General features: G+C 69.4%; 53 protein-coding genes, 1 pseudogene and 1 riboswitch (1 of these 55 cut by a window edge). Of the genes and pseudogenes, 33 read left to right on the top strand and 21 right to left on the bottom strand.

The window, feature by feature from the left end; genetic code table 11:
• The first annotated feature begins 33 nt into the window (after nt 1–33).
• A complete protein-coding gene (locus ACIBVN_RS15220; protein WP_397136577.1) occupies nt 34–1,221 on the top strand; it encodes a cellulose binding domain-containing protein in 1,188 nt (395 codons plus the stop codon).
• Between the two features lie 125 nt (nt 1,222–1,346).
• Here ACIBVN_RS15220 and ACIBVN_RS15215 read toward each other — a convergent pair whose 3' ends face one another.
• Complete coding sequence (locus ACIBVN_RS15215) at nt 1,347–2,972, bottom strand: beta-xylosidase (protein ID WP_397136575.1); 1,626 nt, start codon at nt 2,970–2,972, stop codon at nt 1,347–1,349.
• Between the two features lie 473 nt (nt 2,973–3,445).
• Here ACIBVN_RS15215 and ACIBVN_RS15210 point away from each other — a divergent pair, with 473 nt between their 5' ends.
• The 6 genes from ACIBVN_RS15210 to ACIBVN_RS15185 all read left to right on the top strand — a co-directional run bounded on the left by ACIBVN_RS15210 (nt 3,446) and on the right by ACIBVN_RS15185 (nt 11,461).
• Complete coding sequence (locus ACIBVN_RS15210) at nt 3,446–4,456, top strand: LacI family DNA-binding transcriptional regulator (protein WP_397136573.1); 1,011 nt, start codon at nt 3,446–3,448, stop codon at nt 4,454–4,456.
• A 205-nt stretch (nt 4,457–4,661) separates the two neighbouring features.
• Nucleotides 4,662–5,678, top strand: a complete 1,017-nt coding sequence (locus ACIBVN_RS15205; protein WP_397136571.1) for a LacI family DNA-binding transcriptional regulator — start codon at nt 4,662–4,664, stop codon at nt 5,676–5,678.
• 224 nt (nt 5,679–5,902) lie between these two features.
• Nucleotides 5,903–8,026: an alpha/beta hydrolase gene (locus ACIBVN_RS15200; RefSeq protein ID WP_397136569.1), complete on the top strand. Its 2,124-nt coding sequence runs from the start codon at nt 5,903–5,905 to the stop codon at nt 8,024–8,026.
• Nucleotides 8,027–8,206: 180 nt separating this feature from the next.
• Nucleotides 8,207–9,565 (top strand): ABC transporter substrate-binding protein, encoded by a 1,359-nt coding sequence (locus ACIBVN_RS15195; RefSeq protein WP_397136567.1) that lies wholly within the window; start codon nt 8,207–8,209, stop codon nt 9,563–9,565.
• Between the two features lie 82 nt (nt 9,566–9,647).
• On the top strand, nt 9,648–10,580 hold the full coding sequence (locus ACIBVN_RS15190) for a carbohydrate ABC transporter permease (protein ID WP_397136565.1): 933 nt from the start codon (nt 9,648–9,650) through the stop codon (nt 10,578–10,580).
• Nucleotides 10,580–11,461 carry a carbohydrate ABC transporter permease gene (locus ACIBVN_RS15185; RefSeq protein ID WP_397136563.1) on the top strand — a complete coding sequence of 294 codons (882 nt, stop codon included), beginning with the start codon at nt 10,580–10,582 and terminating at the stop codon, nt 11,459–11,461. The genes ACIBVN_RS15190 and ACIBVN_RS15185 overlap by 1 nt, the downstream gene beginning before the upstream one ends.
• A gap of 170 nt (nt 11,462–11,631) precedes the next feature.
• Here ACIBVN_RS15185 and ACIBVN_RS15180 read toward each other — a convergent pair whose 3' ends face one another.
• The gene (locus ACIBVN_RS15180) at nt 11,632–12,021 is read right to left on the bottom strand and encodes a hypothetical protein (RefSeq protein WP_397136561.1); all 390 of its coding nucleotides are present in this window, start codon (nt 12,019–12,021) and stop codon (nt 11,632–11,634) included.
• 195 nt (nt 12,022–12,216) lie between these two features.
• Between ACIBVN_RS15180 and ACIBVN_RS15175 the strand changes: the two genes are divergently transcribed.
• Nucleotides 12,217–12,630: a hypothetical protein gene (locus ACIBVN_RS15175; protein WP_397136559.1), complete on the top strand. Its 414-nt coding sequence runs from the start codon at nt 12,217–12,219 to the stop codon at nt 12,628–12,630.
• A gap of 398 nt (nt 12,631–13,028) precedes the next feature.
• On the opposite strand, the gene ACIBVN_RS15170 is transcribed toward ACIBVN_RS15175, so the two are convergent.
• The 5 genes from ACIBVN_RS15170 to ACIBVN_RS15150 all read right to left on the bottom strand — a co-directional run bounded on the left by ACIBVN_RS15170 (nt 13,029) and on the right by ACIBVN_RS15150 (nt 17,386).
• Nucleotides 13,029–14,300: an NAD(P)/FAD-dependent oxidoreductase gene (locus tag ACIBVN_RS15170; RefSeq protein ID WP_397136557.1), complete on the bottom strand. Its 1,272-nt coding sequence runs from the start codon at nt 14,298–14,300 to the stop codon at nt 13,029–13,031.
• Nucleotides 14,297–14,494, bottom strand: coding sequence for a ferredoxin (locus ACIBVN_RS15165; protein WP_397136555.1), 198 nt, complete (start codon nt 14,492–14,494; stop codon nt 14,297–14,299). The genes ACIBVN_RS15170 and ACIBVN_RS15165 overlap by 4 nt, the downstream gene beginning before the upstream one ends.
• An 18-nt stretch (nt 14,495–14,512) precedes the next feature.
• Entirely contained in the window at nt 14,513–15,730 is a 1,218-nt protein-coding gene (locus tag ACIBVN_RS15160; RefSeq protein ID WP_397136553.1) for a cytochrome P450, read from the bottom strand.
• A gap of 82 nt (nt 15,731–15,812) precedes the next feature.
• Nucleotides 15,813–17,219, bottom strand: a complete 1,407-nt coding sequence (locus ACIBVN_RS15155) for an MFS transporter (RefSeq protein WP_397136551.1) — start codon at nt 17,217–17,219, stop codon at nt 15,813–15,815.
• The gene (locus ACIBVN_RS15150) at nt 17,216–17,386 is read right to left on the bottom strand and encodes a hypothetical protein (protein ID WP_397136550.1); all 171 of its coding nucleotides are present in this window, start codon (nt 17,384–17,386) and stop codon (nt 17,216–17,218) included. Before ACIBVN_RS15150 ends, ACIBVN_RS15155 begins: the two co-directional genes overlap by 4 nt.
• 677 nt (nt 17,387–18,063) lie before the next feature.
• On the opposite strand from ACIBVN_RS15150, the gene ACIBVN_RS15145 reads away from it, so the two are divergent.
• The 5 genes from ACIBVN_RS15145 (at nt 18,064) to ACIBVN_RS15125 (ending at nt 21,157) form a co-directional block, all read left to right on the top strand.
• Nucleotides 18,064–18,459, top strand: coding sequence for a RidA family protein (locus ACIBVN_RS15145; protein ID WP_397136631.1), 396 nt, complete (start codon nt 18,064–18,066; stop codon nt 18,457–18,459).
• A gap of 77 nt (nt 18,460–18,536) precedes the next feature.
• Nucleotides 18,537–19,022, top strand: a complete 486-nt coding sequence (locus ACIBVN_RS15140) for a DUF488 family protein (RefSeq protein WP_397136629.1) — start codon at nt 18,537–18,539, stop codon at nt 19,020–19,022.
• Nucleotides 19,022–19,393 carry a DUF4186 domain-containing protein gene (locus tag ACIBVN_RS15135; protein WP_397136548.1) on the top strand — a complete coding sequence of 124 codons (372 nt, stop codon included), beginning with the start codon at nt 19,022–19,024 and terminating at the stop codon, nt 19,391–19,393. Before ACIBVN_RS15140 ends, ACIBVN_RS15135 begins: the two co-directional genes overlap by 1 nt.
• A 162-nt stretch (nt 19,394–19,555) precedes the next feature.
• Complete coding sequence (locus ACIBVN_RS15130) at nt 19,556–19,711, top strand: hypothetical protein (protein ID WP_397136546.1); 156 nt, start codon at nt 19,556–19,558, stop codon at nt 19,709–19,711.
• Between the two features lie 117 nt (nt 19,712–19,828).
• Nucleotides 19,829–21,157, top strand: a complete 1,329-nt coding sequence (locus tag ACIBVN_RS15125; RefSeq protein ID WP_397136544.1) for a replication-associated recombination protein A — start codon at nt 19,829–19,831, stop codon at nt 21,155–21,157.
• A gap of 255 nt (nt 21,158–21,412) precedes the next feature.
• Here ACIBVN_RS15125 and ACIBVN_RS15120 read toward each other — a convergent pair whose 3' ends face one another.
• Nucleotides 21,413–22,024 (bottom strand): LysE family translocator, encoded by a 612-nt coding sequence (locus tag ACIBVN_RS15120; RefSeq protein WP_397136542.1) that lies wholly within the window; start codon nt 22,022–22,024, stop codon nt 21,413–21,415.
• 339 nt (nt 22,025–22,363) lie between these two features.
• Between ACIBVN_RS15120 and ACIBVN_RS15115 the strand changes: the two genes are divergently transcribed.
• Nucleotides 22,364–22,507: a hypothetical protein gene (locus ACIBVN_RS15115; RefSeq protein WP_397136540.1), complete on the top strand. Its 144-nt coding sequence runs from the start codon at nt 22,364–22,366 to the stop codon at nt 22,505–22,507.
• Here ACIBVN_RS15115 and ACIBVN_RS15110 read toward each other — a convergent pair.
• Nucleotides 22,491–23,237: a helix-turn-helix transcriptional regulator gene (locus ACIBVN_RS15110; protein WP_397136538.1), complete on the bottom strand. Its 747-nt coding sequence runs from the start codon at nt 23,235–23,237 to the stop codon at nt 22,491–22,493. The genes ACIBVN_RS15115 and ACIBVN_RS15110 overlap by 17 nt on opposite strands.
• A gap of 62 nt (nt 23,238–23,299) precedes the next feature.
• Between ACIBVN_RS15110 and ACIBVN_RS15105 the strand changes: the two genes are divergently transcribed.
• From ACIBVN_RS15105 to ACIBVN_RS15095, 3 genes are all read left to right on the top strand, one after another.
• The gene (locus ACIBVN_RS15105) at nt 23,300–24,196 is read left to right on the top strand and encodes an NAD(P)H-binding protein (protein ID WP_397136537.1); all 897 of its coding nucleotides are present in this window, start codon (nt 23,300–23,302) and stop codon (nt 24,194–24,196) included.
• 492 nt (nt 24,197–24,688) lie between these two features.
• Entirely contained in the window at nt 24,689–26,965 is a 2,277-nt protein-coding gene (gene katG, locus ACIBVN_RS15100; protein ID WP_397136535.1) for a catalase/peroxidase HPI, read from the top strand.
• Nucleotides 26,966–27,326: 361 nt separating this feature from the next.
• On the top strand, nt 27,327–27,725 hold the full coding sequence (locus tag ACIBVN_RS15095; protein ID WP_397136533.1) for a hypothetical protein: 399 nt from the start codon (nt 27,327–27,329) through the stop codon (nt 27,723–27,725).
• Nucleotides 27,726–27,834: 109 nt separating this feature from the next.
• Here the strand turns inward: ACIBVN_RS15095 and ACIBVN_RS15090 are convergent, their stop codons facing one another.
• Both ACIBVN_RS15090 and ACIBVN_RS15085 read right to left on the bottom strand, forming a co-directional pair.
• Nucleotides 27,835–28,179 carry a DUF2809 domain-containing protein gene (locus tag ACIBVN_RS15090; RefSeq protein ID WP_397136531.1) on the bottom strand — a complete coding sequence of 115 codons (345 nt, stop codon included), beginning with the start codon at nt 28,177–28,179 and terminating at the stop codon, nt 27,835–27,837.
• Nucleotides 28,180–28,410: 231 nt separating this feature from the next.
• Nucleotides 28,411–29,058, bottom strand: a complete 648-nt coding sequence (locus ACIBVN_RS15085) for a GntR family transcriptional regulator (protein ID WP_397136529.1) — start codon at nt 29,056–29,058, stop codon at nt 28,411–28,413.
• A gap of 103 nt (nt 29,059–29,161) precedes the next feature.
• On the opposite strand from ACIBVN_RS15085, the gene ACIBVN_RS15080 reads away from it, so the two are divergent.
• The 9 genes from ACIBVN_RS15080 to ACIBVN_RS15040 are packed head-to-tail and all read left to right on the top strand — an operon-like array spanning nt 29,162 to nt 40,568.
• Nucleotides 29,162–31,132 carry a beta-galactosidase gene (locus ACIBVN_RS15080; protein ID WP_397136527.1) on the top strand — a complete coding sequence of 657 codons (1,971 nt, stop codon included), beginning with the start codon at nt 29,162–29,164 and terminating at the stop codon, nt 31,130–31,132.
• On the top strand, nt 31,129–32,454 hold the full coding sequence (gcvPA, locus tag ACIBVN_RS15075; RefSeq protein ID WP_397136525.1) for an aminomethyl-transferring glycine dehydrogenase subunit GcvPA: 1,326 nt from the start codon (nt 31,129–31,131) through the stop codon (nt 32,452–32,454). The genes ACIBVN_RS15080 and gcvPA overlap by 4 nt, the downstream gene beginning before the upstream one ends.
• On the top strand, nt 32,451–33,992 hold the full coding sequence (gcvPB, locus tag ACIBVN_RS15070) for an aminomethyl-transferring glycine dehydrogenase subunit GcvPB (protein ID WP_397136523.1): 1,542 nt from the start codon (nt 32,451–32,453) through the stop codon (nt 33,990–33,992). The genes gcvPA and gcvPB overlap by 4 nt, the downstream gene beginning before the upstream one ends.
• Nucleotides 33,989–35,191, top strand: a complete 1,203-nt coding sequence (locus ACIBVN_RS15065; RefSeq protein ID WP_397136521.1) for an ATP-NAD kinase family protein — start codon at nt 33,989–33,991, stop codon at nt 35,189–35,191. The genes gcvPB and ACIBVN_RS15065 overlap by 4 nt, the downstream gene beginning before the upstream one ends.
• Complete coding sequence (locus ACIBVN_RS15060) at nt 35,188–35,949, top strand: SDR family NAD(P)-dependent oxidoreductase (protein WP_397136519.1); 762 nt, start codon at nt 35,188–35,190, stop codon at nt 35,947–35,949. Before ACIBVN_RS15065 ends, ACIBVN_RS15060 begins: the two co-directional genes overlap by 4 nt.
• Before the next feature lie 36 nt (nt 35,950–35,985).
• The gene (locus ACIBVN_RS15055) at nt 35,986–37,272 is read left to right on the top strand and encodes an ABC transporter substrate-binding protein (protein WP_397136517.1); all 1,287 of its coding nucleotides are present in this window, start codon (nt 35,986–35,988) and stop codon (nt 37,270–37,272) included.
• 2 nt (nt 37,273–37,274) lie between these two features.
• Nucleotides 37,275–38,201: a carbohydrate ABC transporter permease gene (locus tag ACIBVN_RS15050; RefSeq protein WP_397136515.1), complete on the top strand. Its 927-nt coding sequence runs from the start codon at nt 37,275–37,277 to the stop codon at nt 38,199–38,201.
• Between the two features lie 10 nt (nt 38,202–38,211).
• Nucleotides 38,212–38,985 carry a carbohydrate ABC transporter permease gene (locus ACIBVN_RS15045; RefSeq protein WP_397136513.1) on the top strand — a complete coding sequence of 258 codons (774 nt, stop codon included), beginning with the start codon at nt 38,212–38,214 and terminating at the stop codon, nt 38,983–38,985.
• Nucleotides 38,986–39,032: 47 nt separating this feature from the next.
• Complete coding sequence (locus ACIBVN_RS15040; protein ID WP_397136511.1) at nt 39,033–40,568, top strand: amylo-alpha-1,6-glucosidase; 1,536 nt, start codon at nt 39,033–39,035, stop codon at nt 40,566–40,568.
• A gap of 30 nt (nt 40,569–40,598) precedes the next feature.
• Here the strand turns inward: ACIBVN_RS15040 and ACIBVN_RS15035 are convergent, their stop codons facing one another.
• Both ACIBVN_RS15035 and ACIBVN_RS15030 read right to left on the bottom strand, forming a co-directional pair.
• Nucleotides 40,599–41,210 carry a hypothetical protein gene (locus ACIBVN_RS15035; protein ID WP_397136509.1) on the bottom strand — a complete coding sequence of 204 codons (612 nt, stop codon included), beginning with the start codon at nt 41,208–41,210 and terminating at the stop codon, nt 40,599–40,601.
• A 228-nt stretch (nt 41,211–41,438) separates the two neighbouring features.
• Nucleotides 41,439–42,122, bottom strand: coding sequence for a zinc-binding dehydrogenase (locus tag ACIBVN_RS15030; RefSeq protein WP_397136507.1), 684 nt, complete (start codon nt 42,120–42,122; stop codon nt 41,439–41,441).
• 2 nt (nt 42,123–42,124) lie between these two features.
• Here ACIBVN_RS15030 and ACIBVN_RS15025 point away from each other — a divergent pair, with 2 nt between their 5' ends.
• From ACIBVN_RS15025 to ACIBVN_RS15015, 3 genes and pseudogenes are all read left to right on the top strand, one after another.
• The gene (locus ACIBVN_RS15025; RefSeq protein ID WP_397136505.1) at nt 42,125–42,415 is read left to right on the top strand and encodes an aminotransferase class I/II-fold pyridoxal phosphate-dependent enzyme; all 291 of its coding nucleotides are present in this window, start codon (nt 42,125–42,127) and stop codon (nt 42,413–42,415) included.
• Nucleotides 42,416–42,430: 15 nt separating this feature from the next.
• Nucleotides 42,431–42,988, top strand: a pseudogene (locus tag ACIBVN_RS15020) (4-carboxy-4-hydroxy-2-oxoadipate aldolase/oxaloacetate decarboxylase); the annotation flags it as partial.
• 46 nt (nt 42,989–43,034) lie between these two features.
• Nucleotides 43,035–43,547, top strand: coding sequence for a gluconokinase (locus ACIBVN_RS15015; protein WP_397136503.1), 513 nt, complete (start codon nt 43,035–43,037; stop codon nt 43,545–43,547).
• Between the two features lie 393 nt (nt 43,548–43,940).
• Here the strand turns inward: ACIBVN_RS15015 and ACIBVN_RS15010 are convergent, their stop codons facing one another.
• On the bottom strand, nt 43,941–44,108 hold the full coding sequence (locus ACIBVN_RS15010) for a hypothetical protein (protein WP_397136501.1): 168 nt from the start codon (nt 44,106–44,108) through the stop codon (nt 43,941–43,943).
• 696 nt (nt 44,109–44,804) lie between these two features.
• Between ACIBVN_RS15010 and ACIBVN_RS15005 the strand changes: the two genes are divergently transcribed.
• Complete coding sequence (locus ACIBVN_RS15005; RefSeq protein WP_397136499.1) at nt 44,805–47,147, top strand: SCO7613 C-terminal domain-containing membrane protein; 2,343 nt, start codon at nt 44,805–44,807, stop codon at nt 47,145–47,147.
• Nucleotides 47,148–47,242: 95 nt separating this feature from the next.
• On the opposite strand, the gene ACIBVN_RS15000 is transcribed toward ACIBVN_RS15005, so the two are convergent.
• Nucleotides 47,243–47,563, bottom strand: a complete 321-nt coding sequence (locus tag ACIBVN_RS15000) for a DUF2000 domain-containing protein (protein WP_397136497.1) — start codon at nt 47,561–47,563, stop codon at nt 47,243–47,245.
• Nucleotides 47,564–47,757: 194 nt separating this feature from the next.
• A riboswitch (SAM riboswitch) is annotated at nt 47,758–47,857 on the top strand.
• 6 nt (nt 47,858–47,863) lie between these two features.
• Here ACIBVN_RS15000 and ACIBVN_RS14995 point away from each other — a divergent pair.
• Together ACIBVN_RS14995 and ACIBVN_RS14990 are read left to right on the top strand one after the other, a co-directional pair.
• A complete protein-coding gene (locus ACIBVN_RS14995; protein ID WP_397136495.1) occupies nt 47,864–48,481 on the top strand; it encodes a GNAT family N-acetyltransferase in 618 nt (205 codons plus the stop codon).
• A gap of 6 nt (nt 48,482–48,487) precedes the next feature.
• Complete coding sequence (locus tag ACIBVN_RS14990) at nt 48,488–49,156, top strand: 50S ribosomal protein L11 methyltransferase (protein ID WP_397136493.1); 669 nt, start codon at nt 48,488–48,490, stop codon at nt 49,154–49,156.
• A 149-nt stretch (nt 49,157–49,305) separates the two neighbouring features.
• On the opposite strand, the gene ACIBVN_RS14985 is transcribed toward ACIBVN_RS14990, so the two are convergent.
• Nucleotides 49,306–50,781, bottom strand: coding sequence for an MFS transporter (locus tag ACIBVN_RS14985; protein WP_397136491.1), 1,476 nt, complete (start codon nt 50,779–50,781; stop codon nt 49,306–49,308).
• Between the two features lie 84 nt (nt 50,782–50,865).
• Here ACIBVN_RS14985 and ACIBVN_RS14980 point away from each other — a divergent pair, with 84 nt between their 5' ends.
• On the top strand, nt 50,866–51,369 hold the full coding sequence (locus ACIBVN_RS14980) for a MarR family winged helix-turn-helix transcriptional regulator (protein ID WP_397136627.1): 504 nt from the start codon (nt 50,866–50,868) through the stop codon (nt 51,367–51,369).
• Nucleotides 51,370–51,482: 113 nt separating this feature from the next.
• On the opposite strand, the gene ACIBVN_RS14975 is transcribed toward ACIBVN_RS14980, so the two are convergent.
• The 5 genes in view from ACIBVN_RS14975 to ACIBVN_RS14955 are tightly spaced (at most 50 nt apart) and all read right to left on the bottom strand, a layout consistent with a single transcriptional unit that may run on beyond the window.
• Nucleotides 51,483–52,061 (bottom strand): gluconokinase, encoded by a 579-nt coding sequence (locus ACIBVN_RS14975; protein ID WP_397136489.1) that lies wholly within the window; start codon nt 52,059–52,061, stop codon nt 51,483–51,485.
• A complete protein-coding gene (manD, locus tag ACIBVN_RS14970; RefSeq protein WP_397136487.1) occupies nt 52,051–53,280 on the bottom strand; it encodes a D-mannonate dehydratase ManD in 1,230 nt (409 codons plus the stop codon). Before manD ends, ACIBVN_RS14975 begins: the two co-directional genes overlap by 11 nt.
• A 50-nt stretch (nt 53,281–53,330) precedes the next feature.
• Complete coding sequence (locus ACIBVN_RS14965; protein WP_397136485.1) at nt 53,331–53,954, bottom strand: bifunctional 4-hydroxy-2-oxoglutarate aldolase/2-dehydro-3-deoxy-phosphogluconate aldolase; 624 nt, start codon at nt 53,952–53,954, stop codon at nt 53,331–53,333.
• A gap of 2 nt (nt 53,955–53,956) precedes the next feature.
• On the bottom strand, nt 53,957–55,105 hold the full coding sequence (gene dgoD, locus ACIBVN_RS14960; RefSeq protein WP_397136483.1) for a galactonate dehydratase: 1,149 nt from the start codon (nt 55,103–55,105) through the stop codon (nt 53,957–53,959).
• Nucleotides 55,106–55,110: 5 nt separating this feature from the next.
• A protein-coding gene (locus tag ACIBVN_RS14955) for a carbohydrate ABC transporter permease (RefSeq protein ID WP_397136481.1) crosses the window boundary here: on the bottom strand, nt 55,111–55,851 show its 3' portion. Its footprint extends 75 nt past the window's final position; the window shows 741 of its 816 coding nt (coding positions 76–816); its start codon lies off the right edge, out of view; it ends in the stop codon at nt 55,111–55,113.

Here is a 55,851-nt window from a genome sequence, read left to right as displayed (position 1 = left end):
GCACTTCTCGTACTGGTCACCGGCCGTGCGGCGATGAGCAGCGACGCCGGCACTGCCGCGGTGCCCGCCGGCGCTCTCGCGACCACCGCCGGATGCGGCAAGACCCCGACGCTGAAGAGCGGTACACACTCGATTCAGACCAGCGGCAAGAATCGCTCCTTCATCCTCCGGCTTCCCGACAGCTACCACAACGGCACCCCCTACCGGTTGGTCTTCGGCTTCCACTGGCGGGGCGGCACCGCCGCCGACGTCGACTCCGGCGGAACCAGCGGATATCCCTGGTCCTTCTACGGCCTCAGGCAGCTGTCGAACAACGGCGCGATTTTCGTCGCGCCCCAGGGCTTCAACAACGGCTGGGCGAACAGCAACGGTGAGGACGTCACCTTCGTCGACGACCTGATCCGGCTCATCGAGGCGGATCTTTGCGTCGACACCTCGCAGCGCTTCGCCACCGGCTTCAGCTACGGCGGCGGGATGAGCTTCTCTCTCGCGTGCTCGCGGCCGACGGTCTTCCGGGCGGTCGCGGTCTTCTCCGGCGCGCAGCTCAGCGGGTGCAGCGGCGGAACCCAGCCGGTCGCGTACATGGGGCTGCACGGCATCGGGGACACGGTGCTCAGCATCGCGCAGGGACGGGCGCTGCGTGACAGGTTCGTCCGTAACAACGGCTGTACCGCGCAGAACCCGCCCGAGCCGAGTTCGGGCAGCCGTAGCCACATCGTCACCGCCTACTCCGGGTGCCGGGCCGGTTATCCGGTTGTCTGGGCCGCGTTCGACAACGGCCACACGCCCGCACCGGTGGACGGCACCTACACCGACAGCGGCGTCACGACCTGGACCAAGGCTGAGATGTGGAAGTTCTTCTCCCAGTTCGGGAGCTCCTCATCGCCGACACCCGCACCCAGTGGATGCACGGCCACGATGGAGACCGTCAACTCCTGGTCCGGCGGTTTCCAGTCAACCGTGACCGTCCGCGCCGGCGGCAGCGCCGTCAACGGCTGGACGGTCGGCTGGACCTGGCCAGGCGGGCAGACGATCATTAGCCTGTGGAACGGCGTCCGCTCCGGCTCCGGAGCCGGTGTGACCGTACGCAACGAGTCCTACAACGGCTCCATCGCGGCCAACGGCACCACCACGTTCGGCTTCACCGCCAACGGCGCCCCGGCCACCCCCACCCTTTCCTGCGACGCCGGGGCACCTCCCGCTGCTGACCGGCCCGCATGAGAAGGAGAGTCAGATGCATAAGATCATTCGATTCGGCTCTGGCGGCGCCAACCAGCGGTGGGCCCGCGCCTGAGGGCCAGATCCATGACCCCGATGGCGGCGCCGTCGCGCAGGCGGCGGTGCGGTCAAGCCGACTGCCGCAGCGACATCACCGCCCAGGGCGCGAGTTCGACGTCGAGATCGAGCACGCCGTCGTCGGGCACGGTCAGCGTGAACCTGAGCAGCGAGTCGGCGACTCTGCTCAGGTACTCGCTCTGTCCCTTTGACAGATTGAGGGGGGATTCGAGTCGATACCAGGCTTCGGCGGCGTTCCCGTGCTCCCAGTCCACGATCTCGACGAGGAACGTCGTGCCGGGCTCCAGCCCGCCGATCGCGTGATGGATCCTGCGGCTCGGCCCCAGCTCGGCCAGCGCGCGTGCCGCCGGGTACGAGTTCGCCGAGCCGACACCTCTCATGGCCATGTCCTCGGGGTAGTTGTAGAACACCGCCGACACGGCCGAGGTACGGCTGTCACGGGTCACGACCCCGTCGGACGTCGCGAGGAGCAGCCGGTCGCCGAGTCGTTCCAGCATCGTGAACGCGTGGAACGTGGGTTTGTGGATGCCGCCCTCGTTCACCAGCCCGAACCCGCCGTGGAACGGTCCGATCCCGGCGCCTCCCTCCTCGAACACGTCCGTGAAGGTCCAGTAGGAGATCGAGTCGGCGAGGGTGGCGCACTTCAGATACGACCGCGTGATGGAGGTCGCCGCGAACGGCGTGTCGTGGATGAAGTCGCGGGCCGACGGCGACGTCGACCACTCCGTGATGTGGATCTCCGCATCGGGATACGCGCTGTTCTTCACGAGTTTCAGCAGGAGGGTCAGGTCGTCGAACGTGGCATCGGCGTACCGGGTGATGTGCACGGCCTCGCCGTCGGCGCCGTACGCGAAGTCGGTGGGGTACAGGTGGGTCGAGATGAAGTCGATCGGGAGCTCGCGCTCCACGCACCAGGCGATGAAGTCCTCGATCCAGACCGGGCGCCAGTCGAGCGCGTCCACGTCGGTCGCGGCAGCCGTTGCGAGCGCCGCGGAGCGGTCCTCGGTCTCGCCCTTGTAGCGGTCGTCGGGTACGAAGACGCTCGTCGCGGGCCCGCCCACCTTCAGGGCGGGATCGATCTTCTTGATCGCCCGGACAGTCTGCTCGTAGAGCTCGAAGTACTCGGTTTTCGTGCCGGTCCAGAAGTAAGGGACCAGGTTCGGCTCGTTCCACACCTCGAAGCGCCATTCCCGCACCTCGTCGAGCCCGTACCGGTCAATCCAGTGCTCGACCGATCTCGTGACCAGCTCGACCCAGCGCGCCATGTCCTTGGGCGGGCTGCAGTGAGCGCCCCACCAGAACACGGTCTCGGTCTGCGTCGCCAGCTCGCGCGGCATGAAGCCCAGCTCGACGAAGGGACGGACCCCGCAGTCCACAAGGAAGTCGAACACCTTGTCCACATAGCTGAATGTGTACACGGGCGCGGCAAGGGGTGTGTTCGGGCCGAAACCGCCGCCGTAGCTCTCCCGGTAAACGAACATGTCGTCGTGAAAGATGCCGTGAAAGCGTACGTACTGGAATCCGCATGCGGCGACAGCCTCGGCGAATTGATGTTGCCAGTCCGCGCGCAGTGCTTCGTTCGCCCGTCCGGCGCCGATGCATCTGCTCCAGACGTGCGGGAACACACTCTCGTCACGCGGCTCACCGTCGATCAGGTACCGGGGCTCTCTCTTCATGGCCTCACTGTTCTTCACGAAATCGTTCAAAAGGAAAGGTGCGCCAGTTCTAGCCTTTGATGGCGCCCAGCGACAGGCCCGACTGCCAGTACCGCTGCAGGCCGAGGAACGCGATGATCAACGGGACGATGGTCAGCAGCGCGGAGGTGATCACGAGGTTCTGGACGAGGGCGCCGTTCTCTGCTGCCGCTGCCCGAGCATGCGGTCAGCTCGAGCATCGGCACGAGTACCCCGGCAACAAGCCCGATCTTCTGGGAGAGCCGCATGGGCCTCTCCTCTCATCCTGAGCTGGTTACGAAAAAATTTCGCAACTTGTTCGTTGTCGCGAGGACATTAGATGTCGGGTCTGTCCGGTGTCAACAAGCGGACGAGCGGGAGCCCCTGGCGAGAAGGGTTCGTGGTAGGTTTCGAAACAACTTCGTGGACCCGAAGGGAGCCTGATGCGACGGCGAGGTCGTTCAGAGCGAGCCACCTTGGCGGACGTCGCCCGACTGGCCGGCGTCTCGTCGGCGACCGCCTCGAAGGTCCTCAACGGGCGCAGCGATGTAGGGGCGGCCACGCGTGAGGTTGTCCTCGAAGCCATGGCCGAGATCGGCTACATGCCGACGGCGGTGCGACATGAGCGAACCCGGGATCGCACTTTGGTTACTGTGCTCGACATCGTGGAGTCCCGTTATGCCGGAACGGTGCTCCAGGGGATCCTTGTGGCCGCGACCTCCGCGCAGGCCGAGCTCCTCCTTCGCCTGCCGCTCGACAAGCCGATCAGCACGAGCCGCACGGCGGCCCGTGCCTGGATGGGGGAGCAGAAGGCATCCGGTGTCGTCGGTGTCATCGCGCTCGCCGTCGCCGTGCCCGACTCGGTGCTCCTCGCCGCGGAGGATCTCGAGGTGCCCATCGTGACGATCGATCCGATCGACACGACCGAATCCCGTCTCGTCAGCATCGGCTCCACCAACTGGGCGGGAGGTCGCTCGGCAACCGAGCACGTCATCAAGCTTGGCCACCGCAGGATCGCCTGGATCGGCGGCCCGCTGGGCTCTGCCCCCTCGCTGGAACGCTTCCACGGGTACCAGGCCGCGCTCGACTCGGCCGGCGTCACGCCGGACCGAGCACTGATCCGCCACGAGGCATTCTCCGTCGAGGCGGGACTCCGGCACGGCCATGACATCCTCGCGCTCGACGAGCGGCCGACCGCGATCGTCGCGGGCAACGACGAGATCGCCGTCGGGGTCCTCGCCGCGGCCAAGGAACTCGGCATCGCCGTCCCCGGCGAGCTGTCGGTCACCGGGTTCGACGACACGCCACAGGCCCAGTGGACCACGCCCCGGCTCACGTCCGTCCGGCAGCCTCTCGTCGGCATGGGCCGGATGGCCGTCGAGACCGTCCTCGGCATGGCGGACGGCGTCCAGCCCGCCTCCCGGCACCTCCAACTGGCGACGGCTCTCAGCGTCCGCGACTCCACGGGCCCCGCCCCGTCATCCTGATCCGGGAGCACCCAGAACTGCGCGAATCCCCAGGCCGGCAGCGGCGTTCGTCGTCATGGCGCCGCAACACCCGGCTCGGCCGCGCGATGCGGCCAACGTTTCCACCTGATGAAGGGTGGGCCGAAAGGTCTTGTTTCCGCAATCGTCATCGCTTACCTTGGCGGCTGCAAACGTAACCGATAACGATTGCAACTTGTGAGGCGGCATGGCCAAGGGCAATGCGCCGGTGACGATGAGCGATGTCGCACGATTAGCGGGGGTCTCCACCGCGACCGTGTCGCGGGTGGTCAACGGGCATTACGGCGTCAGCGCGAGCACCATCGCACAGGTCCGCTCGGCCATCGAGCGGCTCGGCTACGAGTCGAGTCTGGTGGCGACAAGCCTGCGGCGCAGCCGTACCAACGTCCTGGGGCTGGTGACGCACAGCTTCCAGTCCTATACGGCCGAGGTGCTCAAGGGGGTCATGGACGCGCTGAGCCAGTCGGGTTTCGACCTGATCATCTACGCCGACAGCGATCTCTACGGGACCTACTCCGAGGGCTGGGAGCGGCGGCATCTGGCCCGCCTGGCGGGCACGCTCACCGACGGGTGCATCGTGGTCACGCCCTCGGGCGAGGTGCGGAGCGGTACTCCGGTCGTGGTCATCGATCCGGCGAGGGACTCGACGGCGCCGTCGGTGACGGCGGACAACCTCGCGGGCGCCACCACGGTGGTCGAGCATCTCCTCGGCCTGGGACATCGGCGTATCGGATTCATCGCGGGCCGATCCAGCCTGGCGGCCGCATGGTCGCGTGAGGAGGGGTATCGCAGGACGCTGGCCGAAGCCGGTGTTCCCGTCGATCCGGAGTTGATTGCAAGAGGCGACTTCAATCCCGAGTCCGCGGCACCGCTCGCGCGGAAGCTGCTGGACAAGGCGGACCGTCCGACGGCTATCTTCGCGGCGAGCGATGGAATGGCGCTGAAGGCCCTGGAGGTCGCCAAGGACCTGGGGCTCAGCGTTCCCGGCGACCTGTCGGTGGTCGGCTTCGACAACATTCCGGAGTCCGCCTTGGCCGAGCCGGGGCTGACCACCGTGGACCAGTCGATGTACCGGCTCGGGTACGAGGCCGCGCGCATGCTGAAGTCGCTGGTGTGCGGCGACTGGGAGGGCCCGGACCAGATCGTGCTCCCGACCAGCCTGGTGGTTCGCGGCTCCACCGCGGCACCGAGGAACCCTTTGTGACCGTGACACCACCCAGGGGTACGGCGTCCCGTCACACCTGACGTTCGCGGCAACGAACGGCAGGTGGGCAAGCTGACCTCACGACGGATGGAGGTGCGAACACCAACCACGAACTATCCACCGCATGAAACAGGCCGGCCAGTCGGGCAACAACCGTGGCCAGCCATTAAGGGAGTTTTCGCATGCCTTTTTTACTTTATCACGGCAGGTCACACCCTCCGGGGGTGCGTCGGCTCGCAGCGGTGATCGCCGCCGGGGCGATGGCGATCGCGGCAGTTTTGCTCGCACCGCGGCCGGTGGCGGCGGACACACCGTGGCTGAACGTCTCTGAGGGCGGCTACGCGTCCTTCAGTGTTCCGGCGGCCTCCATCGAGGCCGGTGTGGGCCCGGTGTCGCAGGTCGTCATCGAGGGAAACTTCGGCCCCTCTTTCACCTGGGCGGAGTTCGGCCTGACCCGCCGGGGCGACGTCTGGTCAGGAGTCCTCGGCCCGCTCAGGCCCGGGCTGTACTCCTACCAGGTCACCGGCGATGACACCAAGGGTCTCAAGGATCCGACGAACAACACCGGCGTGGCGTCCAAGCCTCTTTGGAGTACCTTCTTCGTGCCGGGCGACGCGGCGCGCCTGCTGGCGGACGCGCCCCAGGGGCAGGGCGGCAAGGTCGAGACCCTGACCTACCGGGCCAAGCACCAGGAGCGGTCGGCTCTGGTATGGACACCTCCGGGGTACGCGGCCAAGGGCCCCTTGGCCTACCCGGTGCTGTTCCTGCGGTCCGGCGACGGCCGGAGCGCCACAGACTGGCTCGACCTCGGCCGGGCCAAACAGATCTTCGACAACCTGTCGCTCCAGAAGGCCATGGAGCCGATGGTGGTGGTGATCGGCGACGGTGACGGTTTGCAGGATCTCCGGAAGGCGGTCGCCGATCGCTACCGCGTCCATCGCGACCCGGCGCACCAGGCGATCGCCGGTGTGGCCGAGGGCGGGACGCAGGCACTGCGTGCTGCTCTGACCCACCCGGGCCAGTACGCCTACGCCGGCTCGTTCTCCGGCCTCCTGACGGATGGCGTCGGGCGGGTGGACGCGAACGCGATCAACCGCCACGTCAAGCTGGTGCGCCTGTACACGGGCAACGTGACGGATCCCGCGTACAACGCGACCTACCGCCTGACGAAGGCGCTGGACCGCGCCCGGATCACGTACGAATTCGACGGGGTCAACCCCGATGCCGGGGCGAACTGGAACGCCTGGCAGGAGAACCTCATCGATTTCGCGCGGCGGCTGTTCCGCAAGGTCTCGGATCACGGTCCGAGCGCCGGGCACGGGAAGCTGAAGGGCGAGTTCAACCCGCCGGCCCCTGGCACCACCCCGACGCCGTTCGTCACCGCGGACGGCTTCGTCACCTTCGAGACCACGACGGGCTTCACAGCCGCCGAGCGCGTCAAGGTGTGGGCGAACTGGGCGCCCAACGGAAGCTGGCTGCGCATCCCGCTGTCCCGCGCGGGCGACCGGTGGCGGGCGACCGTGGGCCCGCTCGACCCGTGGTTCTACTATTACCGGCTGATAGTGGACCGGGTCTCGGTCAAGGACGCGTCGAACCCGACGAAGGTGACCTCCGAGCCGACCTGGAGCACCTTCCTCGTCAACGGGGACAAGGCACGCCTGCTCACGGACGTTCCCGCCGGTCAGGGCGGCAAGGTCGAGAGCATGACGTACCGAAGCGGCGTGGCGAACCAGGACCGGACCGCCCTGGTCTGGACCCCGCCGGGATACGACCCGCACCGCGCGCAGCCATACCCCGTCTTCTACCTCCAGCACGGCGGCGGCCAGAGCTACACGGACTGGGTGGAGATGGGACGGGCCAAGCAGATCCTCGACCACCAGTTCCTCGACGGGGACCTGGTGCCGATGGTGGTCGTGATGAGCAACGGCAACGTCTCCGACTTCAACAAGGAACTGCTGGAGAACATCGTCCCGGCGGCCCGCGCCCGCTACCACGTCTCCGACGACCCCTCGCAGCGGGCCCTCGCCGGTCTGTCGATGGGCGGCGGGCAGACGTTCGGTGTGCTCAAGGCCTTCCCGGGTCGGTTCGCCTACGTCGCGGCGTTCTCGGCCGGGTTCGGCAGTGCCGCCGGTGTCGACGCGGAGGCGATCAACAGCGGCACCAAGCTGTTGCGTCTGTACGTCGGCGACCAGACGGACTTCGTCTACCCGTCGTTCATGACGTCCCTGACCACCTTGAACAACCTCGGTATCCGTTACGAGTTCGACGGGGTCACCCCCGGGCCGCACGGCTGGGACGTGTGGCAGAAGAACCTCATCGACCTGGCGCCACGTCTGTTCAAGCGCTAGGCGAGCCCGTCCGCCCGGCCTTCGCCGCCGGACGGGGGCTGTGTCAGCGCTCATATGCGGATCGGCACGAAGGACGGGGCGCGGGTCGCGTCACCTCGTGCCCCGTCCCGGCCGATCCGCTCGATGTCAACGGCGGCGCATGAACCTTCGTGCGCTGCGATCCCCAGGGGAAATATGCCAATGAACAAGAAATGGCTCTCTGCGGCGGCCACGCTGGCCGCTGCCACCGTGCTCGCGGCCTGCTCCTCCGGCGGGGGAGGGGGCGCGAACACCGCGAGCGACAGCGGCGCGAGCAACTGCACGAACACGATCCCCAAGAAGAATCTGCCGGTCGTGACCATGTGGGGCTGGTACCCCAACATGCAGCTCGTCGTCGACAACTTCAACAAGCAGAACGGCGAGGTGCAGGTCTGCTGGACCAACGTCGGCCAGGGCAGTGACGAGTACGACAAGTTCCAGACGGCCATCTCGGCCGGCACCGGCGCACCCGACGTGATCATGATCGAGATGGATCGGATCCCGACCTTCCAGATCCAGAACGCGCTCGTCGACATCAAGAAGTACGGCTTCGACGCCGTCAAGGCCGACTACAGCGAGGGCGCGTGGAAGGACGTCTCGGTCGGTGACGCGGTCTACGGCGTGCCGGTTGACGGTGGTCCGATGGCGATGATCTACCGGAAGGACATCTTGGAGAAGTACGACATCACGCCGCCGAAGACGTGGGCCGAGTACGAGCAGGCGGCCCAGAAGATGAAGGACGCGGGTGGGCCGGCGTTCGGCGACTTCGCCGCGAACGTGTCAGCGCTGACGATGGCGCTGCAGATCCAGAAGGGCGCGACCCCGTTCACCTACGATCCGGCGCAGCAGAGCTCAATCGGAGTCAAGCTGAACGACCAGGCCTCCAAGGACGTTCTCGACTATTGGGGGCGCCTGGCTAAGAAGGGGCTGGTCGGGACGCAGGACCAGTTCACCCCGGAGTACATCTCAGGCGTGATCAACGGTAAGTACGCGACGTACATCTCGGCGGCCTGGGCACCCGGCTACCTCACCGGTGCCGGCGTCGGCAAGGGCGAGGACACCGGCAAGTTCGCGGCGGCGCCACTCCCGCAGTGGGATCCCGCCAACCCGGTGCAGGTGAACTGGGGCGGGTCTGCCTTCTCCGTGACGAGCCAGGCGAAGAACCCCGAACTCGCGGCGAAGGTGGCGTACGGACTCTACGCCGACAAGGAGTCGCTCACCCACGGCTGGACCAACCAGATCATCTTCCCGCTGAACCTCAAGGCGCTCAACGATCCCGAGTTCGTGAACTTGAAGGTCGCGTTCTTCGACGGCCAGCAGGCGAACAAGGAGGTCTACGTTCCCGCGGCCAACGCCTACAAGGGCGTCACCTACAGCCCGTTCGGCCAGTACTACTTCGACGCCATGACCAAGCAGGTCAGCGCGCTCATCGAGGGCTCCGTCACCGGTGCGCAGGCCGCCGACCGGCTCCAGGAGGACGTGGCGAACTACGCCAAAGAGCAAGGCTTCACCGTTCAGTGACGTGAAGGGTGGGCCGTCTTCCACTCCGCCGGCCCACCCGCGATCCCTCAGCATCGACAGCCCGGAGTCCAGGTTGACCCTCATGATCGACAAGAGTGTGCCAAGCACCCGAAACAGGACGCACAAAATTCGCGGCAAGGTGCGCCTCCGTGAGCATGTGATGGGGTGGCTCTTCGTCGGGCCATTCGGGATCGTCTTCCTGGCGTTGCTCATCACTCCGCTCGCGTACGCGCTTTACCTCAGCCTCTTCCAGAAAAGGCTGATCGGCGGCACCAGCTTCGTCTTCCTCGACAATTACGTGAAGGCGTTCACCGACCCGAGCTTTCTTTCCGGGTCATGGTTCGTCATCCGCTTCTCGCTGGTCTCCATCCCGCTGCAGATCGTCGTCGCGCTCGCGATGGCCCTGATTCTGGACGCCATGACCTCTCTGTTCGCCCGCTTCTCCCGCCTCATGATCTTCCTCCCCTATGCGATCCCCACGGTCATCGGGGCCGTCATGTGGGGATTTCTGTACAGCAAGAGCTTCGGGCCGCTCTCCGATCTCTTCGGCCTGTTCGGCACTGCCCCGCCTGATTTCCTCAGCAGCAACCTGATCTTCTACGGTCTGGTCAACGTGGTCACCTGGCAGTGGGCCGGCTATTACATGATCATCCTGTATGCGGCGCTCCAGGGCATCGACCCGGCACTCTACGAGGCCGCTCGCATGGACGGCGCAGGCAAATGGCAGATCGCACTCCGGATCAAAATCCCGCTGATCGCCCCCGCACTGCTGCTGATCCTGGTCTTCTCACTTATCGGCACCCTGCAGTTCTTCAACGAACCGCAGATTCTGCGTTCCCTTGCGGCCGGCGCGATCGGGCCGGATTTCACCCCCAACATGTACGCATATCAGCAGGCGTTCGCACTCGCGAACTTCAACTACGGATCGGCGATCTCCTTCGCCCTCGGCGGGATCGTCTTCGTCGGCGTCTATGCCTTCCTGTTCTTCACCCGCAAGCGGAGGAGCTTTCTGTGATGAGGGACCGTTCCCGCGCCGGCGTCCGCCGCCGGCCACAACGCCACCTCCCCCTGCAGGTGCTCCTCGGCTTCCTGGTCGTGTATTTCCTCGTGCCGTTCTGGTGGGTCATCGTCAACAGCTCCAAGGATGCCCCCGGCCTGTTCGGCGGCGGCAACACCTTGTGGTTCGCCGACCGGATCGACTACCTCGGCAACCTCGAGCAACTGTTCACCTATGACAACGGCATCTACGGCAGGTGGATCCTCAATTCCACGCTGTACGCACTCGCGGGCGGCGTCGGCGCCACGATCCTGGCCGTCCTGGCCGGCTACGGATTTGCCAAGTATCGATTCGCCGCCAGGCGCTTCAGCTTCTCACTCGTGCTCGGCGCCTTGATGGTGCCGGCGACGGCCCTGGTGATCCCCACCTTCATGATGTTCTCCGAGTTCGGCCTGACCAACACGATCTGGGCGGTGATCCTTCCATCACTGCTCAACCCGTTCGGCGTCTACCTGATGCACGTATACGCGCGCGACGCGGTTCCCGACGAGATCCTGGACGCGGCGCGGGCCGACGGTGCGGGTGAGGTACGAACGTTCCTGCAGGTCGCATTCCCCCTGATGCGGCCCGCGGTGGTCACAGTGCTGCTCCTGTCTGCCGTGGCGTCCTGGAACAACTACTTCCTGCCTCTCGCCATGCTTTCCGACAACCGCCTCTTCCCCGTCACTGTCGGACTCGGCCTCTGGCAGGGAATCGCCTCGGCGAACAACGCGGGCAGCACCTCCCTCTGGAGCCTCATCATCATGGGCGCGCTCGTGTCGGTTGTTCCCCTCGTCATCGCCTTCTTCACGCTCCAGCGGCACTGGCGCGGAGGGCTGTCCGTCGGTGGCCTGAGATAGGCAGGGGTCTAGGCAGGGTCGGTCTGCCAGGCAATCAACCTGTACGGACGTCCGGGTGGAGCACACGCCGAGCACGGTGACCGTCATCTGTGCTTCATGCCTGCGTGCTATGAGGTAACACGATTCATGGTGTGGTGGCAGGAACCGTCACTCAACGGCACATCTCAACACTAAAGATCTTGCTTCTGATCCGACGGTCGCACGTTCGAATACTGCCGGGGCACACTTTGATCGTGGTCTGACCTGCGGTCATGTGGGATCGGATACGTCTGGTATTGGCTGATGAGCCCACCGAGGACTTGGCGGCGCTCGATTCGGCCCATCGGCAGCGGGATCACGTCCGCAGCCTGTCGGTGCATTCCGTGTGTGCGGTGCCGTACCCAGCGCTCGGCAAGCGCGTTGTCGCGCGAGGCGACGCGGCGGGATCTGAACACCTGAATGTCGTCGCCCGCGAACACCTCATCGAAGCTGTCGGTGAACTTCAGGGGCGGGCGGTCACGCGGAGCACGCGCACGAACCGGGTGCCGACCTAGATCGCCGATCTCGGGCTGACCGGACATTGGCAGGGCATTGTTGATGTCCTGCCAATGTCCTTGTCCGGATATCTATCCGTAGTCGATGCTTGCATTGCGACGTCGACATAGGTCCATTTCTTGTGGGCATGTCTCGAAGAAGTCGAACTGTCAAGATATGGTTCTGGTGATTGGAGGCACATAGACCAACTCGGCCTTACCTGTCATCCTCGACTCTTGGAAATGGAGATGACCATGAAAACTCGGTCAAAGAGAATTGTATTAAGTCTCGCAGTATGTCTGTCGGTGCTCGTAGGCGGACTGGGCTTCGCCTCGCCCGCCTACGCTGCCGAAAACAGCGGCTGCAACGGCTGGGCCTGCGTCAAGATCGTAGGCAGCGGTGGCCGGGTGGACCAGATCCAGGCCTATACCAACATGTGGCAAGTACTCAGCTTCTACGGTCACTTCCGCATCTTCGGCCCCGACTTCGCCTACAACACTTCCGACCGGGACAATCCCCACACGCTCATCCACTACCGGAATATCGGTCGTAACTATGCCAATGGACGCGCGTTCTGCGTTGAGGCATACCAGAAGAACTCCGACGGCTCGTACACGCGCAGGGGACTTCCTTGCGTCTACACCCCGATATCGTAGAGGTCCTCACTCTGGGAAGCTCGTCCGAGGTTCGACGCTGTGATCGGCGGCCGACTGTCCGGATATACGAAGAGGCTCGACTGCTCCGTTGAACTGAGATCCGAGAGCGATGGTGGCCGGCCCTCTTTGAGGTGGCCACCCACGAGCCACCCATCCTGGCTCAGGAGCTCCGCGGAGCGAAGCACCTGAGGTGGATTGCTGCCGCGATCGAATCTGCATGTATCGCGCGAGGAGGGCCCCAGCCGGATCACTGACCGGTTGGGGGCCTCCTGTTGTGCCCGGCTCCCGTGCACAACGACCGGCTCGTCGGCATGCTGCACAACTGCCTCAAGAACAGCACGCTCTATGGCGAAGCTACCGCTTGGTCGCAACATGCCGAATCGACTGCTGCTTGACACCTATAGCTCCTGGGAATGTCTTTCTGCTCGATCCGTGACGCCGCTGCCCGCCGGAGACGGGGAAATCCTGGGTGTTATCCAGGACGCTTGCCGGAGGGCTTGCCGCCAGGGGGCCCGCTCGGCGACGTGGCGGCGCAGGAGCCGCGCCTGCCGCGGGAGGTTCCAGCTCACGGCACCGATGACATGGCCGTCGGCGCCGTACAGGGCGGCGAAGCGGCCGGTGGCGGGATCGTCGGTGACGATCTGGAACTGGGCGTCGGGGCTGGTCAGGCCGTAGGCTTGGATCCTCACGTCGTATTGGTCGGTCCAGAAATAGGGAACGGGCGCGAACGGGGTGTCTGCCCCCAGTAATGTCTTGGCGGCGGCGGTGGCCTGCTCGGTGGCGTTCATCCGATGCTCGACGCGCATGCGTCCGAGGTGAGGATGGTGCCAGGAGGCGACGTCGCCCGCGGCGACGACGCCGGGGACGGCCTGGCACGTGTGATCGCATTCCACACCGTCGTCCAGGGTCAGTCCGCTGTCGGCCAGCCAGCCGACTGAGGGCATCGCGCCGATGGCGACGACCACCAGGTCGGCCGGGACGTGGGCCCCGTCGTCCAGGTCCACGCCGGTGACCCGGCCGTCGCGGCCGGTCAGCGCGGTGACCGCGGTGCCGCAGCGGAGATGCACGCCTTGCCGGGTGTGCAGTTCGGCGCACCGCCGCGCCACGTCCTCGCCGAACTGGCGGATCATCGGCGCCGGCGACGGATCGACCAAGGTGACGTTCCTGCCGAACTCCCGGGCCACGGCGGCGACCTCCGAACCGAGGAAGCCGGCACCGACGATGACCACTGAGCCGGCGGTGAGCAGCCCTGCCCGCAGGGCGAGGGCGTCGTCGAGGGTGCGGAGCACATGTACGCCGCTGAGCTCGTGTCCGGAGGGCAGGCGACGCGGCGCGACCCCTGTGGCGATCACCAGCCCGTCGTAGGCCAGCACGCTGCCGTCCGAGAGGGTGACCTTGCGCGCCGCGGAATCGAGGGCCATGGCGGTAACGCCCAGCAGCCAGTCCGCGCCCAGGGTGGTGAGCGCGTCGTGGCGGCGCAGCGCCACGCGCTCGGCACCCCATGCGCCGCGCAAGATCTGTTTGGACAGCGGCGGCCGATCGTAGGGGGGCCGTCGCTCCTCGCCGACCAGGGTCAACGAACCGGCGAACCCGTGCCGGCGCAGGGTCTCGGCGGCGGTCAGACCGGCCGCCGAGGCCCCCACGACCACGATGCGGGACAGCCGGCTCACGACGTGGTCAGTCTGATCGCCAGGGCAGGGCAGATGCGTGCGGCCTCACGGACGTCGTCCTGCAGCCCAGGTTCCGGGTGGTCATGGAGCAGCAGGACGATGCCGTCAGTGTCGCGCTGGTCGAACACGCCGGGTGCGATGAGGACGCATTGCCCCGAACCGGTGCAGGCGTCCTGGTCGACGGTGACTTTCATGCGTTTCTCCTTCGGTGGTTACCAGGTGACGGGCAGTTCGCGAACGCCATAGAAGACCGCGTGGGGTTTGAACGTGAGGTCTTCCAGCGGTACGGCCAGCGCCAGCGTGGGGACGCGCCGGAAGAGGGTGCCGTAGACGACCTGGAGTTCCACGCGGGCCAGCGGCTGGCCCAGACACTGGTGGGCGCCATAGCCGAAGGCGACATGGTGGCGGGCCTTGCGGTGGACATCCAGCGCGTCGGGGTCGGGAAAGGCCGCCGGATCGCGGTTGGCGGTGCTCTTCACCGCGATGATGCCCTCGCCTTTGCGAATGAGCTGTCCGCCGATCACGATGTCGTCGCGGGCGACGCGGCGGGCTTCGGTGTGGGTGATGGACAGGTAGCGCAGGAGTTCCTCGACCGCGCCGGCCACCAGGGCGGGGTCGCCGCCGTCGCGGATCGCGCTGAGCTGTTCCGGGTGTGCCAGCAGCGCGGTCGTGCCCAGCGCGATCATGTTCGCGGTGGTGTCGTGCCCGGCCACCAGCAGGAGCTGACCCATCGTGGCGATCTCGCGCCGGGTCATCGTGCCGGTGCGATGGTGATCGACGGCCAGCCTGCTGAGGACGTCGTCGCCCGGCTCGGCGCTCCTCTCCTCCACCAGGTTCTCCAGGTAGACGTTCAGCTCCTCGCTGGCGGCCATGGCCTTGGCGGGATCGCTGGTGTCCATGACGAGCTCGCCGGCCACGCGCTGGAAGAAGGCGCGGTCGGCGTAGGGGACGCCGAGCAGTTCGCAGATCACCAGCGAGGGAACCGGAAGCGCGAACGCCTCCACCAGGTCGGCAGGGTTCGGGCCGGCCAGCAGGTCATCGATGAGGTCATCGACGATCCGCTGAATCGTGGGCCGGAGCACCTCCATCCTTTTGACCATGAAGTCGGCGGTCAGGCGACGCCGGTGGGCGGTGTGCTCCGGCGCGTCCATTTGCATCAGCGTTTTCATCTGCGCGTCGCGCGCCTTGCTCACCGCGTTGGTGTGCGGGAAACCGGGCTGGGCGACGTCGACGCTGACGCGCGGATCGGCGAGCAGCGCGCGCACGTCCGCATAGCGGGTGACCATCCACGCGGTGCTGCCGTCCCAGAGCCTCACGCGTGAAACCGGCGCCTGCTCGCTGCGCCGGCTCAGCTCCGGCGGCGGATCGAAAGGACAGCCCGCGGCACGGGGCATCGGGAACATCGGTGTCTCTGACAGGGCATCAGTCATGACATCTCCTTCACATCAAACGCGGTCGTGGTCGAGCTGGGGCAGGCGATCGAAAGTGCGCCCGGATGGCGGGACGTAACGGTCATGAGCCGGGCTGGTCGGCTGGTGCCGGATGGCTTGGGCGAGCCGCCGCGCGGGCGGTGACGGCGCCGGCCGCGCAGCTGATCGCGAAGCCGAACAGCAGGTATCGGGCCGAGTCGAGCACCGAGGCGCCGCCCAGGTTGACCAGGACACCGGCGACCGCGGTACCGAACGCGATGGACAGGCTCGTCACCGTGGCGATCGCGGCCGCCGCCCGCCCTCCTTCCTGCGGGTCCTGGGTGCTGGACATCACGGCCACCGACAGGTGCGGATAGGCCAGCCCGATGCCGGCACCGGCGATGAACAGCACCGGCACCCAGACAAGGACCAGCCAGAGCGGCGCGTCCTGTCGCTGCAGCAGCCCTTGTACGAGGAAGCCGAGCGCCAGCAGCAACGGGCCGGCGATGCGCAACCGGCGGATCGTGCGCTCCTCGACCGCCGACGAACTGACGAGCTGGGTCGCCGACCACCCCAGCGAGATGGCCGCGCCGAAGAACCCGGCCACGGCCGGGGTCAGCCCGCCCAGCCGCTGGCCGAACAGCGGCAGGAACGACTCCACCGCGACGCCGAAGGCCAGCAGCGCGAGCGTCAGGTACAGCCACTTCAGCGGCGAACCCGGCCGGTAGGTGGTGCGCGGGAAGACCCGCAGCTCACTGCGCCGCTCATGAGCGACGAAGCCGGCCACCAGCAGCAGCGCCACCGCGATGCCGGCCGCCATGGCCGCGGGGCCGGACAGCACCCCCGCCACGCTGACCGCGGCGGTGGCCGCCGTGACCAGCAGCAACGACACCACCGGGACCGGCGCCCGGGCTCCGCCGCGCTCGCCGCCCGGCAGGACCCGGGGCACGAGCACGCCGCACACCACCGCGATCACCGCCATCGTCACGAACGCCAGCCGCCACCCGCCGAACTGGGCGAACAGCCCACCGAGCGCAGGGCCGACGAAGTTGCCGACGCCGTACATCGCCGACATCAGCGCGTTGCCACGCGTCCACAACCGCCGCGGCAGGGCTGATCGGACGGCGGCGAAGCCCAGCCCGGACAGCAGCCCTGCCCCCAACCCCTGGACGGCGCGGCCGGCCAGCAGCACCGGCATCGCCGGGCTCACCGCGCACGCCAGCGAGCCCACCAGGAACACGGTGAAGCCGAGCAGGTAGGCGCCGACGTTCCCCCAACGGGCCAGGAGGCCGCTGACCAGCATCGTCGCGATCACCATCGCGACGAGATAGATCGTCATGTTCCACGCGTAGAAGCCGGCGCCGCCGATGTCGGCCACCGCGGTCGGCAGCAGACTCGAGGCCAGATAGATGTTGACCGCACCGACCAGCACCCCTGCGGCCAGCACGATCGCCGCGCCGGCATGCTCCGGGCCCAGCAGTTCACGCCACGAGGACGAGGCGGCGTTCACGCCGTCAAACCCATCCACTCGCAGGGCACGGCGCGCCTTGCGGGACCGGACCCACCCACCACGGCTCTGGAGCCCTCCGCCAGCCCGATCGGACGGTGGCGCAGCCGCAGGCCACAGGTCTCGACAGCAGGCTCCGCGCCGAGCTGCTCGTTGTCACAAACACTCATGACATCAAGGCTGTCGTTGAACGAGTCCCGGAGACTTTTCGTCTCCTGTCGGAGGGCAGCAAGCGGAAAGCCTCAAACCCGGGAGGAACCGTGTGCTGCGCCGGTCCGGACCGCCCTACCGGATGACCGCCGGAGGCCTCAGCGACGCGTAGATGGTCCCCTCGAGCACGATCATCAACCGGATCGACCACCTTGAGCGCAGGGGCCTGGTCACCCGTGAAACCGACCCCGGGTGACCGCCGCAGCGTGCTGATCGCCCTCACCGAACCCGACCGTCACCTCATCGACCAGGCCGTCGCCGACCACGTCAGCGCCGAAGCCGAAATCACTGGCGGCGCTGTCCCTGCCCGAGCAGGACCAGTTGGCCGCCCTCCTGCGCAAACTTCTGCTCAGCCACCCGGATGCCGCTCTCGCCGAGATCGATTGAGCGGGGATTTCTCTGGATTGCTTACGCGGCTGGCTCGCGGGCCGGCGTGGCCGCGGACAGCCGGCCGTGCTGCCGCAGCAGCAGCACCAGCGAGATCAACCGGTCGGCGCGCACGCGAGAACTTTGCCGAAATACACGACACAGGATGTCGTGATTTGTTTGGGAGGCTCATCACCGCGACGTCGCAGCTGGCGGCTGCCGAGCCGATGGCGTCCGTAATGTCGACAAATCGAATGGAGCTGATGTGGCAATGGAGCGAACGGCGGTCAACCCGTGGGCGTGGTCGGTGGAGCTGGGCTACCACCAGGGTGAGGTCGTCTCCGGGCACACCCGGACCCTGTACTGCGCCGGGCAGACCGCGATGAGCGGCGAAGGCAAGCCCCAGCATGCCGGTGACATGGCGGCGCAGCTGGCGCTGAGCCTCGACAACCTGGAGGCGGTGCTCGGCGAGGCCGGCATGTCCCTGGCGAATCTCGTCCGGCTCAACGTCTACACCACCGACGTCGATCGGCTCTTCGAGCACTACGGCGTGCTGGCGTCGCGGTTGGGCGCCGCCGGGGTGGCGCCGTCCACCACGATGCTCGGGGTGGCACGGCTGGCGATCCCCGACCTGATGGTCGAGCTTGAGGGGACCGCCGTCGCGTGATGCGACCTCGCCGCCTCCGGGAAGGCTGCCGGAGGCGGCACGAGCAGCAGGCAGGCGGGTGATTCCCGGTGCTCAGAATGGTGACGATCGGCGTCTACGGCTTCGACGGCGAATCCTTCCTGCAACGACTGCGGTACGCGGACGTCCGCCTGCTGCTCGACGTACGCCAGCGGCGCGGTGTCCGCGGACCCGAGTACGCCTGGGCGAACTCACGCCGGCTGCAGGCGGCCCTCGCCCAGGCCCGGATCGCTTACGAGCACCACCGCGAGCTCGCCCCGACCACCGAGTTACGCCGGCTCCAGTACGCCGAGGATGATCGCCAAGGGGTCGGCAAGCGCTCGCGCCGCGAACTCGCCGCCGAGTACACCCGCCGCTACACCACCGAGATCCTCGACCGCGCCGACCTCACGCCGATCGTGTCGGCGCTGCCGAGCAGCGGGACCGCAGCGCTGCTCTGTGTCGAGCGCGACCCTGAGGCCTGCCACCGCTCGTTGATCGCCCAGCGGCTTACCGGGCAGCACCACGTCACGATCGAGCACCTGCGCCCACTGGAGCACGGGTGATGGACGAGTTGGATGCCAGGCTGCACCGGATCGGGCAGCACCACTTCCGCGCGAAGTTCCGGCTACGTGGCCGGGATCGTGCGGTGGTCGACCTGCGCGGCATCGCAACCGTCCGCAGACACGCCGAGGAACTGGTCCGGCGCAGGCTGGCCCCGGCCGAACCGCGCAACGACGGGCGTCAGACGCCCTATCGCGGGCATCCCGTGTTCGTCGCGCAGCACGCCACCGCGACGTGCTGCCGTGCCTGTCTGGCGCGCTGGCACGACATCCCCGCCGGGCGTGCGCTCGACGACACCGAGCAAGGCTACGTCGTGGAAGCGATCTGCCGATGGATCGTGGGGCAGTACGCCCCCCACCGCCCACCGCCGTGACCGGGTCGAGGCGCCGTGTCCAGGTGCACGAACGCGCTCGCTCAAGGTTCTGTGCCCACGTTGGCGTCCACGCACCACGATCAGCGCGGTCAGCTCGCGCTGTGGTCAGGTAGTGGAGGAACGGGGCGCAAGAAGCGCCCCGCACACAAGAGAGGTACCCAAGTGTCACACACCATCGTCAGTCCCGCCGGGCTGCACGATTCGGCCCCGTTCGGCTACAGCCACACCGTCCCTGTCCCGGCCGGCACGGAGCTGGTGCCTGTCGCGGGCCGGCCCGGGGCCGCCATGAACCGGCGCGAGCACCAGACAGGTGGGTGATTTCCCGGTGCTCAGGATGGTGACAATCGGCTTCGACGGCGCCTACGGCTTCGGCGGCGAGTCCTCGTGAGCAGCTCGGTCCCCGCTGCGCCCACCGCTGCGCCGCTTGCGGTTCGCATGCGCCCGCGCTCGCTCGACGAGGTGGTCGGGCAGCAGCGCCTGCTGCGTCAGGGCTCGCCGCTGCGGGTGCTCGCCGCCGGCACCGAGGGCGGCGGAGGCGCGGTTTCGGTGATCCTGTGGGGGCCTCCCGGCACAGGGAAGACCACCCTGGCGCAGGTGATCGCCCACGCCGGCGGCCGCAACTTCGTCGAGCTGTCGGCGGTGACCGCGAGCATCAAAGATGTGCGCACGGTCATGGATCGGGCGCGGGGCGATCGGGATCTCTACGGCGTTTCGACGGTGCTGTTCCTCGACGAGATCCACCGCTTCACCAAGGCTCAGCAGGACGCGTTGCTGCCCGGCGTCGAGAACGGTTGGGTGACGCTCGTCGCGGCGACGACCGAGAACCCGTCGTTCTCGGTGATCAGCCCGCTGCTGTCGCGCTCGCTGCTGCTGACGCTGGAGCCGCTCACCGACGACGACCTGCGCACGCTGCTGCGGCGGGCGGTGGCGGATGCGCGCGGGCTCGGCGGCGGGGTGGAGCTCGCCGACGACGCGCTCGACGCGCTCGTGCAACTCGCCTCGGGCGACGCGCGGCGGGCGCTGACGGGGCTCGAGGCCGCCGCGGCGTCGGCGCTCGCCGGCGGTGACGCCGCGCAGAGCGGCGCAGCGTACGCCGACGGTGAGGAGGACGAGGGCAAGGGCAAGCCCGCGGTGACGGCCGAGATCGTGTCGGGCTCGATCGACCGCGCCCTGCTGCGTTACGACCGCGACGGCGACGAGCACCACGACGTGATCAGCGCGTTCATCAAGTCGCTGCGCGGCTCCGACCCCGACGCCGCGATCCACTACCTCGCCCGCATGATCGAGGCGGGCGAGGATCCGCGCTTCATCGCGCGCAGACTCATGGTCCACGCGGCTGAAGACGTGGGCATGGCCGACCCCCAGGCGCTGCAGGTCGCGGTCGCGGCGGCCGAGGCGGCGCAGCTGATCGGGCTGCCCGAGGCCAGGATCCCGCTCGCCGAGGCCACCATCTACATCGCGACCGCCCCCAAGTCCAACTCCGTCATCACCGCGATCGACGCGGCCATCGCCGACGTCAAACGCGGCAGTTTCGGCCTCGTGCCGAAGCACCTGCGCCACGCGCATAACCGGGGGGCCAAGCGGCTCGGTCACGGCGTCGGCTACAAATCCCCACACAACGATCCGCGAGGTGTGCTACCTCAGCAGCAGCACCTCCCCGACGAACTCGCGGACCGCGTCTACTACCAGCCCACCGACCACGGCAACGAGCGCGCCGTGGGCGAGCGCCTCGACAAGATTCGGCGGATCACGAGAGGAACGTGAATGTCGGTGGTGGCCCATGGGCGACTGATCGCCAGAGGACCTACGGGTCTGACCGCGCTTGACGTGGTGACACCTCGATGTGTGTGGCTCTACCAGGCGTACCTTTGGGATCTCCGGCGACCGGGCCATCGATCTCGGCCCCGGCGCCGGCCGCGAGGGCGGCCGGGTCGGTTACGCTCCCGCGTCGGATCGGCGCCTGCGGTCCATTCAGATCCGGACCGTTCCCCTGGGCTGCCAGTCCTACCTCGACCGCGACTATTGCTGAGTGAGCGCGAGTTTGACACCGAGTGCGGCGAAGGCGGCGCCGAAACCGCGCCGCATCCAGGTCAGCACCTTGGGCCGGGAAATCACGTGGTTCCTGACGGCGGCGGCGAACAGGCCGTACCCGGTGAAGACGACGAACGTCAGCAGCATGAACACGCCGCTCAGTTCCAGCATGCGGGCCAGCGCGGCGGGCTCGCCGGTGCTCACGAACTGCGGCAGGAACGCGAAGAAGAAGATCGACAGCTTGGGATTGAGTATGTTGATCAGCACCCCGTCGGCGATCACCTTGGCCGTCGGGCGCGGGGTGGACTCCTGGTCCACGCTCAGCGCGCCCCGCTCCCGCAGTGTGGACCAGGCCATGTAGAGCAGGTACGCCACGCCCGCGTACTTCAGCACCTGGAAGGCGACGGCGCTGGCGTGCAGCAGCGCCGCCAGGCCGGTGACGGCCGCCGCCATGTGCGGCACGATGCCGAGCGTGCAGCCGAACGCCGCCACGACGCTCGCCCGCCCGCCGCGCGACAGGCCGGCGGCCAGCGTGTAGAGCACGCCGGTGCCCGGGGTGACGACGATGACGAGTGAGGTCAGCAGGAACTCGATGCTCACGAGTGGGGGGTCCTCCTGGAGACGGGGGTGGTCCTTACACACCCAACCGCTTCCCTCCTTCTATGTCAATGCACGTTGGTTTTAGTATGTACGGGACCAAGCGTTGCTCCCTGCTAGGAAAACGATCACGTTGCGGCCCCCTTCCGCTTCGGTGCACAGGCGCAGGGACACCACACCCTCGCGTTTCTGCGGATGGCGCAGCACGTGATCGGCTCGTGCGATCACATCTGACCATGCACGCTACGGGCCGGGGCCGCTTGATCGGGGTGCCAGCGCGACGTCGCCCCCGGCGACGCGCCGATCCGCGCCATACACCTGGTGACCGCTGCACCGTCCGGGATGGCCACCACCATTGGCCCGCTGCGCGGCGCGCTGAAGCCGCCGGCGCCGGCCAGGTCCGTGCCGAAAACGGACAAGGTGGCCGCTGGCACGCCCGTCATCGTCCGTGTCAGCGGCCCGGCGCTCATTACCGCGACCGCCTGATCCCTCCGCCCTCGGATCGACGGCCGAAGTCCGTGGCGAGCCAGGTCGCGAGGTCCGCGGCTGGCCGGCCGCGGTCGCCGGACCCCGGTTCCCCCGCCTCCGGCTCCCACACGCGGTCGAGGCGGAACACCCGCCAGTCGCCGGCGTCGAGGTCGTGGGCGAGAACGTACCAGCGTCCGCGGGCGTAGAGGCACCGCACCGCCTCCACCCGCCGCCGGCTGACGGCCCCGTGCCGGTCGCGGTAGCCGAACCGCAGCACGAGGTCCTGGTCGGCCGCGCGGAGCAGCACCGCCAGGGTCGAGGGTTCCACGCCCGCGCGCTCGCCGCCGACGTTCTCGCTGCCCGCGGCGGCGGTGTCCAGGACGGTGCGCAGCCGCCGCGGGAGCACCTGCGACAGCTTGGCCAGCGCCCGGTGCGCGGCGTCGCCGGCGAGGATCCCCTCGACCATGCGCAGGGCCGCCACCAGAGCCACGACCTCGTCGTCCTGGAAGACCAGCGGCGGCATCCGATGCCCCGGGCGCAGCGCGTAGTGGCCTCCCGGCCCGGGCCGGCTCTCGATGGCGTAGCCGAGGCTCTGCAGGCGGGCCACGTCGCGACGCACGGTGCGGGTGCTGACCTCGAGACGCCCGGCGAGATCGGAAGCCGACCAGCTCGGCCGGGCGGCCAGCAACTCCAGCAGCCGGAGGGTCCGTCCGGCGGGATCGCCGTCGGCAGGGGCGAAGTCGGTCATGGCTCCAGTGTCACCACAATCGCGGACAGGATCCGGCCACATCTATCCGTACGGTGGACGTCATGGAGATCGCTATCACAGCACCGTCCGGCAACGTCGGCCGCTTCCTGGTCGGTCACCTGGTCCGCGCCGGTGTCCGTCCGCGGCTGCTGAGCCGCCACCCCGAGCAGCTCCGCACGACCTGGGGCGACCTCGTCGACGCCCGCGAGGTAGACCTGCGGGACGCCGCGGCCGTCACCGAGGCGACCCGCGGCGTCGACGCGCTGTTCCTGGTCGTGCCGCCCGGCGAGGCCGACGATCCCGTCGCGGCGTACGCCGAGATCGGCGACATCGTCGCCGCCGCGGTCGCCGAGAACCGCATCCCCCGCACCGTCCTGCAGAGCAGCGTCGGAGCGGAGCTCCGCGAGGGCGCCGGTGAGATCGACGGGCTGGCCCGCGTCGAGGAGGCGCTGGACCGGGTCGTCGCCAAGGACGCCGGCCTCGCCGTCACCCATCTGCGGTGCGGCTACTTCTTCAGCAACCTGCTGTTCGAGCTCGACGGCATCCGCTCGGGCACCGTGGCCGTGCTCCTGCCCACCGGCGAGCCGTTCGCCTGGGTCGCTCCGGCGGACATCGCCGCGGTTGCCGCGTCCCTGCTGCTGCGCGCCGACTGGTCAGGACGCCGCGTGCAGGCCGTACACGGACCACAGGACCTGTCCTGGGACGACGTCCTGGCCGTGGTCGGAGACGTCCTGGGCCGCACGGTCACCGCCCACCGCGTCGCCGACGACGACATGCGCGCCACGCTGGCAGGCGCCGGCATGTCCCCGGCGCAGGTCGAGGCCATCATGGGCATGTCGACCGGACTGCGCGACGGATTCGTCCCCGAGCAGCCGCGGACCCCCGTGACCACGACCGACACGACGCTCGGAGCCTGGGCCTGGGCTGAACTCCGTCCCGCCCTCGAGGCGACCGGGTGACGCGTGCCCGACCTGCGACGACCACCGCCTGGTGACTTCACAGCCACAACCGCAAGCACGTGCTCGCTTGCACGACCCCTGCCCGAAGCGGCGAGCCAGACGGCCGGGCAGGGCCGCGTATCTGCACTTCGAAGGGGGCGGCTATGTTGGCCATATGGCGTCTGACTTCGAGACGCAGTTGCGCGTGACCCGGCCGCGGTTGGCGGTGCCCGCCGCGCCGCGCGATCACGCGCACATCGACACCGACACGGTGATCGCCTTGGCATGCGCCGAACTCCCCAGGGTCTCCCACCAGGCGGTGTACGACGTACTGCGTCCGCTGACCAACGCCGGAACTGCGCCGTCGGCCACACCTCCTGTCTCACCGCAGCGGATGACCAGGGCTTCGTGGTCGACGAGCCGGAGGTCGTCTAGAGGTCGTCTATTGGGGCACCTACTCCGACTGTACGACTAGACGCATTAGCCAGTGATCCAGAAGTTCGGAGGAAGTAGATGAGCGACACCCAGGACAACGCCCACTCCAGCGCGCAGGGCGTGGATCGGAAGGCGGCGGCCGGCTACTCGCTCGCGCATGACTCCGTGACCGCGCATGGCAGCGAGAGCGAGAACCCGGCGATCGACTCGCCGACTCCGAGGACCGGCGGTCGTCCGCGCACGAACCGGGACTGGTGGCCCAACCAACTCGACCTCTCGGTGTTGCGCGCGCACTCGTCCAAGGGCAACCCGCTGGCAGATGGCTTCAGCTACGCCAAGGAGTTCGAGAAGCTCGACGTCGAAGCCCTCAAGCAGGACATCGTCGAGGTGCTCACCACCTCGCAGGACTGGTGGCCGGCCGACTTCGGCCACTACGGCGGTCTCATGATCCGGATGAGCTGGCACGCCGCGGGCACCTACCGCATCCACGACGGTCGCGGCGGGGCCGGCGATGGCGCCCAGCGTTTCGCCCCGCTCAACAGCTGGCCCGACAACGCCAACCTCGACAAGGCCCGCCGGTTGCTGTGGCCGGTCAAGCAGAAGTACGGCCAGCAGATCTCGTGGGCCGACCTGCTCGTTCTCGCAGGCAACGTCGCTCTGGAGTCGATGGGTTTCAAGACCTTCGGCTTCGGCTTCGGCCGCGAGGACGTCTGGGAGCCAGAGGAGATCTTCTGGGGTCCGGAGGACGCCTGGCTCGGTGATGAGCGCTACGTCACCGACACCGAGATGGTGCCGAACTTCGGCGCGACCGAGATGGGGCTCATCTACGTCAACCCGGAGGGCCCACGCGGCAACGCGAACCCGGCTGCGGCGGCGCATTTCATCCGCGAGACCTTCGGACGGATGGCGATGAACGACGAGGAGACTGTCGCTCTCATTGCCGGCGGCCACACGTTCGGCAAGACCCACGGCGCCGGCATCGCGGACGATCACGTGGGGCCGGAGCCCGAGGCCGCGCCGCTGGAGGCGCAGGGTCTGGGCTGGCTGAGCAGCCACGGCACCGGCAAGGGCGGTGACACGATCACCAGCGGTCTCGAGGTGACGTGGACGGACCGGCCGACGCAGTGGAGCAACCGTTTCTTCGAGATCCTCTTCGGCCACGAGTGGGAGCTCACCACGAGCCCCGGCGGGGCGAAGCAGTGGGTCGCGAAGGACGCCGAGGCGATCATTCCGGACGCCCACGACCCGTCGAAGAAGCACAAGCCGACGATGCTCACGACCGACCTGGCGCTGCGCGTCGACCCGACGTACCAGAAGATCTCCCTCCGCTTCCTGGAGAACCCCGACGAGTTCGCGTTGGCCTTCGCCAAGGCCTGGTACAAGCTGTTGCACCGCGACATGGGTCCGGTCAGCCGCTTCCTCGGACCGTGGGTCGCCGAGCCCCAGCTGTGGCAGGACCCGGTGCCGGCCGTCGACCACGAACTCGTGGGTGACGCCGACGTCGCTTCCCTCAAGGCGAAGGTCCTGGAGTCCGGCCTTACGACCGCTCAACTGGTCTCCACCGCTTGGGCCTCCGCCGCGAGCTTCCGGTCCACCGACAAGCGCGGCGGCGCCAACGGCGCCCGGCTCCGCCTCGAGCCGCAGCGCAGCTGGGAGGTCAACCAGCCCGAGCAACTCACGACGGTCCTGGACACCCTCGAGGGCATCCGGCGCGAGTTCAACGAGGCCGGCGGCGCGAAGATCTCGCTCGCCGACCTGATCGTGCTGGCCGGTTCGGCCGCCGTCGAGAAGGCAGCACGCGAGGCCGGCATGGCAGTGACAGTGCCGTTCCGGCCGGGCCGCACCGACGCCACTCAGGACCAGACCGACGTCGAGTCCTTCCGGGTCCTCGAACCGAGGGCCGACGGGTTCCGCAACTACCTGCGTTCCGGCGAGAAGACCCAACCGGAGGTGCTGCTCGTCGATCGTGCCTACATGCTCAACCTGACCCCGCCCGAAATGACCGTCCTGATCGGCGGCCTGCGTTCCCTCGGAGCCAACTTCGGCGGTATCCAGCACGGCGTCCTCACCGACCGGCCCGGCGTGCTCACCAACGACTTCTTCACCAACCTGCTCTCCCCGGGCGCCCGGTGGAAGGCATCAGACTCCGAGGAGTATGTGTACGAGATCCGCGACGTGGCCACCGATGAGGTGAAGTGGACCGCCACCGCGGTCGACCTCATCTTCGGCTCCAACTCCCAGCTACGAGCCCTCGCGGAGGTCTACGCCAGCCAGGACGCCCGCGACAAGTTCGTGACCGACTTCGTTGCAGCCTGGGCCAAGGTCATGGAACTCGACCGGTTCGACCTCGCCTGACCTGTCTCCACCTGACGAGCCCGGTCGGGCCCTGCGGCTCACGCGTGATGAGGCCTTGTAAGCCGCAGGCGGAGCGCCAGTTCTGGCGCGCCCGCAAACGCAGCGCTCCCTCTCCCGCATGCGGGCCTGCGGGGGAGGGAGAACGCGGTCGTGACGCGCCGGATGGGGTGGCTCGCTCAGCGAGAGCCGCCGGTCGACGATGCCCGGGGCGGTCGGTTGGGGCGTCGGCCTCCCAGGTGATCGCGGGGTGATACGGGGCGGCATCGGTGACGGCGCTTCGTGGCCGCAAGAAGCGCTCTCGAGCAGCCGCGGGGTGGCCGGAGTGCCGAAAGTGGCGATGCGGAGATGACATCATCGGGGGATGTTGCGTCGATACGTTGCCGGCATCGGAGTAATGATCGGGGTGATGTCCGGTTGCTCCGAGGCGCCGTACCAGCTGCCTGACCGCAACACGCCAGCTGTGCAGGCTGAGGAGAAACGCCTCGCCGCGCGCCTGCCGGACAAATTGCTTTGGGCCCCGGGCACCTGCAAGGTCCGGCTACTCGGCAAAGAGGACTCTTCGTCGTTTGCCTGGGCGGCCTGCGAGATCACGCCGACGGCCGACGCTCCATCGGGCGGCGTCTCCATGCCGGTCCGAGTGGACGGAGATCAGGTTAGGAAACCTGCCGACGGTGAGGGCTATGCAGATAGTGTCAAGCATCTGTTCCCGCACGGTCTGGCAGACATGGTGCTCCACGAGGCTGACCGGCTGCGCCCGTAGCTCACGCAGCGTCAGCTCTGCCCCGGAAGATCGTCAAGATCCTCGCCGTCGCCGCCGAGATCGCCCGATTGTCGGCCCCTCCGCGGCCGATGCCAGATCCAGCGCGGGCTCACGTCCTCCGCAGCCAGAGCGTGTGCGCGGCCCAGGCTGTCGCGGCGCCCACCGCGTACCAGAAGAGGTCGGGCGGGTTGAACGTGCTGCCCAGCAGCGGTCGCAGCATGGCCGGGATCTCGCCGAGCTGGGCGAACTCGATCATCCAGCTCGCGCCGGCCGCCAGCGCCGCCGCCACCCAGGGTTTCACTTTGGGGAGGATCAGCGCCACGAGCGTGTAGATCAGTACGGTGTAGAGGGCGTCGCCCGCGTACTTCGACACGGGGCCGTCGAACAACGCGCGCACCCCCAGCCCGGCCGCAATTGTCAGGGCGGCTGCGATGAGAACGGGCAGGCGGGACATCAGATCACGTTAGCGCCCAGAGTGATGGCGGGACACCTCCGCTCGTCCGCTCAGGTGACACCCACCATCTCCGCTATGCCGGGCCGGCGCATAGGCGCGCTGCCGCCCCTGCGGGTCGCTGCGGTTCAGCTCGTGCCCCGGTCGACCGGTTGGAGCGAGCCATGGCGGACCTGGCCCGGTGGCGCGGCCATCGGGTGTTAGCGGCGACGGCGCTGTCCTGCGTGCCGGGGGCTAATCAGCTGAGGGGATGCGGGACATCATGCGCTCCATGCCGTTGACCCAGTTGCCGCGCAGGGCCTGCGCGGCCTTGGGGAGGTCTCCGGCGATGAGCAGCTCGGCCACCAGGCGGTGCTCGGTCGCCTCCCGCTCCAGCGGGGTGTCGTCGCCCGCCAGCAGGTGGGCGTAGCGCCGCATGCCCGCCTTGACGCTGGTGATGAGGTCGAGCAGGCGCTCGTTGCGGCAGCCGCTCAGCAGCAGGTCGTGCCACTCGTCGTCGTGACGCTCTATCTCCTGCTGCTCCGCGATCCGGTCGGGGAACTCCTGGGCCATCGTCAGCAGCTGGGGGGCGATGCGGCGCAGGTGGGCGGGGTCGGAGCAGTCGAGTGCGAGCGACTCCAGCGCCGCGACGATCTCGCACAGCTCCCGGAACTCCTTGCGGCTCACCGGCGCGAACCTGAAGCCGCGGCCCTGGCTGCTCTCCAGCACGCCCTCGCCCGCGAGGGTGATGAGCGCCTCGCGCAGGGGGGTGCGGCTGACGCCCAGCTCCGCGGCGAGCGCGGCCTCGTTGATGTCGGTGCCCGCGGCGAAGTCGCCCCGGTCAAGCCTGGTCAGCAGCTCTTCCCTGATCTGCTCGCGCAGCGGTCGCCGCTCGATGGGCATGACGCTCCTTCGGTTTCCGGCCGGGCCAAGCTTACCGCTTGACGCGATACAAAATACTGCACTATGAATTCTGAATACAAAATATCACGAGAAGGGAGCGGGAGTGAGCCTGACCCGCGTGCCCGGGCTGCTGTTCGGCGGCGACTACAACCCCGAGCAGTGGCCCGAGGAGGTCTGGGCCGAGGACATGCGGCTCATGGCCGAGGCCGGGGTGACCATGGTCACCGTCGCGGTCTTCTCGTGGTCGCGGCTGGAGCCGCGGCCCGGCGCGTACGACTTCGGCTGGCTCGACCGCGTCCTGGACCTGCTGCACGAGCACGGCATCGCGGCCGATCTCGCCACCGCGACCGCGACCCCGACGCCGTGGCTGGTCCGCGAGCACCCGGAGGTCATGCCGGTCGACGCGCAGGGGGTGAGGCTGGAGTTCGGCTCGCGCCAGGGCTACTGCCCCAGCTCGCCGGTCTTCCGTGAGCACGCCGTGCGGCTGGCCACTGCCATGGCCGAGCGGTACGGCGGCCACCCCGCCCTGGCCATGTGGCACGTCGGCAACGAGTACGCCGACCATACGCTGGAGTGCTTCTGCCCGGAGTCGGCACGGCACTTCCGCGCCTGGCTGGAGGCCCGCCACGGCACGATCGAGTCGCTGAACTCCGCCTGGGGCACGTCCTGCTGGGGCCAGCACTACACCGCGTTCGGCCAGATCGAGCCGCCGCGCAGGGCGCCAGGCCCGATCAACCCGGCCCAGCTCCTCGACTGGCGCCGTTTCTGCAGCGACGCGCTCCTGGAGCTGTTCTCCGCCGAGCGCGACGTGCTGCGCGTGATGACCCCGGACGTTCCCGTCACCACCAACTTCATGAGCATCCTGCACGGCCTCGACTACTGGGCGTGGGCCGCGGCCGAGGACCTGGTGAGCGACGATGCCTATCCCGACCCGGCCGACCCGCAGTCGCACGTGGCGGTCGCGCTCAGCTACGACCTGATGCGCTCGCTCAAACGGCGCCCCTGGCTGCTGCTGGAGTCGGCGCCGTCGGCGGTGTCATGGCGCGAGGTGAACGTCCCCAAACCGCCCGGCATGATGCGGCTGCACAGCCTTCAGGCGGTGGCCCACGGCGCCGACGGCGTGCTGTTCTTCCAGTGGCGCCAGGCCAAGTACGGCCCGGAGAAGTTCCACTCGGCTCTCCTCCCGCACGGCGGCACGCGCACGCGCGGCTGGCGGGACACCCTGCGCCTCGGCTCCGACCTGCGGCGGCTCGCGGAGGTCGCGGGCACGGACACGCGGGCCGAGGTGGCGCTCGTGCTCGGCTGGGACAGCTGGTGGGGCCTGGAGGCGCCGGAGTCGATGCCGTCCAACCGGCTCAAGCTCAAGGACCTGCTGCTCGCCTGGTACGCGCCGCTGCACGCCCGCGGCATCACGGTCGATCTCGCGCCGCCGGACCGCGACCTGTCCAGCTACCGCGTGGTGATCGTGCCGAACCTCTACCTGTGCACACCCGAGCAGGCAGGGCGGCTCGCGTCGGTGACCGGCGAGCTGGTGGTCGGCCCGTTCAGCGGCGTCGTGGACACCGCCGACCGCGTCCACGACGGCGGCGCGCCCGGCCCGCTGCGCGACCTGCTCGGCGTCGCGATCGACGAGTTCTGGCCGCTCACCGACGGGGCGACCCAGCGGGTGCGGTACGCGGGCGGCGCCACCGGCGTGGCCAGGACCTGGACGGAGTGGGTGCGCCTCGACGGCGACGACCCCGCGGCGGTGCTCGCCACGTACGAGGGCGGCGACCTCCACGGCCTGCCTGCGATCACCCGCAAGGGGAACGTCACCTACGTCAGCTGCCTGCTCGACGACGTGACGCCCGTGCTCGACCGGGTGCTCGGCGGCGTCGCGGCCGTCGAGGCGCCCGCGGGCGTGGAGGCGGTCCGCCGCGGGCGCCACCTCTTCCTGCTCAACCACACGACCACCCCGCAGCGGGTCACCCTGCCGCACCCCGGCACGGACCTGCTCACCCAGACCCGCCTGCGCGGCGACATCGAGCTCGCCCCGCGCGACGCCGTAGTGCTCAGGACTGAAGGAGACACGTGACGCACCCATACATCCCGAACGCCGAACCCGGCGTGCGGGCCGAGATGCTCGCCGCGATCGGCGCGTCGAGCGTCGAGGACTTCTACGCCGACATTCCCGCGGAACTGCGCCTGGCCCGGCCACTCGATCTGCCCGCGCCGTTCACGGCGGAACACGACCTGGTACGCCACATGAAGGGCCTGCTTGACCGCGTCACCGACACGGAGCAGGCGCTGAGCTTCCTCGGCCACGGCTGCTACCCGCACCACGTCCCGGCCGTGTGCGACGAGGTGAACGCGAGGAGCGAGTTCCTCACCGCGTACGCGGGCGAGCCGTACGAGGACCATGGCCGCTTCCAGGCCCTGTTCGAGTACGTCAGCATGATGGGCGAGCTGCTGGAGATGGACGTCGTCAACGTCCCGACCTACGACGGCTTCCAGGCGGCCGGCACCGCCCTGCGCATGGCGTGCCGCTACACCAAGCGCTCGAAGGTCTGCGTCAGCGCCGCCATCAGCGCCGACAAACTGAGCAAGCTGCGCGACTTCCTCGCCCCGGACATCGAGATAGTCCTGGCCCCGGTGGGGGAGGGCGGCGAGATCACGGTCGAGGCGTTCGATGACTCCTACGCCGCGATCTACCTGGAGACCCCGAACGTCTACGGCGTCGTCGAGACCCGCGGTCGCGAGCTGGCCGGCCTGGCCCACGCGCACGGCGCGCTGCTCGTGGCCGGCGCCGACCCGATCTCCCTCGGCGTGCTCGCCCCGCCCGCCTCCTACGGCGCGGACATCGCCTGCGGCGACATCCAGTCGCTCGGCATGCACCAGAGCTACGGCGGCGGCCACGCCGGCTACATCGCCACCCATGACCACGAGCCGCTGGTCGCGGAGTTCCCGTCCCGGCTGTTCGGCATCGCGCCGACAAAGGTGCCCGGCGAGTACGGCTTCGGCGACGTCTACTACGACCGCACCTCCTTCGCGCACCGCGAGGAGGGCAAGGAGTGGGTCGGTACCGCCGCCGCCCTCTGGGGCATCACGGCCGGGGTCTACCTGGCGCTCATGGGCCCGCAGGGCATGCGCGATCTGGGCGAGACGATCCTGGCCCGCACCCGCTACGCCATGGACGCCCTGGCCGCGTCGGTCACGGTGCTGCACCGCGACGCGATCCACTTCCGCGAGTTCGCCATCGAGGTGCCCTCCAGCGCGGCCCTGCTCGACGGGCTGCGCGAATGCGGCATCTACGGCGGCGTCGCGCTCGACGACCGCACGGTCCTGGTCTGTGTGACCGAACGCCACTCCATCGCCGACATCGACCGGCTCGCCGCAGCCGTACAGGAGACGCTGTGAACACCACGGAGTCCTTCGCCGAGCTCCCCGTCGCGCCGAAGCCGCCGCTGCGCCGCTTCCACCAGGCGCGCTGGGACGAGCCGATCATCTTCGAGTTGTCCGCGCCCGGTCGCCGCGGCGTCGCCGTGCCCGAGCCCGGCGCGCCCCGCGTCGAGCTGCCCGACTCCGTTAGCCGCGCGCAGCCGCCGAAGCTGCCCGAGATGTCCCAGCTGCACGTGCTGCGGCACTACCTGCGGCTGTCGCAGGAGAACCTGGGCGTCGACCTCAACATCGACGTCGGGCAGGGCACCTGCACGATGAAGTACAGCCCCAAGGTCAACGACAGGTTCGCCGCCGCCATCGCCGAGCTGCACCCGCTCCAGCACGAGGACACCGTTCAGGGCGTGCTGGAGATCTACTGGCGGCTCGAACGCATGCTGGCGGAGATCTCCGGCATGGCGCGGGTCTCGCTCCAGCCGGGCTCCGGGTCGGCGGCCATCTACGCCAACATCGCCATGATCCGCGCCTACCACGCGGCCCGCGGCGAGGCACGCCGTGACCAGGTGATCACCACGATGTTCTCCCACCCGTCGAACGCGGCCTGCGCCAAGACCGCGGGCTACGAGGTCATCACCCTGATGCCGGACGCCGACGGCCTGCCCGACATCGAGGCGCTGCGCGCGGCCGTCGGCCCGCGCACCGCCGCACTGATGATCACCAACCCGGAGGACACCGGCATCTTCAACCCCCGGATCAGGGAGTTCGTGGACCTGGTGCACGAGGCGGGCGGCCTGGCCTGCTACGACCAGGCGAACGCCAACGGCATCCTCGGCATCACCCGCGCCCGCGACGCCGGATTCGACCTGTGCCACTTCAACCTGCACAAGACGTTCTCCACGCCGCACGCCTGCGGCGGCCCCGCGGCCGGGGCGTGCGGCGTCTCCGAGGACCTGGCGCCGTTCCTGCCCGGCCCGGTCGTCGCCTTCGACGGCGAGTCCTACCGCCTGGAGACGCCGCCCGCCTCCATCGGCAAGGTGCGGCCGTTCCTCGGCGTCACCCCGAACATCGTGCGCGCCTACGCCTGGATCATGGCGCTCGGGGCCGAGGGCCTGCGGCAGGTCGCCGAGACGGCCGTGCTCAACAACAACTACCTGATGCACAAGATCCTGCAGATCCCGGGCGCGTCCGCGCCGTGGGACAGGCGCAGGGTCGAGCAGGTGCGCTACTCGTGGCAGGAGCTGTCGGAGCAGACCGGGGTGCACTCGGAGGAGATCGGCGTCAGAGCGGCCGACTTCGGGGTGCACTACTGGACCAGCCACCACCCGTACGTGGTGCCCGAACCGTTCACGCTGGAGCCCACGGAGTCGTACTCGAAGGAGGACCTCGACGAGTACGCGCTCATCCTGGCGCACGTGGCCGAAGAGGCGCGGCGCGATCCCGAGTTCGTCAAGGGCGCGCCGTACAACCAGACCGTCCACAAGATCGACATGACGTCGCTCGACGACCCCAAGGAGTGGGCGCCCACCTGGCGCGCCTACGTCCGCAAGCATCTGTCATGACGGGCGCGGCGGTGGTCGGGCTGGTCGTCAACCCGGTCGCCGGTCTCGGCGGCGCGGCCGGGCTCAAAGGCAGCGACGGCGTGGAGGTGCAGCGCGCGGCCCTGGCCAGGGGCGCGACGCCCCTGGCCGGCGAGCGGGCGGCGCGTGCCGTCCGCACGCTGATGGCCCGCCGTCCCGGGACCCGGGTCCGCACGGTGCCGGGCCGGATGGGCGAGGACAGCGTACGCGACTCCGGGGCTCCGTACGACCTGGTCAGGCCGCCGTCCGCGTCCTCCAAGGCGTCTTCCGGCGGTTCCGCAGGGACGAGCGCGGAGGACACGCGGCGCGCCGTGGCCGCCCTGGCCGGGGTGGACCTGCTGCTGTTCGCGGGCGGCGACGGGACGGCGCGCGACGTGCTCGACGCGGTCCGCGCGCTCGGCGGCCACGCGCCGCCCGTGCTGGGCGTGCCGGCCGGGGTGAAGGTCTACTCCGGCTGCTTCGCCATCAGTCCGGCCGCCGCCGGATTCGTCGCGGCGGAGTTCGACCCGGCGCGCACGGCCGAGGCCGAGGTGGTGGATCTCGACGAGGACGCCTACCGCCGCGGCCTGGTCAGCCCCCGGCTGTACGGCAGCCTGCGCGTCCCCGCCGCCCGCGCCGCGTTGTCGGGGCGCAAGGCCGGATCGTCAGCCGTGGCGCCCGCCACCGCCGAGGGCGTCGCACAGGAGGTCGTGGCCAGGATGCGGCCCGGCGTCCGTTACGTCCTCGGGCCTGGCGCCACCACGCGGGCCGTCGGCCGCGCGCTGGGCCTCGCCACCACGCTGCTCGGCGTGGACGTGGTCGAACGCGCCCCGGAGGGCGGCCGGCTGGTGGCGGCGGACGTCGCGGAGACCGAGCTGTTCGGCCTGGTCAGCGGCAAGGAGTCGATGCTGGTTCTGTCGGTCATCGGCGGGCAGGGGTTCGTGCTGGGGCGCGGGAACCAGCAGGTGTCGCCCAGGGTGCTCGACGCGGTGCTCCATGGGGGCCGCTCAGGCCCGGGTGGGCGGCTGCTCGTCCTGGCCACCCAGCAGAAGCTCGCGTCGCTGAAGGGACGGCCGCTGCTGGCCGACAGCGGCGACGAGGATTTCGACAAGAAGCTCGGCGGGCACGTCCAGGTGATCACTGGATACCGCGAAAGCACGATTTATCGCATTTGTGCGGCAAGTGAGGAGTTCAGCGGATGAAGACGCTCGACGGCAAGGTCGCGATCGTCACGGGCGGCGCCTCGGGCATCGGGCGGGCCACCGCCCTGCTCTTCGCCAGGGAAGGCGCCCGGGTGGTGGTCGCCGACATCGACGCGGCCGGCGCGGACGCCACCGTGGCGCAGATCGCCGCGGAGGCGGGAGAGGCGACCGCTGTGGCGGTGCGGGCCGACGTCTCCGACCCCGAGGACTGCCGGCGCGTCGTCGGCGCCGCCGTCGAGACCTTCGGCGGCCTGCACGTCCTGTTCAACAATGCGGGCATCATCCGCCGCACCACCGCGCTCGACCTCGACGTCGAGGAGTGGGACCGGGTCATGGCGGTCAACGTCCGTTCGGTGTTCCTCATGTGCAAGCACGCCATCCCAGCCATGACCGAGGGCGGCTCGATCGTGAACACGGGGTCGGGATGGGGCCTCAAGGGCGGCGGCAACGCCATCTCGTACTGCGCCTCCAAGGCTGCCGTGGTCAACATGACCCGCGCACTCGCCATCGACCATGCCAAGGCCGGCATCCGCGTCAACTCCGTCAACCCCGGCGACACCGACACGCCCATGCTGCGCGACGAGGCCCGCCAGCTCGGCGAGGACTGGGCCGCCTTCCAGTCCGACGCGGCAGACCGGCCGATGGGTCGCGCGGGCACCCCGGACGAGATCGCCCAGGCTGTGCTCTTCCTGGCCAGTGACGCGGCCAGCTACATCACCGGGTCCGCCCTCGTCGTCGACGGCGGCGGGCTCGCCTGACCCACACCCCCCACGCAACCCCCGAAGGAGCCGACCATGAACCGTGCCCTGGCAGTCCTGGGCATCCTCGCCGTCGCGACGACCGCGTGCAGCGGCAGCGGCGGCGGGAACGTCCCAGGAATGAGCAGCGGATCCGGCCAGGTCACCATCCGCTGGTCCACCTGGGGATCGGCCGAGGACATCAAGCTCTACGAGAAGTTCACCGAGGACTTCGCGAAGCGCCATCCCGACATCAAGCTCAAGCTGGAGCCGGTCGCCAAGTACGAGGACTACCACCCCAAGCTGCTCGCCCAGCTCACCAGCAAGACCGCCCCCGACGTGTTCTTCGTGGGCGACGACAACATCGGCAAGTTCGTCTCCGCCGGGGTGCTCACCCCGCTCAACGACAAGCTGGCCGGTCCTTCCTCCAAGAGCAAGCCCGAGGACTTCTTCGAAGGTATCTACGGCGGCGCCAGGAAGGACGGCCAGATCTACGGCGTCCCCAACGACACCAACCCCGAGGTGCTCTGGTTCGACAAGAAGGCGCTCAAGGACGCCGGGATCACCGAGGACCCCGCCGCGCTCAACGAGGCCGGACGGTGGACCATGGCCACGTACCTCGACATGAACGCCAAGCTCAAGGCGGCGGGCAAGGCCGGGTCGATCTTCTGGAACTGGTACGGCTCCACGTACTCCATGATCAACGGCTTCGGCGGGAAGGTCTGGGACGGCGGGAAGTTCGTCGCCACCACCGACCCCAAGGCACGCGAGGCCCTGCAGGCTCTGGCCAAGGGCTACCAGGACAAGACCTTCCTCAGCGCCGACCTGCTGCCCGACAGCAACGGCCCGAGCACGCAGTTCCTCAAGCACAAGGCCGGCTTCTACGCCGGAGGCCGGTGGATGATCGACTCACTGAAGAAGGGCGGCGAGCTGGCGGACTACGACATCGTGCCGTTCCCCTCGCAGACCGGCCGGCCCATGCCCGGCGCGGTGGCCGCCTCCTATCTGGCGCTCAACAAGGACACCAAGCTGCCCGAGCAGGCGTTCGCCTTCCTCACCGAGTTCGTCAGCAAGGAGGGCCAGCTCATCAGGCTCAAGGGCGGCGGCGCCGTGCCGTCCGTCAAGGGCGCCGAGCAGATCGTGCTCGCCGACGGCTACCCCGCCCACGCCCAGACCTTCCTCGACGTGCGCGACACCGGCTTCGCGAACTACCCCGAGGAGGTCGCCGTGCCCGGCCTCACCGCCGACATCAACGAGCACCTGATGAAGGTGTGGACCGGCAAGGTCGGCTTCGACGAGGGCATGACCCAGCTCCAGAAGCTCGTCGACGGCAAGCTGCGCTAGCCGTGACCGCCCTCACGCGGGCCCGCCCCCGCACGATCCACCGCGCGCGGCCCGTCCGCAACCGCGACGGCTGGTGGGCCGCGTTCTTCCTCGCGCCGCAGGTCGCCGCGCTGCTGGTGTTCCTCGTCTTCCCGCTCGGCTTCGCCGTCGTGCTGGCGTTCATGCGCTGGGACGGGCTCGGGCAGAAGGAATGGGCCGGCTTCGACAACTTCGCCGCCCAACTGTCCGATCCCGAATTCGGGCTGGCGGTATGGAACACGGTCAAGCTGGCGCTGCTGACCGTGCCCTTCGGGCTCGGCCTCGCGCTGCTCATCGCCGTCGCGCTGAACAACGTCAAGGGCAGCGGCTGCTACCGGGTGCTGTACTTCCTCCCGGTGGTCACCAGCTCGGTCGCCGTCGCGCTGATGTGGCAGATCATCCTGGCCGGCAACGACTACGGCGTCCTGAACTCGTCGCTGAAGCGCTGGTTCGGCATCACCGCGCCTGACTGGCTCGGCGACCCCGGCTGGGTGATCGTGGCCATCGCCGTCGTGACGATCTGGTCGTCGCTCGGCCTCAACGTGGTGATCTTCCTGGCCGGGCTCCAGACGATCCCGCCTCAGATCGTCGAGGCCGCGCGCATGGACGGCGCGGGCAGCCTGCGCATCTTCCGCTCGGTCACGCTGCCGCTGCTCTCGCCGACGATCTTCTTCTCCACCGTCGTCGCGGTGATCAGCTCGTTCCAGGCCTTCGACCAGATCTACGTGCTGGTGGACCCCGAGGACAACGAGGGCGCGAGGACGATCGTCTACCAGGTCTACGAGCTGGGCTTCAAGGACTTCCAGTTCGGCATGAGCAGCGCCGCCGCGCTCATCCTCCTGGTCCTGACGCTGCTCGTGACGCTCGTCCAGTTCGCGGCGCAAAAGCGCCTCGTCCACTACGACTCGTGAGGGGGGCGGCATGCGACCCAGGCAGGTAGCCCTGCACGCCGGGCTCACTCTCGGCGGGCTGGCGATGCTCTTCCCGTTCGTCTGGATGCTGCTGACGTCGTTCAAGGGCGTGCGGCAGATGCTGAACAACCCGCTCGACTGGCTGCCCGACCCGTGGCGCTGGGAGAACTATCCCGACGCGCTCGGCGCGATGCCGTTCGGCGCCGCGTACTGGAACAGCTTCTACATCGCCGCGCTGAACGTCACGCTCACGCTGCTGACCTCGGCCATGGCCGCCTACGCCTTCGCCCGGATCAGGTTCCGTGGCTCCGGCGTGCTGTTCGTGGTGTTCCTGGCCACCCAAATGGTGCCCGCGCAGGTGACGGTCGTGCCGCTCTACCTGATGCTGGCCAAGTTCGGCTGGATCGACTCGCACCTGTCGCTCATCGTGCCGAGCATCGCGAACCCGTTCGCGGTGTTCCTGCTGCGCCAGTTCATCAGGGCCGTGCCCGTGGAACTGGAGGAGGCCGCCAGGATCGACGGGGCGGGACGCTGGCGCTGCTTCTGGAACGTCGTGCTGCCGAACATCCGTCCCGGTCTCGGCGCGCTCGGCATCATCGCCTTCCTCGCGTCCTGGAACGCCTTCTTCTTCCCCCTGATCTTCCTGAACTCGCCCGAGCTCGCCACGGTGCCGCTGCTGCTCAGCCAGTTCTCCGGCCAGCGCACGGCCGTGGACTACGGGCTCATCCTGTCCGCCTCCGCGATCGCCGTCGTGCCGACGCTCATCGCCTTCCTCATCGGCTAGCGGAAGATCATCAACTCGATGGCCGCTTCCGGCCTGGGAGGTCGCTGATGCCGGACCTACGCGAACGCCCGTTCACCGACCGCGGCTCGCGGCTGCTGGTGATGGCGGCGGACGACGGCTCGCTCTGGATCACCAGAGCCCTGTACGAGACCAGGCTCGCCGACGCGACGGTGCTCACCGGCCTGCGGATCCTTTCGGGGAGCGGCGAACTGCCGGTGCTGCGGGTGCTGCCGGACCGCGTGGAGTTCGCGAGGGGCGTGGCCATGGCCTTCGCGGGACCGGACACGCTCGTCCTGACCGGGGCGGGCGTGCGGGCCGTCTGGGACGGCGGCGAGGCTGACATCGACGGCTGCGTCACCCTCATCGGCCCGGACCGCGCGAGGCACGACGCGGCGGCGGTGCTCGACGCGGCCGCCGCGCGATGGCGTGACTGGTTCGCCCGCATGCCCGCCGTGCCCGCGGACCTGCGCGAACGAGCGGAGGACGCGTGGTGGACACTGGCGGTGAACCTGGTACGGATCCAGGGCCGAGAGTCACTCGTCCCTTCCAAGAACGGCTACGTCGGCCTGTGGAACTGGGACTCCTACTTCCACGCCATCGCGCTCAGGCACGCCGACCCCGCCCTGGCCAGGGAGCAGATCCGCATCCTGCTCGACCACCAGCGCCCCGACGGCCTGCTCCCCGATGTCGTACACGACCACGGCGTGCTGGCCGAGACCACCGACCTGCCCCGCTCCGACCTGGCCAGGCTGGCCGAGCATGTCGGGGGCGGGCCGATCGGGGACGCCGTACCCGTCACCAAGCCGCCGCTCACCGCCTGGGCGGTGTGGAAGATCCACGAGGTGGACCCCGACCCCGCCTTCCTCGCCGAGGTCTACGAGCCGCTGGCCCGCTCCCAGAAGTGGTGGTTCAGGCACTCCGACCCGGACGGCGACGGCCTGGCCGAATACCTGCACCCGTACTCGTCCGGCCTGGACGACAGCCCTGTCTGGGACGGTGGCCCCCGCGCCGAGCCGCCCGACCTGAACGCCTACCTCGCCCTCCAGCACGACCGCCTGGGCGACATCGCGCAGGCGCTCGGCAAGGATGCCGCACCGTGGCGAGCCAGGGCGCGGGCCCTGGTGGACCGCATGATCGCGCGCCGGTGGAACGGCACGAGGTTCGCCACGGTGGTCGGCGGGCGCGAGGCGGACGTGCGCACCCCGCTGGAGCTGATGCCGCTCTTCACCGGGCGGCTCCCTGCGGGGATCGCGGACCGGCTCGTCGCCGACCTGCGCTCGCCCAGCTTCTGGGCCGGGCACCCGGTGCCGACCGTCGCCTTCGACGACCCGAGATTCGACCCCGAGGCCATGTGGCGCGGACCGGTCTGGCTGAACGTCAACTACCTGCTCATCGACGGCCTGCGCCGCTCGGGGCATCAGGGGACGGCCGCCGAGCTGCGCGAGCGCACCCTGGCCATGGTCCGCGACGGTGGTGGCCTCCACGAGTACTGGAACCCGCTGACCGGCCGCCGCGCGGGCCGCGCGACGACCGCCTTCGGCTGGTCGGCCGCCCTCTTCCTGGACCTCGCTCAGGAGGGCTGACCGGCACCAGACGGCGGAACGCGGGCGGGGTCAGCTCGTCGGACGGCGTTCCCACTCGGCGGTCAGCTCGGTCAGGCGCTCATCTGAGGTGAGGTCCCGCACGGAGGCCGGTACGAGGTTCGAGTCGAAGTACGGGCTCAGCAACGGGCCAAGCGTGGCCGCCATCAGCAGGTCGCTCGGCTCGATGGCGCGCCGATCACCGTCGAACGGCACCCCCAGCGTGCTGACCGCGCCCGTGGACCGGGACCTGACGACGATCTTCAGCATGTCGTCGATGCCGTGGCTGCGCAGGAATGTGTCGGCGAAGTCCCGCTCCGGCTCGGTCGCCCGCAGGCGGAGCTGTCCGAGGGTCGCCGCGCCGTGGCGGGTCAGGCGGGCGACCCCGTCGTGCGAGGCGAACGGATTGTTCCAGCGCCAGCGCTCGACGTATTCCTCCACGAAGTCCGGCCGGAACATGGTGAGGTACTGCTCCTCGCCATCGCTTCCCAGCGCCAGATAAGCGGGGTTCTTGGCGACGAACGCGTCGATCCACCCGAGATGGACGGCCACAGCCTCGGCCAGCGCCGGATAGAGCTCACCCTCCCGAGCCACGGCCACTTGCTCCAGCACCTTGATGAGCCTTCGGTATTGCAGCTGTTCCACGGATCCGCCATCGCACTCGTTGATCGCTTCGGGGGCAGCCGGTGTGGTGGGCTGCGGCGTTCTCGCCTGCTCAAGGATTCCGTAATGGGTGGCCGTTAATCCATTACTTGACCAAGGAATCCGCTTCAAAGGCCCATGTCCCACGACGCCCCCCAGTCGCGAGTGATGGCGAATTCGGCAAATGCCTCAATCGGCGGCTACCTCCATCGTCCGCGCCACGCGCTCTGCTCATTCGCCGCCCAGGTCCAGCAGGACCTTCGACGCCATGGAACGGTCACCGGCCAGGTCGAACGCTTCGACCGCCCGGGCCAGCGGAAGGGTGTGGCTGATGACAGGATCGACCTCCAGGCCCGAGGCCAGGAGCGAGAGCGCGTCGTCGAATTCGTGGTCGAAGCGGAAGGCGCCCCGCATGGTGATCTCCCTGGTGACGACCACGTTGCCCAGGAGCCCGGTCTTGCCGGGCGGGAGCAGCCCGAGGAGGACGACCGTTCCGCCGCGACGTACCCGCCGTACGCAGGTGTCGAGGCCCTCCGCGGAACCGGACGCCTCGATGGCGACGTCGACGTCGTCCGGCCACGCCGGGTCGTCGGGGTGGTCCGCCCGGACGGTGGCCGTGGCGCCGACCCTCCGGGCGATGTCCAGAGGGGCGTCCAGCAGATCGCTGACGGTCACCTCCGCGGCTCCCGCATGGCGCAGTGCGGCGACCACCAAGGCACCGATGGGACCGGCGCCGGTGACCAGCACCCGCCCCCAGCCCCCGGCCGCCTCTCGAGCGCGGCGCACCGCGTGCAGGGCGACGGACAGTGGTTCGGCCAGCACCGCCCGGCCCGGGTCGAGACCGGCAGGCAGCGCGCGCACCTGGTCTGCGGGTACGACCAGACGCTCGGCGAAACCGCCCTGGACGTGGGGCATCCGTGCCGCGCTGCCTGACCGACGTCCCCGGCCTGACGTGCACCGCGCCGAGCGGCGGCTTCTACGTGCTCGTGGGATGTGCCGGGCTGCTCGGCAGGCGCACCCCGGCAGGCGAGGAGCTCCGTTCGGACGAGGAGTTCGCGCGCCACCTCCTGGAGTCGCAGCGAGTGGCGGTGATCCACGGAGCGGCTTACGGGGCACCCGGCTACTTCCGCATCTCTTTCGCGACGTCGAGCACCGTCCTGCGCGAGGCCTGCGAGCGCCTCGCCCGCGCCTGCGCCGACCTTGCCTGACCCACGGAGAAGACCATGCCGCATGTCAACACGAAGTTCGACCGCCCCGATCCCGCGCTGGTCCGGCGGCTCAGTGAGTACTCCTCCGCCACCATCCACGAGGCACAGGGCCGGCTCGGCGCGCTGAGCTCCAGGATCAAGCCGGTCGACGACGCCATGTCGCTGTGCGGGCCCGCGTTCACCGTGGTCTGCGCCCCCTGGGACAACATCATGCTCCAGGTCGCCATCGCGTACGCCCGGCCAGGCGATGTCATCGTGGTGTCCGCCGGTGAGTACGCCGAGGCCGGTTCCTTCGGCGACGTACTGGCCAACGCCTGCGTGGCCAAGGGCCTTGGCTGGCTCATCACCGACACGGGCGTTCGCGACACCCGGGAACTGCGCGAACTCGGGTTCCCGGTGTTCTCCCTCAGCGTCTCCATCAAAGGCACGGTCAAGGAGAGCGTCGGCCCCATGGCCGAGCCCGTCCTCATCGGCGGTGAGATCGTACGCCCTGGCGACGTGGTGCGCGGTGACGCCGACGGCGTCGTGGTGGTGCGGCGCGAAGACCTGGTCGAGACGGCGGTCCGCCCGCCGAAGGCGCACCAGGCGCCCGCGCAGAGCCGACAAGGAGGTACGAGACATGGCCCCGCTGGTGGTCGTCATGGGAGTGTGCGGTTCGGGCAAGTCGACGGTCGGCGCCCTGCTCGCCGAGCGACTCGGGCTGCCGTATGCCGAGGCGGACGACCTCCACCCGCCGGCGAACATCGCCAAGATGGCGGCGGGGGTCCCGCTGGACGACGCCGATCGGGCGCCCTGGCTTGACCTGATCGCCGCCTGGCTGGCCGGGCAGGGCGGGAAGGGTGGTGTCGTCGCCTGCTCGGCTCTGCGCCGCCGGTACCGGGACAGGTTGCGGGCGGACGCGTCGGACGTCTTCTTCCTTCACCTCGACGGCTCCGAGGAGCTCATCGGACGCCGGCTGGCGGAACGCGTCAGCCATTTCATGCCGCCCGCACTGCTGCGCTCGCAGTTCGAGGCACTGGACCCGCTGGAGGCGGACGAGAAGGGGGTGACGGTATCCGTGGACGCCCCGCCGGGCGAGATCACCCGCCGTGCGCTGGCCGCGATAGCGGGCGCCGGCGGCGGCATGGAGTGAGCGTGCGGGCGCCCCGGGCGACCCCTTGAGCGAGCCCGCGATCCGCCATCAAAGCTCGCGATGGAACCGAAACCGGACCCCCGATCGTCCCCTCGATAGAAGGGATCGACCAGTTGCCTACCAGTAGCATCCGTTCCATGACGCTGCGTAGGTAAACTCCACTGGACCCCCGTTCGAGCAAGGAGTACGAATCGGTGAATCCGCACGCACTTGCCCATCGGGCACACCGACACGGCTGGGATGTGCAGACCGTCCCGCGATCCTCCGGCCCTACGGTCATCCTGGAGCGTGACGGCTGGCGTCTGGAAATCGCGTTCGACGGTCACGCACCCAAGGAAGCCACCGCCAACGAACCCGGTCACAACGTCGGCAGGCAGCTCAACCTCCGCTCGATCAACGACTTCGTGCACCAGCCACGGACAGATCGGTTAGGTCGCCCCATGCCGCGATCGGCGGCAGGGCACTCGTCGCGCAAGCGACCATGAAGCGGGCGAGCAGCTCGACGACGGACACGGCGACCGCGAGCAGGACGCCCCACGGGATGAGATCGATGATCGTCATTCGACATGGGTGACGTCATCTGAGCATGTCGGGATCTTCGACGCTGATGCGCCGTCCCGTGCCACGCCTCGGGTCCGGCTCGCGCTGCCATCGATGATGATGACGACTTGATCGCGGACCTGGACGGCGGCGTCGATGCCCGGCCCGGCCGACTGCGGCGTTCCTGCCTGCCTGGCCGGCGCCGCAGCGCCCGCCGCCAGCCCCCGCCCCTGCTGGCGCGCGTGAAAGGCGCCATCTGACAGCTCGTGCCGGTGCAGGCACAGGAAGATGAACAGCGCACCTCGCGGACCTCACCCGCCGGCTCGGAGCTGAAGACGTCGGCCGGAGGGCGCATGGTGGCCGGCTCTGCGACGCTGGCCAGGCTCCCCACTCCGGCACGTGACGACAACCGGATCATCTCGCGGAACGCCTTCACCTGGGACGCCGATGTGCGGGAGCCGGAACGGTTACCTGAGCGCACAGGTGTCGATCCGTTCCGCGGAAGACCGCCGTTCCCGGTGACAGTGGTTCAAAAGGACGTCGCGGTGAAGTATGGGTCATCTCGACAGGTTCTAAGACGGAGTATCGGTGCGTGGAAGTATGAACTGTCCGGACTGCGGTGCGATGTTGTCCGGAACCGGGCCACAGGAGCCGGTGTCCAGGTGCCCGAGGTGTGGGCTGCCTCTGCAGGGACCCGCCGCGCACGAGCTCTGGCAGGTGGACCAGGCTCTCGCCGGGCTGAGGGATCAGCAGGCCAGATTACAGGCCCGCCGTACGGAACTGCTCGGCGTCCTGCGCGCCGGCGCGGCGGATCACGGGGCGGCAGGCGCGGGTGCGGCGGGTCAGGGGCCTGCGGGTGTGGCGGGTCAGGGGCCCGGTGCCCCGACGCGGGAGGTCTCACCGGGCGCCGCGAAGAACGTCCTGCTCATCCTCGGCGGCCTGCTGCTGACGGTGGCGGCGGTGGTGTTCACCGTGGTGAGCTGGGGGCGGCTGGGCATGGGCGGGCGCGCGGCCGTGCTGGCGGCGTTCACCGCGCTGGTGCTGCTGGCGCCGGTCGTGCTGATCCGGCGCAGGCTCACCGCGACGGCCGAGACCGTGGCCGGGTTCGCGGTCGCGCTGCTGCTGCTCGACGGCTACGCGGCCAGGCGGGCGGGATTCGCCGGGGCCGACGCCCTCGACGCGCTGCACTACACGGCGGGGGTGTTCGGGCTCACCGCGCTCATCCTGGTGGCCTATGCCCGGGTCACCCGGCTTCGCGGACCCGCTCCGGTCGCCGTGGTGCTGGCGCAGCCGGTCCTGCCGCTGCTGGCCGGCGACTTGTCGGCGACCTGGCTGGTGGCCACGCTGGTGGCCACGGCGGCGCTGGACGTCGCCGTGGTCCGCTACGGCCGGGGAGCGGTGCGGGTGACGGCCGCCGTGGCCGGCAGCGGGGTCGCGACCCTCGCCCTGCTGGGCGGCGCGCCGTACGCGCTGGGGTCCCCGTCCGTCGGTCAGGCGCTGGTCAGGTCGGCGCCGCTGGTCGCGCTGGCCCTGCTCGGCGGGTTCGTGACCTGGCTGCTGGCCAGGCCGGGCAAGGAACAAGAGGAGATCTGGGCCTCCGCGGTCACCGTCGGAACCGCGCTCACGCTGATCGCCGTGCCGGCCGCGCTGGCGCAGCCGGCGCTGGACGGCCCGGGCACGGACTGGCGTCCCCTGGCCTACCTCATTCCCGCACTCGCCGTGGTGCTCGCCACCGCCTGGCTGCCCTGGCGGAGGGTGCGGCTGGCGGGCATGGCCACCGGCGGGCTGGTCGCGCTGCTGACCACGCTGACGCTGCTGCCCCGGCTCGTGGCCACGCTGGCGGCGCCGCTCGCCTGGCTGGACGTGCTCTGGACGGGCACGTGGGACGGACCGCAGTGGCAGCTGGGCGAGATGGCGTCGCCGGCGGACGTGGCGGTGCTGGGCGTGGTGGCGGCCGGACTCCTGGCGGCGGTCGTGCACGGCGCTGGCGGGCGGCCGATGAAGGTGGCGGCTGTGCGTGGCACCGGCGGGCGGCCGATGAAGGCGGCGGCCGAGCGTGGCGCCGGCGGGTGGGCGATGAAGGCGGCGGCGTCCGGCGCGCTGCTGTCCGGGGCGCTCATGGTCGCGGTCGCCCCCCAAGCCTTCGCGATGCCCTACCCGGCCGCGGTGGCGGTGCAGGCGGCGCTGGCCGTCGCGCCGGCGGTGGCCGCCACACTAAGCCGGGCGCCCTGGTGGGCGGTGGCATGCGCGCTCGTCGCCGGTCCCGCCTCGGTACGGGCGGCGGCGTACGCGTTCGGCAGCGAGCCGGCGACGCTGATCGTGCTGCCGATCCTGGCGGTGGCGGCCGCCGCCATGGCGCTGGTGGCCAGGGTGAAGGACATCCGGGTCTGGGGACTGGGCTTCGCCGCGCTGTTCTTCGGGCTGGAGGCGGTGGCGGTGGGGTTCTCGCTGGGCCTGCGCGTCCTCGTCGCGGCGAGCGTGGGGTTCGCCGTGGCCGGGGTGCTGGTGCTGCTCATGTCGCTGTGGGCGGGCTCGGCCGGCCGAGGCGGCGTGAACGGCCTCAGGTACACCGGCGCCACCCTGCTGCTGCTGGCCTCGTGGCTGCGACTGGTGGCGGACGAGGTCACCGTCGTCGAGGCGTACACGGTGCCGTGCTCGCTGGTCCTGCTGGGATCCGGCTGGTGGCGGCGGCGCGGCGCGCCGGTCTCCTCCTGGGCGGCCTATGGTGCGGGCCTCTCCTTCACGATGCTGCCCAGCCTGGTCGCGGTCTACTCGGACACGGACTGGCGGCGGTCGCTGGCGCTCGGCGTGCTGGCGCTGGCGGTGCTGTTCGCCGGAGCCCGGTTCCGGCTCCAGGCGCCCACGGTGATCGGAGCCGTCGTGGTCCCCGGGGTCGCGGTGCGGGAACTGGCCCCGTACGTGTCGGAGTTGCTCCTCGCGGTGCCGCGCTGGGTGCCGATCGCCGTGGGCGGGCTGCTGCTCGTGGTGGTCGGGGCGACGTACGAGGCCCGCATGCGGGACCTGCGCCGGTTGCGTGACACCCTGACGGCGATGGGTTGACGTTCCACTATCGAAAGAGGAAGCGGGCCCTCGACGCGGCCGAGACCGTCATGGTGAACGAACTCCTAACGCGAAATTATCGCTTTGTGTCTGATTTATTCCCTGTCGTGGGCGCGCCTCCATGATCTGGGCTGCTCTCGGAAGGAGCCCCGCCACCGGCGTGCGGGCGGGCGAGCGCGCGCACCCCGAGGCGCGGCGGCCACGAAGTCGAGGTCCTGCGACGGGGTGGTCTTCAACATGGCGAGGTAGTCGTCATAGTCACGGGCGGCACGGGCCACCTCGTTGAAGCCCACGGTGATCAGGTCGTCCCGGGACAGGGCACGGTGGTGCAGTTCCCGCAGCTCATCGGCCGAGGCAGTGAGGACGGGAACCGGGTGGGGGTTCAGCCCCGCGTGCCATCCGCCCGAGGCATCCACGCCGTCGCTGCCCAGCGGATCGCCAGGCGTGCACTCAGGCGGGCACCCAGGCTGAGCCCGGCCACCGCGGCCGCGTTCACCGCCGTCGCGGGTTCGAGGTCGTCGCGAACCACGAGGACGAGCTTCGCCGCCAAGGGCATGGTCGATCTTCCGTTTGACGGAATACGTCCCGACCTGGCAAGATCCCGACCCGTCAATCATCCAGAGGACTCGAGGGACCTGGCCCTGCGACGGTCCGGCAACCTCCCCGGCGAGAGTCGGCGAGAAAGGTGCCAATGCCAGGAACGATGAGGAGTCTCGATGAGCATGCGGCTTGATGTTCCTTCTCTGACCGGCGATCTGGTGCGGCTGGAGCCGCTGGCAATGCGGCACGTAGCCGATCTGGCGGAGGCCGCCGAGGAGGAACGCTCGTCCTACGGCTTCACCCTGGTGCCCCGCGCGCATGGGATGAAGGACTATGTGGCAGCGCAGGTCGCACGCGATGGATTGACTCCTTTCGGGCAGGTCCGGGTCGCCGACAGCAGGACGGTGGGTTGCACCGCGCTGTGGGATCCCCGCACCTGGCCGGACCGGCCGGGCGTGCGGGCGATCGAGATCGGTTTCACGTGGCTTGCCGCCTCAGCGCAGGGCACCGGGATCAACGCCGAGGCCAAGCTGCTGCTGATGTCGTATTCGTTCGAGACGCTCGGCGTCGCCCGCGTCGACCTGAAGACCGACGCCCGTAACCTCCGCTGCCGCCACGCGCTCCAGCGACTCGGCATTCCATTCGAGGGTGTCCTGCGCTCCTGGTCCATGTCGTGGGCGCCCGGCGAGGAAGGCGAGCTTCGCGACTCGGCCATGTTCGCCGTTACCGCCGCCGAATGGCCGGCGGTAAGAGCGGCATTGCGCGACCGTCTCAGCGCCGCCGGCCGCCGGTAACAGATCATGCGGGCCTCCCTTGACCACTGGGGCAGCGTGGGGCGCAAGCTGAAAGCCAGCCCGGGTGTTCACCGGCCGTCGACTTTCTCCGCCTTTCTCGCCTCTTCCATGGACGACACCCGAGACCAGGTCGTCGTGGACGCGGGGTGCGGAGCGGGCCTGGTCACTCTCGCCGCCTTGACCGCTGGAGCCCGGCACGTGATCGCTCAGGACTATGACCGGGCCGCGCTTGCTGACACCGCCCGCAACGTCATCGAGGTCCTCGGTCACGAGGCTCGCAAGCGGCTCACCCTCTGGGAGGCCGACTGGCGTCTCCTGGCCCCGATGAGCGCGAATCTTCTGGCCGTCAATCCTCCGCAACGTCCCGCCGCGCTGCTGCCCGACGTGCCACCGGATCAGCGTCATCTGCACGACGGCGGCGGTCGGGACGGCCTGGATGCCATCCGGCTGATCCTTGCCCATTCCAGCGTCGGGAGGGTCCGCACCACCGCGGCGGCCGTCCTCGATCCAACCGCGTTGCGAAACCCGAACTGGACCGAACCCCAACTCCTCGCCGACCTCGAACTGCCCTTCGACCCCGCGTGGCGCAGCGTCCTGCCCGACCTGCGTGGACGCGTCAACATCTGGCAGTTCACCCGGTTGTCCCTGCCCTCGTACCACCTGGTGGTCCCCTGACCTTCCGGACAGCTTTCTGACGATCACTTCACACTGCGCAATCGGCCACCAGGACATCGACGCGGTCAAGCGGAACGCCGCCGTCGTGCGTGCCGCGAGTTGCCCGGCGGCTGATGCCCGGTGCGGGTCGCGCCGGTCCGCACCGGGCGTCAGGCGTCGATCACCGGCTCGCGGGCGGATGCCTGGGTGAAGCGCGGCAGAGCGGCGACGCCCACCGCGAGCAGGGCGATGATGGCCAGCTGCACGTACTCGACGGCGGCGAAGGCATGGGGCACGCTGTGCGGCTCCAACGCCAGGTAGAGGGTGCCGAGCGCGGCCACCCCGAGGGCGAGCCCGCTCTGCTGCAGCGTGATCAGCACGCCGCTGCCGATACCGGCGAGGTGGGCGGGGACGTCGGCCAGCACGCTGCGGAACAGCCCGGCGAACAGCATGGACTGTCCGGCGCCGGCCAGGGCCAGCGGGACGGCCATGGCCCACAGGCTGACGTGTGGCCACGCTTCGACGATGACGGTCACCAGCAGGGCCAGTCCCGCCAACTGCACCACGGCGCCGACGGCCAGCGTGGCCCGGCCGAAGCGGGTGATCAGGCGCGGCGCCAGCAGGGATCCGGCGAAGAACAGCAGGGCCATCGGCAGGATCGCCAGACCGCCGTGCAGCGCGTCCTGGTGCAGCCCGTTCTGCACGGTGAGCGCGAAGACGAACATGAAAGCGCCGAAGCCGATGCTGAAGGCCAGCACCATCAGCAGACCCCGCGACATCGACGGCAGACGCAGCAGGGACGGCGGCAGCAGCGGGATCTCACCGCGCCGCTCGGCGCGCTTCTCCACCACGAAGGTGATGCCGCCCAGGACGACCGCCAGGGCGAACATCGCCCACGTCCACCAGGGCCAGCCCAGGGAGTGCCCTTCGGTCAGCGGGATGAGCAGGGTGGTGAGGGTGGCGGCGAACAGCACCGTGCCGGGCAGGTCGACGCCGACGGGCTGGTCCGAGCGGGTGTTCGGCACGATCCGCGCCGACACCAGCAGCACGACCACGCCGATGGGCACGTTGACCAGGAAGATCGGCCGCCACGACGTGCCGGCGATGTCGGCGGACACGAGCAGGCCGCCCACCAGCTGCCCGACCACCGCGGCGATGCCGGACGTCGCCCCGTACAGAGCCACCGCGCGGGCCTTGCGCTCGGATTCCAGCGTGTGGTGGAACGTCGCCAGCACCTGCGGGATCAGCAGCGCGGCAGTGGCACCCTGCACGATGCGCGCCCCGATCAGCAGCTCCACGCTGGGGGCCAGTCCGCAGGTCAGGGAGGCGGAGATGAAGCCGACGAGCGCGCCGAGGAAGATCCGGTGCCGGCCGTAGCGGTCGCCCAGCCGGCCGCCCAGCACCAGGAGCGCCGCGTAGGCGACGCCGTACCCGGCGATCACCAGTTCCAGGGACGATGCCGAGGCGTGCAGCTCGGCGTCGATGCTTGGCAGCGCGACGTTCGTGATGAAGAAGTCCATGATCGGCAAGAACGCGCCTGCCAGCAGGATGAACACCCCGAACGGGTGCAACCCGCCCGCCTGCGCCACGGCACGCGGGGATCCCTGCGCGACGCTCGCTCGCGGGGCGGGAAGTGTGGTCCTCATGGCGCCTCCACGTAGATAGTTATAGGTTGATGACAAATATGACGATATAACTATTCGGCGGACGGATTACTCTTTGGGGGTGTGATGTACGACCAATCGCAGCCGCCGGCCGAAGGGCTCGGCTCGGAAGCGGATCCCCGCTGGGCCGAGCTGGCGGACCTGGCGCTGATCATCGCCCGGGAGATCCAATTCCGCGGCTATGTCGACGAGCGGGCCGTCCAGCTGTCTCCGTCGGAAGGCATGGTGATGCGCCACCTGCAAAGCGACCCCGCCGCCCCGCCGAGCCGGATCGCCGCCGCAACCGGGCTGCAGCGCACCAACCTCTCCACCGTCCTGCGCGGGCTCGAGGCCAAGGGCCTCATAGAGAGGCGCATCTGCCCGGACGACCGCCGTGGGGTGACCGTGCACCTGACAGAGCGCGGCAGAACCAACTACGCCGTCGTCCGGCGGGAATGGGCCGCGGCGGTCTCGGCAGCCGCCGGCCACGACACCCGCAACCTCGAGGCAGCGCTCACGCTGCTCAAAACCGTGGAAGCCGGCCTGGTGGCAGCCCGGCCCAACACCCCGGCCTCGAAGCCGGGGGAGTAAGACCCCAGAAGTTCAACCGAGCGCCTCGCCGGCCCCGGCGGCGAGGGCGTCGCTCAGGTCCCGGCCTTCAACGGGCACCGGTCATGAAGAAGCACGTCAGGGCGATGCCTTCACTAACTGGTGAGCAGGCCGCGTGGCCCGGACTCACGGCCGGTCGCCGGGCGGGTGGCCGGCGGCAGGCCGAGCTGGGCGACCGCCGCCGCCACCAGCTCGTCCGGCGGCAGTGACACCTCCAGCACCATCCCGGACTCGTCCGGGTCGAGGTGCTCCAGGATCGCCCGCTGCGAGTCGAGCAGGCTGGCCGACATGTAGTGGTCGGTGCGGCGGGTCATCCGGTCCCGGATCAGCTCCGCGGACCCGTCGAGATGGACGAACTCCACGTCCGGCGGGCCCTGCCGGAGCACGTCCCGGTAGGCGCGCTTGAGCGCCGAGCAGGCCAGCACCGTGGAGACGCCTTCGGCGTGCCGGTCGGCCATCCAGGAGGCCAGGTCACGCAGCCACGGCCAGCGGTCCGCGTCGTCCAGCGGGATGCCGGCGCGCATCCGGGCCACGTTCGCCTCCGGGTGGAACGTGTCCGCCTCGGCGAACCGCAGCCCGGTCAGCTCGCTGATCCCGCGGGCCACGGTGGTCTTGCCCGCGCCCGACACGCCCATCACCACGATGTGCCGGGTGGCCCGGTGCTCACCAGTCATGGACGGTGCCGTCCTTGAGCCGGTTGAACGGCAGGTACGCCGGTTGGTACGGGAAGCGCGCCGCGGCCTCCTCGTCGAGTTCCACGCCGAGCCCCGGCAGTTCACCGGGGTGCAGGTAGCCGTCGGTGAAGCTGAACGACTGCTGGAACACTTCGTTGGTCGCCGGGCCGTGCTGCATGTACTCCTGGATGCCGAAGTTGTGGATCGCCAGGTCCAGGTGCAGGGCGGCGGCCATGCCGACGGGGGAGATGTCGGTCGGGCCGTGGATGCCGGACTTGATCTGGTACTGGGCGGCGTAGTCGAGCAGCTTCCGCATGGCCGTGATCCCCCCGGTGTGGGTGACGGCGGAGCGGACGTAGTCGATGAGCTGTTCGCGGATCAGGGTCTGGTAGTCCCACACGGTGTTGAAGACCTCGCCGATGGCCAGCGGGGTGGTGGTGTGCTGCCGGACCAGGCGCAGCGCCTCCTGGTTCTCGGCCGGGGTGCAGTCCTCCAGCCAGAACAGGTCGTACGGCTCGAGGGCCTTGCCGAGCTTGGCGGCCTGGATGGGGGTCATCCGATGGTGGCCGTCGTGCAGCAGCGGCAGCTCGGGGCCGAACTCGTTCCGCACCGCCTCGAAGACGCCGGGCAGGTGGCGCAGGTAGGCGCGGGTGTCCCAGTCCTCTTCCGCGGGCAGCGCGGTGCGCTGGGCCGGCTCGTAGTCGTACCGCTTGCCGTCGACGCTGGGCTGGGCGGCCACACCGTACACGGCGTTGATGCCAGGTACGGAGGTCTGCACGCGGATCGAGCGGTAGCCCATCTCCAGGTGCTTGCGGATCGAGTCGAAGAGCTCCTGCAGGTCGCGGCCCGAGGCGTGCCCGTACGCCATGATCCCGGTGCGGGAGGCTCCGCCGAGCAGCTGGTAGAGCGGCATGTCGGCGGCCTTGGCCTTGATGTCCCACAGCGCCACGTCCACGGCCGCGATGGCGGCCATGGTGACGGGACCGCGCCTCCAGTACGCCGAGCGGTAGAGGAACTGCCAGGTGTCCTCGATGCGATGCGGGTCCCGCCCGATCAGCAGGGGGACGACGTGGTCGGCCAGGTACGACGCGACCGGCAGCTCCCGCCCGTTGAGGGTGCCGTCGCCCAGCCCGGTGATCCCCTCGTCCGTCGTGATCTTGAGGGTGACGAAGTTGCGGTCAGGGCTGGTGACGATGACGTCCGCTGCGATGATCTTCACCTAGGTGCCTTTCTCACAAGTGGGGTCGCCGGGCTGCAGGCCGACCGGGGTCATGACGTCGCGGCGAGGTAGGCGCGGGCCCGCTCCCGCAGGGCGTCCAGGTCACCGCCGGATGCCGCGTCGCCGATCAGCGGCCCCCCGACGCCGACCGCGATCGCGCCGGCGGCGAGGTAGCCGGGCAGTTCGGCCAGGCCCACACCGCCGACCGCGACGAACGGGACGTCCGGGAACGGGTCGCGCAGCGCTTTCAGGTACGCGGGCCCGCCCAGCGAGGCCGGGAAGAGCTTCACCGCGGCGGCGCCCATCTGGACCGCGGCGTACGCCTCGGTCGGGGTGAGCGCTCCGGCGGCGACCGGGAGCCCGCGGCGGGCCGCCTCGCCGATGGAGTCGACGACCGCGGGGGTGACGACGAACTGCGCGCCGGCCGCGGCCACGTCGGCGACGGCGGCCGGGGTGAGCACGGTGCCGGCGCCGACCAGCGAGCCCGGCGGGGCGGCTGCCCGGATCGCCGCGATGGCATCGAGCGCGCCGGGCGTGGTCAGGGCCACCTCCACCACGCGGACGCCCTCGGCGAGCAGCGCGGTGCCGGTGGCGATGGCGGCGGCGGTGTCGGTGCCACGGATGATCGCCAGGAATCGGGTGGCGGCGAGTGTGGCGGTGAGGTCGAGGGTCATGGTCACCATTCCGCGTAGGAGCCGTCCCGGTGCCGCCAGATGGGGCTGCGCCAGGCGTGTCCTGCTTTGTCGGCGGAGCGGACGGCCTGCTCGTCGACCTCGATGCCCAGTCCGGGCGCGGTGAGCCGCTCGATGTGTCCGTCCACGAAGGCCAGGGGGGTCTTGTCGAGGCAGTAGTCGAGCACCTCGGCGCCGAGGTTGTAGTGGATGCCGATGCTCTGCTCCTGGATCAGGTAGTTCGGCGTGGCGAAGCCGACCTGCAGGCAGGCCGCGAGGGCGATCGGGCCGAGCGGGCAGTGCGGGGCGAGCTGCACGTCGTACACCTCGGCGAGCGTGGCGATCTTGCGTACCTCGGTGATGCCGCCGGCGTGCGAGAGGTCCGGCTGGGCGACCGCGATGCCGGCTTGGAAGACGGGCAGGAACTCCTGCCGGCTGTAGAGCCGCTCCCCGGTCGACACCGGGATGGTGGTCGAGCGGACGAACTCGCCGATGAGGTGCGAGTTCTCCGGGACGACCGGCTCCTCAAGGAACAGCGGCCGGTACGGCTCCAGCAGCGGCGCCACCCGGCGGGCGTTGGCCAGGGTGAACCGCCCGTGCAGGTCGACGGCGACGTCGCGGTCGTCGCCGAGCACCTCGCGGGCTGCGGCCACCCGGGCGACCACGCCGTCCAGCTCGGCGACCGAGGCGACCGGGCTCATCTTGCCGGAGGCGTTCATCTTCACCGCGGTGAGCCCGGCCTCGACCTGGGCGGCGATGTGGTCGCGGACCTCGCTGGGCTCGTCGCCGCCGACCCAGCCGTACACCCGGATCCGGTCCCGGACCGGACCGCCGAGCAGCTGGTGCACCGGCGCGCCGAAGTGCTTGCCGGCGATGTCCCAGAGGGCCTGGTCGAGGCCCGCCACGGCACTCGCCAGGATCGGACCGCCCCGGTAGAACGAGCCCTTGGTCAGCACCTGCCAGTGGTCCTCGATGCGCAGCGCGTCCCGGCCGATCAGCAGCTCCGCGAGCTGCTCCACGGCGGCGCGGACGGTCTCGGAGCGCCCCTCGCAGGTGGCCTCGCCCCAGCCGGCGATCCCGGAGTCGGTCTCCACCCGGACGAAGAGCCAGCGGGGGGCGACGAGAAAGGTCTCTACGCGTGCGATGGTCGTCATGCCGGTCAGCCCTTCGTCGCGCCGGCGGTGAGGCCGGAGACCACGTACTTCTGCACGAACAGGGCGATCACCATGATCGGCACAGTCACCACGGTGGCCGCGGCCATCAGTCCGCCCCAGTCGATGCTGGCGTAGCCGACGAAGTCGAAGATCGCCACGGGCAGGGTCTTGGTGTCGGCGTCGGAGAGCACGAGCGCGAACATGAAGTTGTTCCAGGAGAAGATGAAGGACAGGATCCCGGCGGTGGCGATGCCCGGCACGGACAGCGGCAGCATGATGCGGCGGAACGCGCCGATATGCGTCAGCCCGTCGACCAGCCCCGCTTCCTCCAGCTCCTCGGGCAGGCTGTCGAAGTAGCCCATCATGATGTAGACCACCAGCGGCAGCGAGACGAACATGTGGCTGATGATCAGCACCCCGAAGCCGCCGACCATCTTCAGGTTGGAGAAGACGTAGAACCAGGGCACCAGCAGCGAGACGCCGGGGATGACCCGGGCCATCAGCACCACCAGCGCGGACTTCTTCATGTTGAACCGGCTCATCGAGTACGCGGCGGGCACGCCGAGGATCAGCGACGCCACGGTGGCGGCGAACGCCACCCAGAGGCTGTTGACGATGAACTCGACGTAGTTCGCCTGCTGGAGCACCTTGGCGTAGTTGTCCATGGTGGGCGAGAAAGCCAGCGCCTTGCCCGGGTCGTAGATGTCGACGTTGGTCTTGAACGACGCGGCGATCATCCAGAGCAG

The sequence above is a fragment of the Nonomuraea sp. NPDC049400 genome (assembly GCF_044466425.1).
In the GTDB taxonomy this organism is placed as follows: Bacteria; Actinomycetota; Actinomycetes; order Streptosporangiales; family Streptosporangiaceae; genus Nonomuraea.
Note: the sequence above shows the minus strand (reverse complement) of the source record. Positions and strands in the feature narration are given on the sequence as shown.

What these genes read in the sequence shown, in the direction of transcription:
- ACIBVN_RS15140 (WP_397136629.1), top strand. Translation starts at nt 18,537, where the DNA reads ATGGTGACGATCGGCGTCTACGGCTTCGACGGCGAATCCTTCCTGCAA.
- ACIBVN_RS15105 (WP_397136537.1), top strand. Translation starts at nt 23,300, where the DNA reads ATGGAGATCGCTATCACAGCACCGTCCGGCAACGTCGGCCGCTTCCTG.
- ACIBVN_RS15030 (WP_397136507.1), bottom strand. Translation starts at nt 42,122, where the DNA reads ATGCCCCACGTCCAGGGCGGTTTCGCCGAGCGTCTGGTCGTACCCGCA.
- ACIBVN_RS15085 (WP_397136529.1), bottom strand. Translation starts at nt 29,058, where the DNA reads ATGCCCATCGAGCGGCGACCGCTGCGCGAGCAGATCAGGGAAGAGCTG.
- ACIBVN_RS15065 (WP_397136521.1), top strand. Translation starts at nt 33,989, where the DNA reads ATGACGGGCGCGGCGGTGGTCGGGCTGGTCGTCAACCCGGTCGCCGGT.
- ACIBVN_RS15055 (WP_397136517.1), top strand. Translation starts at nt 35,986, where the DNA reads ATGAACCGTGCCCTGGCAGTCCTGGGCATCCTCGCCGTCGCGACGACC.
- ACIBVN_RS15090 (WP_397136531.1), bottom strand. Translation starts at nt 28,179, where the DNA reads ATGTCCCGCCTGCCCGTTCTCATCGCAGCCGCCCTGACAATTGCGGCC.
- ACIBVN_RS14965 (WP_397136485.1), bottom strand. Translation starts at nt 53,954, where the DNA reads ATGACCCTCGACCTCACCGCCACACTCGCCGCCACCCGATTCCTGGCG.
- ACIBVN_RS14990 (WP_397136493.1), top strand. Translation starts at nt 48,488, where the DNA reads ATGCGGGCCTCCCTTGACCACTGGGGCAGCGTGGGGCGCAAGCTGAAA.
- ACIBVN_RS15010 (WP_397136501.1), bottom strand. Translation starts at nt 44,108, where the DNA reads ATGACGATCATCGATCTCATCCCGTGGGGCGTCCTGCTCGCGGTCGCC.
- ACIBVN_RS14985 (WP_397136491.1), bottom strand. Translation starts at nt 50,781, where the DNA reads ATGAGGACCACACTTCCCGCCCCGCGAGCGAGCGTCGCGCAGGGATCC.
- ACIBVN_RS15060 (WP_397136519.1), top strand. Translation starts at nt 35,188, where the DNA reads ATGAAGACGCTCGACGGCAAGGTCGCGATCGTCACGGGCGGCGCCTCG.
- ACIBVN_RS15175 (WP_397136559.1), top strand. Translation starts at nt 12,217, where the DNA reads ATGGAGATGACCATGAAAACTCGGTCAAAGAGAATTGTATTAAGTCTC.
- ACIBVN_RS15165 (WP_397136555.1), bottom strand. Translation starts at nt 14,494, where the DNA reads ATGAAAGTCACCGTCGACCAGGACGCCTGCACCGGTTCGGGGCAATGC.
- ACIBVN_RS15215 (WP_397136575.1), bottom strand. Translation starts at nt 2,972, where the DNA reads ATGAAGAGAGAGCCCCGGTACCTGATCGACGGTGAGCCGCGTGACGAG.
- ACIBVN_RS15185 (WP_397136563.1), top strand. Translation starts at nt 10,580, where the DNA reads ATGAGGGACCGTTCCCGCGCCGGCGTCCGCCGCCGGCCACAACGCCAC.
- ACIBVN_RS15205 (WP_397136571.1), top strand. Translation starts at nt 4,662, where the DNA reads ATGGCCAAGGGCAATGCGCCGGTGACGATGAGCGATGTCGCACGATTA.
- ACIBVN_RS14995 (WP_397136495.1), top strand. Translation starts at nt 47,864, where the DNA reads ATGAGCATGCGGCTTGATGTTCCTTCTCTGACCGGCGATCTGGTGCGG.
- ACIBVN_RS15115 (WP_397136540.1), top strand. Translation starts at nt 22,364, where the DNA reads ATGGCCACCACCATTGGCCCGCTGCGCGGCGCGCTGAAGCCGCCGGCG.
- ACIBVN_RS15190 (WP_397136565.1), top strand. Translation starts at nt 9,648, where the DNA reads ATGATCGACAAGAGTGTGCCAAGCACCCGAAACAGGACGCACAAAATT.
- dgoD (WP_397136483.1), bottom strand. Translation starts at nt 55,105, where the DNA reads ATGACGACCATCGCACGCGTAGAGACCTTTCTCGTCGCCCCCCGCTGG.
- ACIBVN_RS15145 (WP_397136631.1), top strand. Translation starts at nt 18,064, where the DNA reads ATGGAGCGAACGGCGGTCAACCCGTGGGCGTGGTCGGTGGAGCTGGGC.
- ACIBVN_RS15180 (WP_397136561.1), bottom strand. Translation starts at nt 12,021, where the DNA reads ATGTCCGGTCAGCCCGAGATCGGCGATCTAGGTCGGCACCCGGTTCGT.
- ACIBVN_RS15110 (WP_397136538.1), bottom strand. Translation starts at nt 23,237, where the DNA reads ATGACCGACTTCGCCCCTGCCGACGGCGATCCCGCCGGACGGACCCTC.
- ACIBVN_RS15015 (WP_397136503.1), top strand. Translation starts at nt 43,035, where the DNA reads ATGGCCCCGCTGGTGGTCGTCATGGGAGTGTGCGGTTCGGGCAAGTCG.
- ACIBVN_RS15195 (WP_397136567.1), top strand. Translation starts at nt 8,207, where the DNA reads ATGAACAAGAAATGGCTCTCTGCGGCGGCCACGCTGGCCGCTGCCACC.
- ACIBVN_RS15160 (WP_397136553.1), bottom strand. Translation starts at nt 15,730, where the DNA reads ATGACTGATGCCCTGTCAGAGACACCGATGTTCCCGATGCCCCGTGCC.
- ACIBVN_RS15135 (WP_397136548.1), top strand. Translation starts at nt 19,022, where the DNA reads ATGGACGAGTTGGATGCCAGGCTGCACCGGATCGGGCAGCACCACTTC.
- ACIBVN_RS14980 (WP_397136627.1), top strand. Translation starts at nt 50,866, where the DNA reads ATGTACGACCAATCGCAGCCGCCGGCCGAAGGGCTCGGCTCGGAAGCG.
- ACIBVN_RS14975 (WP_397136489.1), bottom strand. Translation starts at nt 52,061, where the DNA reads ATGACTGGTGAGCACCGGGCCACCCGGCACATCGTGGTGATGGGCGTG.
- ACIBVN_RS15095 (WP_397136533.1), top strand. Translation starts at nt 27,327, where the DNA reads ATGTTGCGTCGATACGTTGCCGGCATCGGAGTAATGATCGGGGTGATG.
- ACIBVN_RS15045 (WP_397136513.1), top strand. Translation starts at nt 38,212, where the DNA reads ATGCGACCCAGGCAGGTAGCCCTGCACGCCGGGCTCACTCTCGGCGGG.
- ACIBVN_RS15125 (WP_397136544.1), top strand. Translation starts at nt 19,829, where the DNA reads ATGCGCCCGCGCTCGCTCGACGAGGTGGTCGGGCAGCAGCGCCTGCTG.
- katG (WP_397136535.1), top strand. Translation starts at nt 24,689, where the DNA reads ATGAGCGACACCCAGGACAACGCCCACTCCAGCGCGCAGGGCGTGGAT.
- ACIBVN_RS15220 (WP_397136577.1), top strand. Translation starts at nt 34, where the DNA reads ATGAGCAGCGACGCCGGCACTGCCGCGGTGCCCGCCGGCGCTCTCGCG.
- ACIBVN_RS15150 (WP_397136550.1), bottom strand. Translation starts at nt 17,386, where the DNA reads ATGAGTGTTTGTGACAACGAGCAGCTCGGCGCGGAGCCTGCTGTCGAG.
- ACIBVN_RS15040 (WP_397136511.1), top strand. Translation starts at nt 39,033, where the DNA reads ATGCCGGACCTACGCGAACGCCCGTTCACCGACCGCGGCTCGCGGCTG.